Source organism: Streptomyces sp. NPDC021212 (assembly GCF_044332925.1).
GTDB lineage: Bacteria > Actinomycetota > Actinomycetes > Streptomycetales > Streptomycetaceae > Streptomyces.
The window spans coordinates 1-57671 of the sequence record NZ_JBIRPZ010000028.1; the positions used below are offsets into that span (position 1 = coordinate 1).

At 72.3% G+C, this 57671-nt stretch carries 12 protein-coding genes (1 of these 12 running past the window's edge); all 12 read left to right on the top strand.

What is annotated here, in order from left to right:
* The coding region (locus ACH4SI_RS41225; RefSeq protein ID WP_398305923.1) for an SDR family NAD(P)-dependent oxidoreductase at window positions 1–8445 on the top strand (8445 nt) is incomplete at its 5' end.
* Window positions 8446–8748: 303 nt separating this feature from the next.
* On the top strand, window positions 8749–10728 hold the full coding sequence (locus ACH4SI_RS41230; protein WP_398305926.1) for an ABC transporter ATP-binding protein/permease: 1980 nt from the start codon (window positions 8749–8751) through the stop codon (window positions 10726–10728).
* Window positions 10729–10968: 240 nt separating this feature from the next.
* Complete coding sequence (locus ACH4SI_RS41235; RefSeq protein WP_398305929.1) at window positions 10969–13743, top strand: BTAD domain-containing putative transcriptional regulator; 2775 nt, start codon at window positions 10969–10971, stop codon at window positions 13741–13743.
* Window positions 13744–13963: 220 nt separating this feature from the next.
* The gene (locus ACH4SI_RS41240; RefSeq protein WP_398305932.1) at window positions 13964–15238 is read left to right on the top strand and encodes a glycosyltransferase; all 1275 of its coding nucleotides are present in this window, start codon (window positions 13964–13966) and stop codon (window positions 15236–15238) included.
* 48 nt (window positions 15239–15286) lie between these two features.
* Window positions 15287–15952: a class I SAM-dependent methyltransferase gene (locus ACH4SI_RS41245; protein WP_398305935.1), complete on the top strand. Its 666-nt coding sequence runs from the start codon at window positions 15287–15289 to the stop codon at window positions 15950–15952.
* 39 nt (window positions 15953–15991) lie between these two features.
* Window positions 15992–17191: a DegT/DnrJ/EryC1/StrS family aminotransferase gene (locus tag ACH4SI_RS41250; RefSeq protein WP_398305938.1), complete on the top strand. Its 1200-nt coding sequence runs from the start codon at window positions 15992–15994 to the stop codon at window positions 17189–17191.
* Between the two features lie 65 nt (window positions 17192–17256).
* Complete coding sequence (locus tag ACH4SI_RS41255; RefSeq protein ID WP_398305941.1) at window positions 17257–18720, top strand: NAD(P)/FAD-dependent oxidoreductase; 1464 nt, start codon at window positions 17257–17259, stop codon at window positions 18718–18720.
* A 118-nt stretch (window positions 18721–18838) separates the two neighbouring features.
* Window positions 18839–20374: a GMC family oxidoreductase gene (locus tag ACH4SI_RS41260; RefSeq protein ID WP_398305944.1), complete on the top strand. Its 1536-nt coding sequence runs from the start codon at window positions 18839–18841 to the stop codon at window positions 20372–20374.
* A gap of 41 nt (window positions 20375–20415) precedes the next feature.
* Entirely contained in the window at window positions 20416–21768 is a 1353-nt protein-coding gene (locus tag ACH4SI_RS41265; protein ID WP_398305947.1) for a UDP-glucose dehydrogenase family protein, read from the top strand.
* A 53-nt stretch (window positions 21769–21821) separates the two neighbouring features.
* Entirely contained in the window at window positions 21822–23027 is a 1206-nt protein-coding gene (locus ACH4SI_RS41270) for a glycosyltransferase (protein WP_398305950.1), read from the top strand.
* Window positions 23028–23286: 259 nt separating this feature from the next.
* The gene (locus ACH4SI_RS41275; RefSeq protein WP_398305953.1) at window positions 23287–48855 is read left to right on the top strand and encodes a type I polyketide synthase; all 25569 of its coding nucleotides are present in this window, start codon (window positions 23287–23289) and stop codon (window positions 48853–48855) included.
* A 103-nt stretch (window positions 48856–48958) separates the two neighbouring features.
* Window positions 48959–57671 carry part of the coding region annotated (locus ACH4SI_RS41280; RefSeq protein ID WP_398305956.1) for an SDR family NAD(P)-dependent oxidoreductase on the top strand (this coding region is incomplete at its 3' end). Its footprint extends 7327 nt past the window's final position, so 8713 of the 16040 annotated nt are shown.

A 57671-nucleotide genomic window follows, 5' to 3' on the forward strand; every position in this document is an offset into this window, starting at 1 on the left:
TTCGAGGATCGTAGGACGAGCCGTTTGCGGGTCTCGCACGCGTTTCATTCGCCGTTGATGGATCCGATGCTGGACGAGTTCCGTACGGTGGTCGGCGACCTCACCTTCCACGAGCCGGTGATTCCGGTGGTGTCGAATCTGACCGGTTCCCTCGCCACGGCGGAGGAGTTGTGTTCGCCGGAGTACTGGGTGCGGCATGTGCGGGAGACCGTGCGGTTTGCCGATGGCGTTCGGGCGTTGTCGGAGGCTGGGGTGGGGACGTTCCTGGAGCTGGGTCCGGACGGTGTGCTGTCGGCCCTGGTCCGGGAGTCGGTACCGGATGAGGCTGTGGTCGTTCCGGTGCTGCGTAAGGACCGTCCGGAGGAGAGCGTGGCGGTTACCGCGCTCGCTCGCCTGCACGTGACCGGCATCGCCGTCGACTGGCGGGCGTTCTACACCGGCACCGGCGCGCGGCAGGTCGAACTGCCCACCTATGCTTTCCAGCGGCAGCGGTACTGGCCTGCGGCTCAGGCTGTTCCGGGCGATGTGCGGGCCGCCGGTCTGGCTTCGGCTGAGCATCCGTTGCTGGGTGCGGCGGTGTCGTTGGCCGACTCGGACGGTGTGGTGTTCTCCGGTCGCCTGTCGTTGGCCTCGCATCCGTGGCTGGCCGACCACACGATCACGGGCCGGGTGCTCGTGCCCGGCACCGCTTTTGTGGACCTGGCGATCCGGGCCGGTGACGAATTCGGGTGCGATCTACTCGAAGAACTGACCATGGCTGCACCACTGGTGCTGCCCGAACGGGGGGCGGCGCAGATTCAGGTGTTCGTCGGTTCTGCCGATGACTCCGGACGGCGATCGGTCAAGGTGTTCTCCCGGGCGGATGGCTCCGATGAGCCGCCGCTGTGGACCCAGCACGCCACGGGGGTCCTGGGCGTGGTGGACGATCTGGCTGACACCGGGTTCGACGCGACCAACTGGCCGCCCCCAGAGGCTGAGCCGGTCGACCTCGATGGGTGCTACGAACGGCTTGCTGAGTCCGGGTTCGAGTACGGCCCGGTGTTCCAGGGGTTGCGGGCGGTGTGGCGGCTGGGCGCGGAGCTCTTCGTCGAGGTGGCTTTGGACGAGGGCGCCGATGTCAGTGGATTCGGGGTGCATCCCGCGCTGCTGGACGCTGTGCTGCACGCCGGCGCCTTCGCCGATGGCACAGCGGATCGCGGTCTGCCGTTCGCTTGGGAGGGTGTGTCGTTGTTCGCCTCTGGGGCGACGACGGTGCGGGCGCGGCTGTCGTATGGCGAGCGGGGGGCGGTGTCCATCGCGGTCGCGGATGTGGTGGGTCGTCCTGTGGCGTCCGTCGCGTCGTTGGTCGCCCGTCCTCTTGCTGCTGATGAGCTGGCGGACGGTGATGGCCGGACGGTTGGCCGGGATTCGTTGTTCCGGGTGGAGTGGACCCCGGTGGCTGAGGGGACGGACGCTGGGCCGTCGGTGGTCGCGCTGGCCGGCCCGGACGGCGGTTTGGCCGGGATGCTGCGCGGTACCGGGTCGTTGGACGTTGCGGTGTATCCGGATCTGGCCGCGTTGGCCGTGGCAGATGGGCCGATGCCGGATGTGGTGTTGGCCGAGGTCGCTACGGAGCTGCCCGGTGACGGAGTGGTGGATGATGTCCACGACATGGTGACGCGGGCTTTGGGCTTGGCTCAGGGGTGGTTGGAGGAGGAGCGGTTCGCAGGGTCTCGTCTGGTCGTGGTGGCACGTGGTGCTGTCAACGATCTGGCGGCGGCCTCGGTGTGGGGTTTGCTGCGGTCGGCGCAGTCGGAGCATCCGGACCGGATCACACTGCTGGACCTTGGTGACGGTGCCGTGTCCGGGGCGGTGTTGTCGCGCGCGTTGGCGCAGCCCGAGCCGGAGCTGATGGTTGGTGATGAGCAGGTCCTGGCCCCCCGGCTGACGCGGATACCCGTTCCAGAGTTGCCTGCGGCGTCATGGGAGCCGCGCGGCACGGTGTTGATCACGGGTGGTACGGGTGGTCTTGGTGCGGTGGTGGCGCGGCACCTGGTGGCCGAGCACGGCGTACGGGACCTGCTCCTGCTGTCCCGGCGGGGGACGGCTTCGCCGGGTGCTGAGGACCTGGTCGCCGAACTCGCCGGATTGGGTGCCCGCGCCGAGGTGGTGGCCTGTGATGTGGCCGACCGGGATGCGCTGGCGGGGGTGCTGGCCGGGCGGGAGATTTCGGCTGTGGTGCATACGGCCGGTGTGCTCGATGACGGTCTGATGGGTGCGCTGACTCCGGGGCGTGTTGATGCGGTATTGCGTCCGAAGGTGGATGCGGCGTGGCATCTGCATGAGCTGACACGGGACATGGATTTGTCCGCGTTCGTGGTGTTCTCCTCCGCGGCGGGCACGTTGGGCAGTGCGGGTCAGGGGAGTTACGCGGCGGGTAATGCGTTCCTGGACGCGCTGGTGCGGTACCGGCGCGACCGGGGGCTGCCCGGTGTGTCGCTGGCCTGGGGGCCCTGGGACCATCCTGGCGGCATGCTCGGTGAGCTGAGCGCCGCCGATCGGGAGCGGATGCACCGCTCGGGATTCCCGCCCGTGTCCACCGAGCAGGGTGTGGCGCTGTTCGATGCTGCGGTGGGTGTGGGGGAGCCGGTGGTGTTGCCGGTGCGGCTGGATCTGCCGGCGCTGCGGGCTCGTGGTGAGGTGCCGCCGCTGTTGCGCGGACTGATCCGTACCCGCCGCACAGCCGGACGGATTGCGTCCACCGGGCTTGTGCAGCGGGAGGTGTTGCTGGATCTGGTGCGAAACCAAGTCGCGGCGGTGCTGGGGCACGAGAACGCCACGGTGGTGGACCCCAACCACGCGTTCCGTGATCTCGGGTTCGACTCGTTGATGGGTGTGGAGCTGCGTAACGGGTTGGCTGCGGCGACGGGGTTGCGGCTTCCGGCGACGCTGGTGTTCGACTACCCGACCGCGCAGGCACTGGCGGACCATCTGTTTGATGAGTTGTTGGGGTCGGATACGGGTGTGTCGACGCCAGTTGCTGCGCTGCCGTCGGTCGCGGATGATCCGGTGGTGATTGTGGGGATGGCCTGCCGCTACCCGGGCGGAGTGTCGTCTCCGGAACAGTTGTGGCAGCTGGTGACGGCAGGGGTAGACGCGATTGGCGATTTCCCCACCGACCGGGGCTGGGACCTGGGCAGTTTGTACCACCCGGATCCCGCCCATCCGGGCACGTCCTCGACCCATGCGGGTGGCTTTCTCCGGGACCCGGGTGCGTTCGACCCGGCGTTCTTCGGGATGAGTCCGCGTGAGGCGTTGGCGACTGATGCGCAGCAGCGGTTGTTGCTGGAGACGGTGTGGGAGGCCGTTGAGCGTGCCGGTGTGGATCCGGTGTCGCTGCGCGGCAGCCGGACCGGGGTATTTGCCGGGGTCATGTACAACGACTACCGCAACCTGCTGACGGCCCGGGAGTTCGAGGCGTTCCGGGGCAATGGCAGTGCGCCGAGTGTGGCGTCGGGTCGGGTGTCGTACACGCTCGGTCTTGAGGGTCCGACGGTGACGGTTGATACGGCGTGTTCGTCGTCGTTGGTGGCGATGCATTTGGCGGCGCAGGCGTTGCGTGCGGGTGAGTGTTCGTTGGCGTTGGCCGGTGGTGTGACGGTGATGTCGACGCCGACGACGTTTGTGGAGTTCTCGCGGCAGGGCGGGCTGTCTCCTGATGGGCGGTGCAAGGCGTTCTCGGACTCGGCTGATGGTGTGGGCTGGGGTGAGGGTGTCGGCATGCTGGTGCTGGAGCGGTTGTCCGACGCCCGCAGGAATGGGCACTCCGTGCTGGCGGTGCTGCGGGGTAGTGCGGTGAATCAGGATGGTGCGTCGAATGGGTTGACTGCGCCGAATGGTCCGTCTCAGCAGCGGGTGATCCGGCAGGCGCTGGCCAGTGGCGGGCTTTCACCGGTGGATGTGGATGCGGTGGAGGCGCACGGGACCGGTACCACGCTCGGTGACCCGATCGAAGCGCAGGCGCTCCTGGCCACCTATGGCCGGGACCGGGAACGTCCGTTGTTGTTGGGGTCGGTGAAGTCGAATATTGGTCATACGCAGGCTGCGGCGGGTGTCGCGGGTGTGATCAAGACGGTGATGGCGATGCGGTATGGGGTGCTGCCGCGCACCCTGCATGCTGAGGTGCCGTCGTCGCATGTGGACTGGACGGCCGGGGATGTCGAGCTGGTGGCGGACAACACTTCTTGGCCGGAGGTGGGTCGTGCGCGTCGGGCGGGTGTGTCGTCGTTCGGGATCAGCGGCACCAATGCGCATGTGATTCTTGAGGCTGCGCCTTTGGCTGAGGTGCCGGTAGAGGAGCCGGTGGTGGTGCCGGGTGTGGTGCCGTGGGTGGTGTCGGCGAAGACCGAGGCCGCGCTGGACGCACAGGTCGACCAGCTGAGGTCCTTTGCCGATGCCGAGGGGGCCCGTTCTCCGCTGGATGTGGGTTTCTCGCTGGCTGTCGGGCGGTCGGTGTTCGAGCATCGGGCGGTGTTGCTGGCCTCTGAGGCGGGTGTGGTCGAGGCTGCCCGGGGCGTGGTGGGTCAGGGTTCGTTGGCTGTGTTGTTCTCGGGACAGGGTGCGCAGCGGCTGGGTATGGGCCGGGAGTTGTATGGCCGGTTCCCGGTGTTCGCAAAGGCGCTGGATGCCGTACTCGCGCACCTTGGCGACTCGGTGCGCGAGGTGATGTGGGGCGAGGATGCGGAGGCGCTGAACCGTACCGGGTCGGCCCAGCCCGCCCTGTTCGCTGTCGAGGTGGCGCTGTTCCGGCTGGTGGAGTCCTTTGGGGTGCGGCCGGACTTCGTGGGTGGCCATTCGATCGGTGAGGTCGCGGCCGCGCATGTGGCGGGTGTCCTGTCGCTTGAGGACGCCTGTCGGCTGGTGATGGCGCGGGCTGGGTTGATGCAGGCGTTGCCGGCCGGTGGGGCGATGGTGGCGGTCGAGGCGACCGAGGACGAGGTCGTGCCGTTGCTGTCGGATCGGGTGTCGATGGCGGCGGTGAACGGGCCGTCCTCGGTGGTGGTCTCCGGGGATGAGGATGCGGTATCGGAGGTTGCGGCGCGGTTGGCGGAGCAGGGGCGGAAGTCGAGCCGGTTGCGGGTCTCGCACGCGTTCCACTCGCCGCTCATGTCTTCGATGCTGGATGATTTCCATGCCGTCGCCCAGGGGTTGGAGTTCGGTGAGCCGGTGATTCCGGTGGTGTCGAATCTGACCGGTGCCCTCGCCACGGCGGAGGAGTTGTGTTCGCCGGAGTACTGGGTGCGGCATGTGCGGGAGACCGTACGGTTCGCCGATGGCGTTCGGGCGTTGTCGGAGGCCGGGGTGAGGACGTTCCTGGAGCTGGGCCCGGACGGTGTGCTCTCGGCCCTGGTCCGGGAGTCGGCACCGGACGTAGCCGAGGTCGTTCCGGTGCTGCGCAAGGACCGTCCGGAGGAGAGCGCGGCGGTTACCGCGCTCGCCCGCCTGCACGTGACCGGCATCGCCGTCGACTGGCGGGCGTTCTACACCGGCACCGGCGCGCGGCAGGTCGAACTGCCTACCTACGCCTTCCAACGGCAGCGGTACTGGCCCACCACCGCAGTCGACGCAGGGGACGTACGGGCCGCGGGGCTGGCCTCGGCACGGCATCCGTTGCTGGGCGCGGCGGTGTCGTTGGCCGACTCGGACGGTGTGGTGTTCTCCGGTCGGGTGTCGTTGGCCTCGCATCCGTGGCTGGCCGACCACACGATCATGGGCCGGATCCTGCTGCCGGGTACGGCGTTCGTGGAGCTGGCGATCCGGGCCGGTGACGAGGTCGGGAGTGGCCGGGTCGAGGAGCTGACGCTTGCCGCACCGCTGGTGTTGCCCGAACGAGGCGCGGTGCAGATCCAGGTGCGAGTCGGCGCGGCGGATGAGGACGGGCGGCGCACAGTCACCGTCCACTCGCGGCCCGATGACGACTCGGGCGCGCCTTGGACGCAGCACGCCGTCGGTGGGCTGATCGACGACCCTGTCGAATCCGTCGTCGGCTTCGATACGGCCGCCTGGCCGCCTGCGAGCGCCGAACCGATCGACCTCGACGACCATTACGCGCAACTGGCCGAATCCGGGTTCGACTACGGACCGGTGTTCCGGGGTCTGCGGTCCGCGTGGCGGCTCGGCGACGAGGTGTTCGCCGAAGTCGCCCTGTCCGAAGGCCCCGATACCGCCGCTGTGGCCGATACCGACATCGGCATGGACACCGACATCGACGGGTTCGGCGCTCATCCCGCGCTCTTGGACGCGGTCCTGCACGTCGCCGGATTCACCGGCGCCGCGCAGGACGGCGAAGGGGGAGCTCTGCCGTTCTCCTGGGAGGGCGTGTCGCTGTTCGCCTCCGGCGCCACGTCGGTGCGGGCACGACTGTCGCGTGCCGGGCAGGACACGGTCACGATCGAGGCCGTCGATACGGCGGGGCGGCCGGTCTTCACGGTGGACGGTCTGGTGGTCCGCACCGTCACTCCCGAACAACTCGGCACCGGCCCGGCGGTGGTCGGGGACTCCCTCTTCCGTACGGAGTGGACCGCGGCCACCGAGCAGGTCGGGACCGAACCGCCCGAGGTGGCCGCGGTCGGCCTGGCGGACGACGTGATCGAGCTGTTGCGCTCTGCGGGGACCAAGGTCCGGGCGTACGCGTACCCGGATCTGGCGGCGCTGGCCGTGACCGAGGACCCGGTGCCGGACGTGGTACTGGTCCAGCTGAACACCGAGCCCGATGCCGGGCGGGTGGAAGCTGTTCACGCCACGGTGTCGCACGCGCTGCGCCTGGCGCAGGACTGGCTGTCGGGGGAGCGGTTCGCCGAATCCCGACTCGTCGTGCTGACGCGCAACGCCACCACCGGCGATGATGTGGCCGCGGCCTCGGCGTGGGGCCTGATGCGCTCCGCACAGACGGAGAATCCGGACCGGATAACGCTGCTGGACCTGGACCTGGATTTGGACCTGAACGGTACGGGAGTTCCCGGCCCGGTCCTGGCGCGGGCGCTGACGACGCCGGAGCCGGAACTGGCGATCCGTGAGGGGCACCTCCTCACGGCTCGACTGGTACGAGTACAAGCGCCGGAGCCGAAGCAGACACCGGACCTGGATCCCCTACCGGAGACCGAAGTGTCCTGGACCGGTTCGGGCACGGTGCTGGTCACGGGTGGTACGGGTGGTCTGGGTGCGGTGGTGGCCCGGCACTTGGCGGCCGAGCACGGCGTACGGGACCTGCTCCTGCTGTCCCGGCGGGGGATGGCTTCGCCGGGTGCCGGGGACCTGGTCGCCGAACTCGCCGGATTGGGTGCCCGCGCCGAGGTGGTGGCCTGTGATGTGGCCGATCGTGATGCTCTGGCCGAGGTGCTGGCGGGGCACGAGGTGTCCGCGGTGGTGCACAGCGCCGGGGTGCTGGACGACGGCGTCATCGGTGCGCTGACTCCGGGGCGTGTCGATGCGGTGTTGCGTCCGAAGGTCGATGCGGCGTGGCATCTGCACGAGCTGACGCAGGACATGGACTTGTCCGCGTTCGTGGTGTTCTCCTCCGCGGCGGGCACGTTGGGCAGTGCGGGTCAGGGGAGTTATGCCGCGGCGAATGCGTTCCTGGACGCGTTGGTGCGGTACCGGCGGGACCGGGGGCTGCCGGGTGTGTCGCTGGCCTGGGGTCCGTGGGAGCAGGCCGATGGGATGCTCGGTGAGCTGAGCGCCGCCGATCGGGAGCGGATGCACCGCTCGGGATTCCCGCCCCTGTCCACCGAGCAAGGGGTGGCGCTGTTCGACGCCGCCCTGGCCACGGCGGATCCGGTGGTGTTGCCGGTCCGGTTGGACCTGCCCGCCCTGCGTGCCCGCGCCGAGGTGCCGCCGCGACTGCGCGGCCTGGTCCGGAGCCGCCGCGCGGCGGGCCGGGCCGCCACGGACCCCGGCCTCGTACAGCGGCTGGCCGGAATGGACGAGGCCGAGCAACGCGATGCCCTGCTGGGTCTGGTGTGCGGACACGTCGCGGCGGTACTCGGGCACGACGCCGCGGCCGCGGTCGATCCGTCCCGTGCCTTCCGCGATCTCGGTTTCGACTCACTGACCTCGGTGGAACTGCGCAACGCACTGAGCACGGCGACCGGGCTGCGGCTTCCGGCCACGCTGGCCCTCGACTACCCGACGGCGAGCGAGCTCGCGGCTCATCTGCACACTCAGCTGGTGTCGGCGGAAGTCGAGGGCTCCGGCTCGATCCTCGCCACGCTGGACAAACTGGAGCAGGTGATCGCGAAGGTGAGCGTGGATGCCACGGCGCACAAGCAGATTGCGGGACGGATCGAAGTCCTCAGGTCACGGTGGGCCACACTGCGCGCCCAGGAGAACTCCGCCGGGCTCGACTTCGACGCCGCGTCGGATGACGAGATGTTCGCTTTCCTCGACGAGGAGCTCGGTGGATCGTAAACAGAATAGGGAAAACCCGAGACGTTCCCGTGGTAAACGGTTCGGCGACGTCGGCGGGAATTCCCACTGGGCGGACAGTGGAGAGGTTCCAATGACGCGAGGATCGCGCCTGGCCTAGCGTGGGTGCGAAGCCGTGGAAATTCCTCGCTCGCGGTAGCGCGATGCGTTCGTGCCGGGTCCGCTGAGCACGAGAAAACCCGATACGTAGGCGGCGGATCAGTGGCGCGTGCCCGGTTCGTGAGCCGATGAGGCGATAAGGCGTGGGGCATGGTCAAAACGAGTAGTGGCGATACAGCGGTCGAGGTGCGTGATCTTGTACGCGCCTATTCGGGGCGCAACGGAGAGCTGATCAAGGCCAATGACGGACTGAGCTTCAGTGTGCCCCGCGGGCAAGTCTTCGGCCTCTTCGGCGCGAACGGCGCCGGTAAGACGACGCTGGTGTTGCAGCTGCTCGGACTCGTGCGGCCCACCTCCGGTTCGATCGTGGTCAACGGCGTCGATGTGACCCGTTACCCGGAGACGGTGAAATCCACCGTCGGCTTCCTGCCGCAAGCGGGGCTCTCCATGCGCCTGATCGAGACCCGTCGCGCTCTGCACTACACCGGCAGGCTGCGCGGCCAGAGCGAGGCCGAGGCCCGCCGCCAGACCGACGCGCTGATCGACGAGCTGGGCCTCGGCCCGTACGCCGACCGTCAGGTGGAGCGGCTCAGCGGTGGGCTGATGCGCCTGGTGAACTTCGGCATGACGCTGATGGGCCACCCCGAGCTGATCGTGCTGGACGAGCCGACCAATGAGCTGGATCCGCACAACCGGCGTCTGATCTGGGAGATGATCGAGCGCCGCAGCACCCTCGAGGGTGCCACGGTCGTCCTGGTGACACACAACGTGCTGGAGGCCGAAAAGGCCGTGCACCGGGTCGCGGTGATGCACGGCGGCCGGATCACCGCGATGGGCACGCCCGGTGAACTCAAGGAGCAGATCGGCGCGCACGCGCGGCTGGAGCTGTTCGTCCGCGACGGCGGCAGCCTCAACCGGGAGGAGATTTCGCGGCTCAGCGCGGTCGGCGAGGTCAGCCAGGGTAACCGCAGCGGCAGCTACCTGATCACCGCGGCGCCGGAGCGGCTCCAGCCGCTGATCGAGGTGCTGGTCACCGATATCGGCGTGAAGCGTGTCGACGACTTCCGCTTCGCCCGCCCGAACCTGGAAGACGTCTACCTCACCCTGAACCCGAGACGGGACTCCGATGCCGCGGCCGCCAGGGAACTGGTGACGACTCCGGCGGCCGGCGGCGGCTCAGCAGAGAGCGGTGACGCGGGGAAGGCGGCGGCCGCCGCCGCGCCGAACGGCCACCGGCCGGCGGCCATGGAACCCTCCGCCGGCGAACCCCCTGCCGCGGAGCCCCCTGCCACGGAGCCCCCTGCCGCGGAGCCTCCTGCCGCCGAACCCGCGGCGCCGGCCTCCGGTACGTCCCGCCAGGCCCGGACCCGGGCCCGGGCCCAGTCCCGGGGCCGGGGGCGGATGCCCTTGCGGGAGCGGCTCGGCCGGTTCGGCACCTCGTTCAAGTACCTGTGGTTCGAGCACATGCTGACCGTCCGCACCTCCTGGCACGTGCACATGGTGTTCGGCATCTTCATGCCGCTGACGATGGTGTTCGGCTTCTCCCGGATCGGCTCCGGGCTGACCGACGAGCTGAGCCTGACGTACATCGCCAGCGGCTCCGGCGTGTTCGCGATCGCGGCACTGGGCACCACGGCGATCGCCCAGCGGATAGGTGCGATCAAGGCCGAGGGATCGATGCTCTATTACGCCTCACTGCCGATCAGCAAGGTGGCGTTCGTGATGGCGTTCGTCGCCGCCCGCCTGCTGCTCATCGCGCCGGGCCTGGTGACCTCGCTGATCGCGGTGCGGCTGCTCTACGGCCTGGACTTGACGCTGTCGCCGATGCTCCTCATCGTCTACCCGCTGACCGCGCTCCCGCTCGCGGCGCTCGGCCTGGTCATCGGCAGCCTGATCGACCGCATCGAGCTGATCTCGATCGTCACCTACGTGCTGAACTTCGTCCTGCTGCTCGGCGCTCCTCTGCTCATCCCGGCCAAGGCCCTGCCGCTGCCGCTGAAGGCCCTGAGCTGGGTCATGCCCACCACCTACGGGTCGGACGCCATCCGGCGCAGCGTCAGCGACAACATCGATGCCACCTTCGGCCTCGACATCCTGGTGCTGACCGTGATGACGGTGCTCGCCCTCACCATCGCCGACCGGTCGCTGCGCTGGCGCGCCTCCTGACACGCCCTCGCCCTCGCCCTTCGCCCCGGAGCCGAAGCCGGTGATTTCCCCAGTAGCGCTCCCGTAGCATCCTGGCCGGGCCGACGGGGGCCCAGGCGCCCACCCCTCGGCGTGCGTGCTCTCGGGCATTCCCGGCCGGCGGAACGTGGGGATCTACACCACGGCGGATGGAACGGGAGCGATTTCGGTATGAAGTTCCGGGTGCTGGGTCCGCTGACTGTCCTCGACCGAGGTGGCCCCGTGGCGCTGAGCGGGATCAAACAGCGCGCCGCACTCGGATTCCTCCTGCTGCACGCGAACCAGGTGGTGGCGACCAGCACCCTGCTGCGTGCGCTGTGGACGGGCAACCCGCCGCCCACGGCGCGGAAGATGCTGCAGAACGCGATCTCCAGCCTGCGTGGTCTGCTGTCCGCCGAGGACATCGAGGGCGAGGGCGGCGAGGCCGGCATCGCGAGCCGCGGGGGCGGTGCGACCGGCGAGGGTGCTGCCCCCGCACCGATGCTGCTGACCCACGCGCCGGGCTACCTGCTCAGCGTGCACACCGACGCGCTGGATCTGACCGTCTACCAGGGGTCAGCGGACAGGGGACGTGCCGAACTCGCGGCCGGGTCCTGGATCGCCGCGGCGAAGACACTCCGGGCCGCACTGGAAATGTGGCAGGGCCCGGTCCTGGCGGACTTGGCCGAGGCCGGCACGGACTGGCCGGAGCTGACCGCGATCCAGCAGGCGCGCCTCACCGTGCAGGAGGACCTGTTCGAGGCCGAGCTGGCGTGCGGCGGACATCACGAGGTGGTGCAGGAACTGGAGACGCTGGTCGTCGCGGAGCCGGTACGGGAACGGCTGTGCGCCGAGTTGCTGCTGGCCCTCTACCGCTGTGGCCGCCAGGTGGACGCGCTGGAGCTCTACCGCCGTACGAGGACCGCGTTCGCCGACAAGCTGGGCCTGGAGCCCGGCCGCGTACTGCGTGACATGGAGCGGGCGATCCTCGAACACGACCCGGTGCTGTCGCAGCCCGACGCGCTGGGGATCATCGCTCAGGAGAGTGAGGCCAAGCGCGGCGGCCCGCCCGCCCAGCTCTCCCGCAGGACGCCGCCGCAGCCCGCTCCGCCGCCCCGGCCCGCACCGGCCGGTGCCGGTTCCGCCGGCCGACGGACGGCCCCGCCACGACCGGCGCGAGCCGAGACCGGCACCCCGCCCGCCGTCATCGGGATGGCGCGGCACGCGGCGGCGCGCAGGTCCACCCCGCCGGCCTCGTCGGGCGGCGGCCTCACCGAGCAGCGCAAGCAGCTGAGCATGCTGCTGGTGCGCACCCATCCCGGCGGGAGCCCGCAGGGCGACCCCGAAGACGGCGCGCAGCCGGCCGGCTGCCTCACGGCCACCATCCGTGAGGAGATCGAACGCCACGGCGGCAAGGTCTCCGGCGTGATCGGTCCTGTCACCTTCGCCCTGTTCGGCGTTCCCCGCACCGGGGAGGACGACGCGGCCCGCGCCGTGCAGGCCGGGCTGGCCATCCGGGACCGGCTCGGCTGCCGGGGACCGGGCCGCCCAGGCCCCACCGGTCAGGCGCGGGCCCCGGCGCGCGCGGAGACCGCGGTCCGGGTGGCCGTGGCGACCGGCGAGGTGCTCGTCACCTGCGCGGCGGACGGCACCGGTGCGATCCCCGTGGTCAGCGGCGCCGTCCCGGAGAGCTGTATGGAGCTGCTGGAAACCGTGCCCCCGGGCGGCATCCGGGTGTGCGCGGCCACGCGCAAGAGCAGCGAGCGCACCGTCGAGTACGAGCCGGTCGAGGAGCCGGGCGGGGGATCCGAACCCGTCGTCGTCCGCCCCGATCACGCCCGTGCGGACGGGCCGCCTGCCCTGATGGGCCGTGAGCGCGAGGTCGAGCAGCTGCGCGGGCTGCTCGACGATGTACGCCGACGGCGGCGTCCCCACTTCCTGACCGTGCTCGGTGAGCCGGGCCTGGGCAAGAGCAGGCTGGCCGCCGAACTCGTCGCCATGGCCGGGCGCGGCTCCGGCGAGTTCACCGTGCTGACCGGGCGCGGATCGTTCTCCGACCACGGCGCCCCGCTGGGCCCCCTCCGGCGGATCGTGGCCGCGGCTGCCGGGATCGAGCCGGGGGACTCCGCCGCCTCGGCGGACGACAAGCTGGCCCGCAGGGTCCACCGTCTGTTCGGCACCGGTGAGACGGGCACAGGGATGCTGGAGCGGCTGCGGGGGCTGCTCCGGTCCGAGGGCCCGGATGCGGCCGCCCTGACGGCGGACGGTGAGGTGTGGCGGCGGTTCCTGGCCGAACTCGCCGCGGAACGGCCCCTGGTGGTCGTCTTCGAGGACGCGCATCTCGCCGACGCGTCTGTGCTGGACTTCATCCAGTGCCTGGGCGACACCGCGGGCACCGTGCCGATGCTCGTGGCGGTGACCGCCCGGCCTGAACTGCTCGACGCCCGGCCGGGCTGGGGCGGTGGCCTGCGCGACGCCCTCACCCTCACCCTGGACCCGCTGTCCGCGGAGGGCACCGCCGGGCTGCTGGCCGCCCTGCTCGCGCGCGATGGGTACGCACTGCCGGGCGAGTTGCGGCAGGAGCTGATCACGCGGATCGGCGGGAACCCGCTGTTCGCCGTCGAGTACGCCCATGAGCTGCGGGAGCGGCCCCTGCCCGGATCGACGGTACCGCCGCTGCCGGAATACGTGCACCGGGTGATCGCGTCCCGGGTGGATACGGTGCCGCCGGATGCCAAGGCCGTGCTGGTCAACGCCTCGGCGCTCGGCGGGGTGTTCTGCGCCGAGAGTGTCGCGGCCGTCGGCGACGGGGACCGGACGGAAGCCGCGAAGTGGCTGGACCATCTGGAGCGGCGCGACCTCCTGCGGCGCTCTCGGCACGGTTCCCCGGCCGGGGAAACCCAGTACGCCTTCCGGTATCCGGCCATCCGCGATGTGGTGGACTCGCTGGTTTCCCCCTCGATGCGCGAGGAAAAGCGGCGGCGTGCCGAATTCCTGGGCGAGCGACGGTTCGGGTGACGGTTACTCGACGATGGAAACGAGGAACTGGGTAAGCGCCGCGGAATCGCATACCGTCGGATGCACCGGCGGCGGAAAGGCGCGCTGAATACTCAGGAAAACACTGAGTGAGAGGCCGGACCATAGCAATGGTCGGAGCGCTCGGGCGGTGTGATCCTCCCGTTCTCGCCCGCGATTGTCCGCGGCAGCCGACTCCGCTCCCGCGTGGAAAGGAATAGTTGTGCGCATTCTGTGCAGCATCGCGCTGTCGCCCTCGAACGCGCGTGCCCTGCTTCCCCTGGCACGGGCGGCTGCCGAGGCGGGCCACGAGGTCCTGGTGGTGTCGCCGCCGGAGATGGCCGATGTGTTCGACGGTGAGCCGATGCGGGTCAAGCCGCTGTTCACCGACATGGCCGAGATCGTGCTTCGCCTGTTGCAGGAGAAGCGGATCGAGGCGATGCCCAGTGATCCGTTCGCGCCCGAGACGCTCGTCGCCACCTCCTGCGGGCCGCACGTCACGGACGCCTACCAGCAACTGCTGGAGGTGGCACACGAGTTTCGCCCGGACATCGTGCTGCGCAGCGGTGTCGAGTTCGCCGGCTACCTGGTCGCCGAGACGCTCGGCATCCCGCACGTCACCGCCCCATCGGGCGGCGGGCAGTACCTGGACCCCAAGCTGGTGCTGGCGGAGCTGAACGAGCGCCGCACGGAGCTGGGCCTGCCCGCCGGGTCCGAGCCGGAGGCCATCCACGCCAACGGCCGCTTCGACTGCATGCCGCCCGACTACTCCTTCAGCGCCTACGACATCCCGGACACCTTCGCCTACCAGCAGCCGTCGAGCATCGTCCGCGACGAGACCGGGCCCGAGTGGCTTCAGGACATCCCCACCGACCGCCCGCTGGTCGTGGTGTCCAGCACCAACGTGTTCGCCTCGGTGATGTCCAGCAGTGTGTTCCCGCGCATCCTGGGCCTGTTCTTCGACGGACTGGTCGCCGGGCACATGTTCGAGGGCATGGGCGGCGTCCAGGTCGATCCCGCCGTCATGGTCGACGCCCTGATGCAGGGCGACGCCAACCCCCTCAACGCGATCGTCAAGGGACTGTCCGAAGTGGACTGCACCGCGATCGTCGCCACCCGTGGCATGCCGCTCAACCAGGACGTCGTCGGCGACAACATACGGGTCTTCGAGCGCATCCCGCAGCCGCTGCTGCTGGAGAGCGCCCAGCTGCTGTTCACCCACGGCGGTTACAACAGCGTCCGCGAAGCGGTCAGGGCCGGCGTTCCGATGGCCGTGCTCCCCGAGGTCAGCGACCAGCTGCACAACGCCAACCGGGTCGAGGAACTCGGGCTCGGGCTACGCGTCCCCGGGGCGAACGCGGACGCCGTCGCCGAGACCTGCACCCGGCTGCTGGAGGACCCGAGGTTCGCCCAGCAGGCGCGTAAGGCCCAGCGGCGCATGCTCTCGCTCCCTCCGGTGGACGCCGCCGTCGACCATCTCGCACGACTCGTCGGCTGACACACGGAACACGGCCGATTCACCTTACGAAAGATTGGAGACGGGCAGATGGAAACGCAGTTTCTACAGGCGTTCTACGACCTGGCCTCGTGGATACGACTGTCCCCGCTGCTGAACAACGGGCCGTACCTGCCGTTCTCCGTGGTCTCACTGCGGCCCAGCGCCATGATCAAGGTGCTGGACGACATCGCCCTGCGGGACCGCAAGGTCCTCCTGGAGTGCGGCAGCGGCACCTCGACGGTGATGTTCGCACGGATGATGGCGCAGCGTGGCTACGGGCACATGCTGTCGCTGGAGCACGACGGGGAGTGGGCCGACCGGGTCGCCACGCAGCTGGCCGCCGAGGGCCTTTCCGAGGTGGCGACGGTCATCCACGCGCCGCTGGAGGAGCACCCCGCCGCGGTGAAGGACGTGGACTGGTACGCGCCCAAGACGGTCACCGAAGAGGTCGGGGCCTACACCGAGAAACACGGCCCGGTCGACCTGCTGCTGGTGGACGGGCCACCCGGCTGGCAGCGGGGGCGCACGATGGCCCGCTACCCCGCGGTCCCGGCGCTGTGGGACTTCCTCGCGCCCGGGGCGAGCGTGCTGCTCGACGACGTGAACCGCGCCGGGGGCAAGGAGATCACCGAGCGGTGGAAGGAGGAGTGCGGGCTCGACATGCAGCTCGACCCCTTCGGCACCCGCGGCGCCTTCGGCACCGTCCCCGTCTGACCACCTGGACATTCGCACCGCACCGAGGAGGAAACGCTCATGCTGGCCATGAACGGCGGGCCGAAAGTGCGCACCGCGCCCTTTCCCGACTGGCCGCAGTTCGACGACTCGGAGCGCGCAGCCGTGGTGCGGGCGCTGGACCAGGGGTCCTGGTGGCGCCACGGCGGCAAGGAAGTGGACCTCTTCGAAAGAGAGTTCGCCGAGTTCCACGACGCGCCCTCCGCGCTCGCGGTGACCAACGGTTCACATGCTCTCGAACTCGCGCTGGAGGTCATCGGGCTGCGGCCCGGTGACGAGGTGATCGTGCCCGCGTACACGTTCATCGCCACCTCCACCGCGGTCCAGCGCCGTGGCGGAATCCCTGTGCCGGTGGACGTGGACCCCGTCACCTTCTGCCTGGATCCCGCCGGACTCGAAGCGGCGGCGACCGAACGCACCCGGGCGGTCATCCCGGTCCACATCGGCGGCCACATCGCCGACATGGACGCCATCACCGCCTGGGCGGACCCCCGTGGGATCACGGTGATCCAGGACGCGGCGCAGGCGCACGGCGCCAGGTGGCGCGGCCGGGGACTCGGCGAGCTCGGCTCCATGGCCACCTTCTCCTTCCAGGAGACCAAGGTCGTGACCGCCGGCGAGGGCGGCGCCCTGCTGCTGCCGACCGAGGAGAGCTACGAGGAGGCGCGCACGCGCCACAACTGCGGCCGGGCCCGCGACCTGAGCCTGCGCACCGCCTCGTCCAACTTCCGTATGCCCGAGCTCACCGGGGCACTGCTCCGGGTGCAGCTCGGCCGCCTCGCCGCGCAGACGGAGCAACGCGAGCGCCGGCACGAGAAGCTCGCCGCGGCACTGGCCGGCATCCCCGGGGTCATCCCCCAGGGGCGCGACGAACGGTGCACCGTCAATCCGCACTACATGACCATGTTCGTCCTGGACCCCGGGGAACTCGGCGGCCTGGACCGGGACACCGTGGCCCACGCCCTGCTCGCCGAGGGCATCCCCGCCTTCGGCGGCAACCCGGCGATCCACCGCACCGAGGCGTTCTGGACCGCCAGGACCGGCGACGAATCGGTCGAGGACATCGCCCGGCGCTGCCCGAACGCGGAGCGGCTCGGAGATCGCGGACTCATGATCCCGCACCAGGTCCTGCTGGGTGGGGACCAGGAGATCGATGACGTCGTGGAGGGCGTGGCCAAAGTCCTCGCCGAACTTCCGCGCAGTGGCGCAGGACAGCCCTGACACACCGGATGCCCCGAACAACCATGCCCTGAGCGGCGGTTTCACAGGATGGGAAGACTCAAGCGATGACTAGCGAATACCCGGCAGGCCGCACTTTCGAAGTCCTTGTCGTCGGCAACGGTGTGCTGGGCCTGTCCCTGGGCCTGACCCTCGCCCGGCGCGGCACCAGGGTCGCCGTGCTCGGCCGGGGAGACCGGCCGTGGGCCGCCTCCACCGCTGCGGGTGCCATGCTCGGCGCGTTCGGCGAGGTGACCACGACGCTCCTCAAGAGCGAACAGGGCCGCTCCAAGCTCGACCTCGGCGTACAGGCGAGCAAGCTCTGGGCCGACTGGCTCGCCGGGCTCGCCGAGGACACCGGGAAGACCGAGGACCTCCGCGTCGCCGACGGCACGGTCATGCTGCTCAATTCCGTCGGCGTCCCCGGCGTCGACTCCGCCAACTACACGGCCATCCGGGAGACCCTCGAGCAGTACAAGGAGCCGTACGAGGACATCGACCCGGCCGACATCGAGTGGCTCGACCCCAACCCGACCACCCGCCCGTTGATGGGCATGTTCGTGCCCGGTGAGCACGCGGTGAACGCAGACGGTCTGCTGGAGCGGCTCGAGGACGCGTACGTCAAGGCCGGCGGCGTGCTGGTGGCCGGGTTCGGCGAGGAGCTGGTGACTTCCGGCGGCAAGATCACCGGCGTCCGGCTCACCACGGGCGACACCGTCTCCGCCGGCCAGGTGGTGCTCGCCGCCGGCGCCGCCTCCCAGACCCTGCTCGACACCGTGCCCGGCGTCGCCGCCCGCATACCGCGGCTGTGCGCCGGAGTCGGCGTCTCCGTCGTGGCCCGCATCGACCCGGACAAGCCCGCCCCGACCAGCGTGCTGCGCACGCCGAACCGCGCCTTCGCCTGCGGCCTGCACCTGGTGCCGCGCGGACGCAGCGAGGTCTATCTCGGCGCCACGAACGCGATCGAGCCGGAGCCGGCGGACGCGCCGAGCATCCGCGACACCACCTTCCTGCTGCACTGCGCACTGCGCCAGCTGCGCAGGGACCTCGACGCCAGTGGCATGGCGAAGGTCCAGGTCGGCAACCGCCCCGTGGCCTTCGACGGCTTCCCGCTCATCGGCGAGACCAGCCTGGACGGCCTGTGGATGATGACCGGCACCTACCGCGACGGCCTCCACCTGTCGCCGCTGCTCGCCCAGGAGATGACCCGCCGTCTGCTCGGCGAGGAGCCGGAGCACGACCTGAGCACGTTCAGCCCGGTCCGCGCGCCGGTCCAGGCGCAGACCCGTGCGGACATCGTGGACACCGCCGTAGTGCACCTGCTCGCCACCGGTTACGAGGACGAGTGGACCATCCCGAACGCGTGGCCGAAGGTCATCGAGGCCCAACTGCGCGCCGACTACGCCAAGTTCGCAGACGAGGTGGACGACGAATACACGCCGCCCGCCGAGATCCTCGCCAAGGCCCGGATGAACCCCGAGTTCCTCAAGACGATCCGCGAGTACTACACGACCGTCCGGTCCGCGGTCTGATCCGTTCCGGCCGGACGCGCAGCGCCAGGGCCAGGACGAGGCCCGGCGCACCGCACACAGCACACAGCACACAGCACACGCACTCAGCACCCAGGACGAGGACAAGGAGCGCGCAAGCATGAGCCGACCCGAACTCCCCACCGAAGTCGACCTGCTCGTCGTCGGTAGCGGCCCGGTAGGATCGGCCATCGCTCGCAGAGTCCACGAAGCGGTCCCGTCCGCGCGGATCCTCATGGCCGACCTGGGCCCGTGCCTGACGGAGGAAGCCGGTCTGCACCTGAGCAACCTCCCCGCCCAGGAGCGGGGGGAGCTGCAGGCCAAGTCCCAGGGGCGCGATCCCCGGACCGCGCCGGGCGAGGACCAGGCGCTGGTGAAGAAGTACGCCGACCGCGGCACGCACCTGGTCGCACCACGGCGTGAGGAGCAGCCGGAACAGGAGGGCATGCCCGCCGCGGTGATGTCCAGCAACATCGGCGGCATGGGTGTCCACTGGGCATGCACCGCCCCGCGTCCGCTCGACAGCGAGCGCGTCCCGTTCCTCCCCGACGAGGAGCTCGACGCGGCGCTGGGGGTGGCCGAGGACCTCCTCTCGGTCACCCAGGATGCCTTCGAGGACACCGCGGGCGGTCAGTTCGTCCTCAAGACGCTGAGCGAACTGTTCGACGGCGACTACCCCGACGGCAGGCACGTCCAGCCCATGCCGCTCGCCTGCACCCCGCGTTCCGGGGCGCTGCCGCGATGGGCGGGCCCGGACGTGATCCTCGGGCCGCTCGCCCACGGTGGCGACGGCCGGTTCGGGATCGCGGCGGACACCATCTGCCGCCGCGTGCTGTTCGAGGATGGCCGGGCCGTCGGTGCGGTGCTGCAACACCTACCCAGCGGCGCGGAGTTCAAGGTGGGGGCCCGAGCCGTGGCGGTGGCGGCGGACGCGCTGCGCACCCCGCAGCTGCTGTGGGCCTCCGGCATCCGGCCGCACGCGCTCGGCCGCTACCTCAACGACCAGCCCAAAACGGTGAGTTCCGTGCAAGTCAAGGACGGTCCCGCCGCGGGGATCGAGGCGCGCGGCTCGGTGGAGTTCACCGGCGACATCCGCGACCTGGAGACCGGCCGGTTCTGGGTGCCGTTCGCCGACCCCGGCAGGACGAGCCACGGGCAGGTCATGACGTTGGACACCTCGCCGATCGACGGCGTCGATCCGGAGCTGTTCGTCGGCATGGTCTGGTACGGGGCCAAGGAGATCCAGGCGAGCGACCGGGTGGAGTTCTCCACCACCGAGGCCGACGCATACGGGATGCCGAAGATGACCATCCACTACTCGCTGACCGAGCGCGACCGTGAGGGGATCGCACGCGCCCGGGCCGACCAGGAGAAGATCGCGGCCAGGCTGGGCGACTTCCTGCCCGGCAACGAACCGGAACTGTTCCCGGCCGGCAGCTCCAAGCACTACCAGGGGACGGTCCGCATGGGCGCGGCGGCCGACGGCACCTCGGTCTGCGACTCGTTCTCCCGCGTGTGGGGGTTCGAGAACCTCTACGTCGGCGGCAACGGAGTCATCCCCACCTCCACCGCCGTCAACCCGACGCTGACCAGCGTGGCCCTGGCCGTCCGCGCCGCGGAATCGATCAGCGCCCTGCTCGCCCGCGAAAACTGTTGACCCCCAAGACCCGACCCTTCGAGAAAACGAGGTGGTTGCCCGTGCCCCGGCACAACATCGCCGTCATCGGCACCGGTTACGTAGGGCTGACCGCCGGTGCCTGTCTGGCCTCGCTGGGGCACCGGGTGGTGTGCGCGGACATGGATCCGGCCAAGGTCGAACGGCTGTCCCGCGGCGAGGTGACGATCCTGGAGGAGTCCCTCCCCGAACTCGTGCGCGCCGGCCTCGACTCCGGCCTGCTGACCTTCGTCCTGGGCGCCGGGGAAGCGGTACGCGACGCGGAGACCGTATTCGTCTGCGTCGGCACACCGATGAGCCAGGACGGCGATCTGGACATGACCGCGGTGGACGCGGTCACCGATGAGATCCGGGACCGGCTGCGTCCCGGGTGCGTACTGGTCACCAAGTCCACCGTGCCGGTGGGCACGGCGGCGCGGCTGACCCGGCGGCTCGGCCGCCCGGACGTACAGGTGGCGAGCAACCCGGAGTTCCTGCGTGAGGGCACCTCCGTGCACGACTTCCTGCACCCCGATCGCGTCGTCGTCGGGGCCGAGTCCCGCGAGGCCGCCGAGCACGTGGCCGCCCTCTACGCGAAGCTGGACGCCCCGATGGTGATCACCGACGCCGCGAGCGCCGAGCTGATCAAGTACGCGGCGAACTGCTTCCTCGCGGTGAAACTGTCCTACGTCAACGTCATCGCGGAACTGTGTGAGCGGGTGGGTGCCGACATCGGGCAGGTCACCACCGCCCTGGGCAAGGACCACCGGATCGGCGGCGCGTTCCTGCGGCCCGGCCCCGGCTGGGGCGGCTCGTGCCTGCCCAAGGACACCCGCGCCATGCTCAGGACCGCAGAATCGGCGGACATCGACTTCCGGCTGCTGCGTGCCGCCATCGACGTCAATGTCCACCAGCGCGAGCGCATCATCGACAAGATCGCGCGAGTCTGCGGCACCGACTCCGCGGCCCCGCTCGACGGCGTCCGGCTCGGCGTACTCGGGCTCACCTTCAAGGCGGGTACCGACGATCTGCGGGACTCCCCGGCGACCGCCATCGCCCAGGAGCTGTCCCGGCTCGGCGCCGAACTCGTCGCCTACGACCCGGCGCTGAGTACGGGCAGCCACTCGGCGACGCCGGTGCCCGGCGTCACCGTCGTCGACGACCCGTACCAGGCGGCCAAGGGGGCGGCGGGCCTGGTGCTGTTCACCGAATGGCCGGAATTCCGTGACCTGGACTGGGGCCGCATGGCCGCCGTCCTGGACCGGGCGGTGATCGTGGACACCCGAAACCACCTCGACCCCGAATCGCTGCGCACGGCCAGGTTCGCCTGGCACGGAGTAGGCGTACGCCCGGTCGTGCACCCCGCCCCCGGGCTTCCGTTGCCCGAGCCTCACTGACGGGTCACACCCCCGACACCTTCGTCCCCGGTTCAAGGAAAGGTTCGCCCCCGATGAGGGTTCTGTGCAGTATCACCGGATCGACCTCGCACGCGCGTGCCTCGCTTCCGCTGGTGCGCGCGCTCGCGGAGGCCGGGCACGATGTCCTCGTGGTCACCGCGAACCAGCTGGTGCCCGTGTTCGACGGCGAGGCCGCGCGGGTGACAGGGGTGTTCACCGACATCACCCGGCAGGGCATGCGGCTGCTCCTGGAGGGCAAGCTGCCGATCCCGGCGGAGTTCAGCCGCTTCGCCCACGACCTGTGGGCCACCCTGGGCTGCGGTCCCCAGCTCCACGAGGCGTACGGCCTGCTGCTGCCGATCGCCCGCGACTTCCGGCCCGACGTCATCCTCCGCGACGGCTATGAGTTCGCCGCCCTGCTCGTCGCGGAGGCGCTGGGCGTCCCGCACGTCCCGGCCCCGTCGGGCTCCGGGCAGTTCCTCGACCCCGAGCTGATTCTGCCGATGCTGAACGACCGTCGCCGGGAGGCCGGCCTGCCCCCGGCGGACGATCCGGTGTCGGTGTACCGGCACGGGCGGTTCGACTGCATGCCGGTGACGTACTCCTTCGCCCGCCCCGTCGCCCCCGAGGCGGTGGCCTACCGGCAGCCGCGCACCGTCACCCGCGGCGAGACCCTGCCCGACTGGCTGCACGAGCTGCCCGCCGACCGGCCGCTGGTCCTCGCGTCACTGGGCACCGGACTGCCCGGCACCGTACTGGGCTTCCTGGACAAGGCCCGGCAGATCGGCGCTCCCGTCCCCGAGTACGATCCGGCCGAACCGTTGAACACCGTCGTCCGGGCGCTGTCCACCGTGGACTGCTCGGCCGTGGTGTCCACCCTCGGCATGCCGGTGGACGAGGGCCTGGCCGCGGACAACGTGCGGGTGGTCGACCGCTTCCCGCAGCAGCTTCTGCTGGAACGGGCGGCGCTGTTCCTCACCCACGGCGGCTACAACAGCATCCGGGAGTCCGTACGCGCCGGAGTGCCGATGGCCGTACGGCCCATGTTCGGCGACCAGAAGTACAACGCCGAGCGGGTGGCGGAGCTCGGCCTTGGCACACACGTGTCCGAACGCGGCCCGGAGGCGATGGCGCAGGCGTGCCACCGACTGCTCGACGACCCGCCGGTGACCGCCGTGGCGCACCGCGCCCAGAAGGAGATGCTCGCACTGCCCGGCGTCGAGGCCGCCGTGGCCCATCTTGAGCGCCTGGCCTCGTGACTCACTCCCTCCTCGTCGCCGCCCAGGCGGCCAACTCTTCTCTCGCTACTGAACTCCGAACAAGGTTTTCCTTAGTGCCGCTCAATTCCTTGTAGGGAATCCACGAGTCGTCCGTCCGGATAATCGGTCAGCACCGGGTGATTCTCGCCATCGGCGACCACCCCCTGGCATCCGCGCGTCCGCATGGGCGGCGACCGTACGGGCCAGGAGCCACCTCCACCGTTCACCCCGGCTCCGCCCCGACACAGCGGGAGAAGACGTGTCCGATCACGCTCGTACCACCTCGTCCGTCCCACTGTTCTCAGGAGCGGGCCTGCCCCGGCCCTGGGTGCTCTCCGGGCGCGACGCGGACGCGGTACGGGACCAGGCCCGTGTGCTCCGCACCTGGCTGGACGAGCGTGTGGGGTGGTATCCCGAAGCTGTCGGGCAGGGCCTGCTGCGGACCACCCCCGGCCCCCTGCCGTACCGGGCTGTGATCGTCGGCGAGGAGCCGGACGCATTCCTCGCCGGTCTCGACGCCCTCGTCGCGGGCACCGCGGCGCCCCAGGTCACCGAGGGCAGCCATCGGGGGGAGCCGGGCGGCCCGGTGTTCGTCTTCCCCGGGCACGGCTCCCCACGGCCCGGCCTGGCACGCGAACTGGCGGAGTGCTCACCGGTCTTCGCCGCCCGGCTGCGGGAGTGCGCCGACGCGTTCGCCCCGTACCTGGGCCGGCCGCTGCCGGACACGCTGAACATCCTGGAAACGCCGACCGGGCGGTGCGACGACGCACCCGCGCCCCCCGACGCCGCGGAGTCCGCCGCCCTGTTCTCGTTCATGGTGTCGCTGGCCGCGATGTGGCGGGCCGCCGGGGTGGAACCCGGCGCGGTGGCCGGAATCGGCCTCGGCGAGATCGCCGCGGCCCACGTCGCGGGCCTGCTGTCGCTCGACGACAGCGCCCGCGTGATCGCAGGAGCGGACCGGCCGCGGACACCGGGCGACGGCCGCGCCGGCCTGGCGGACCTCACACCGCGCGGCGCCCGTGTTCCGTTCTACTCCTCCGCCACCGGCGGCCGGTGGCAAGGCCACGGACCGGACGCCGCTCATGTGATCCGGAATCCGGGCGAGCCCGGCCGGTTCCCGGACGCCACCGCCGCCGCACTCGAAGACGGCCACAGCTACTTCCTCGAAGTCGGCCCGCACCCGCTGCTGACCTCCGAACTCGAAGCCGCCATCGAACGGTCCGGCAGGCCCGCCGTCGCCCGGGCGACCCTGCGGTGCGGCGAGAGTGGCCCGGTCCGCTTCCTGCACGCCGTGGCGGAGTACTACGCCACGGGCGGTGCGCCCGACTGGGCCGCCGTCCTCGGGGAGACCGGCACCGATCCGAGGGAACTGCTGATGAATCTGCCGAAGCAACCGCCGGCCGAACTTCCGGGGCAGTCGACGGACGAGTGCGGCACGGGACGTGCGAACCGAACAGGGGGGCCGACGGCCCGGGATCCAGAAGCCGCCGTGTCCGCCGACGCCGGCACACCGCCGGACGACGCGATCGCCGTCGTGGGCCTCTCCTGCCGCTTGCCGAAGGCGGCGGACCCGGAAGCGTTCTGGCAGGCCCTGCGGTCCGGCGTGAGCGCCATCGAGGAGGCACCGCCCGGCCGATGGGAAACACACGCCTCGGACCCCGGGACGTCCGGCATCCGCTGGGGCGGGTTTCTCGACCACGTCGACCGGTTCGACCCGGGCTTCTTCGGAATCTCACCCCGCGAAGCCACCACGATGGACCCGCAGCAACGGCTGACCATGGAACTCAGCTGGGAGGCCCTCGAGGACGCGGGAATCGTTCCCGGAACGCTCAGGGGCAGCGACTGCGCCGTCTTCGTGGGCGCCATCGCGGACGACTACGCCACACTGACCCGCCGGCAGGGGACCGACGCCCTCACCCGGCACAGCCTGACCGGCCTCCACCGCAGCATCATCGCCAACCGCGTCTCCTACTTCATGGGCCTGCACGGGCCGAGCCTGACCGTCGACACCGGCCAGTCGTCGTCGCTCGTCGCCGTACACCTGGCCTGCGAGAGCCTGCGCACAGGCACCTCCACCCTGGCCATCGCGGGCGGTGTCAACCTGAACCTGCTCGCCGACGGCACCGCCGCCGTCGAGAAGTTCGGCGGCCTGTCGCCCGACGGCCGGTGTTTCACCTTCGACGCCCGGGCCAACGGCTACGTCCGGGGCGAGGGCGGCGGCCTGGTCGTCCTCAAGCCCCTGAAGAAGGCGCTGGCCGACGGCGACTCCATCCACTGCGTGATCCGCGGCAGCGAGGTCAACAACGACGGCGGTGGTGACGGTCTCACCACGCCGAACCCCCACGCCCAGCAGGAGGTCCTCCGCCTGGCCTACGAGCGGGCCGAAGTGGACCCGGCACAGGTCCAGTACGTGGAACTGCACGGCACCGGGACCAAGGCCGGCGACCCCGTCGAGGCAGCCGCTCTCGGTGCGGTCCTGGGAGCAGCCCGTCCCGCCGACCGCCCGCTCGCCGTGGGCTCTGCCAAGACCAACGTCGGCCACCTCGAAGGCGCTGCCGGAATAGTCGGGCTCATCAAGACGGCGCTCGCCATCCGCCACCGCGAGCTGCCACCGAGCCTGAACCACGAAACCCCCAACCCGGCCATCCCCCTCGACACGCTGCGCCTGCGCGTGCAGCGCGAACTGGGCACATGGGAGAACCCCGAACGGCCGCTCGTGGCCGGCGTGAGCGCCTTCGGCATGGGCGGCACCAACTGCCACCTGATCCTGGCCGAAGGCCCCGCCGCCCAGGACCGCCCGGCCGCTCCGTCGAACCCCGAGCCGGGAGAATCCGCCGGGACCACCGCCGCCGACGAGCCGCGTCCCGCCCTCCCCTGGGTGATCTCCGGCAGGACCCAGACCGCCCTGAGCGCCCAGGCCAGGCGGCTGCGGGCACACGTCCGGGACCACCCCGAGCTGGAACCGTCCGACCTCGGCTTCTCGCTGGCCACCACCCGCGCCGACTTCCCCTGCCGCGCGGCCGTCCTCGCCACCGACCGTGGCGGCTTCCTGCGGGGCCTGGACGCCCTTGCCGACGGTGGCACCGCCCACGGTGTCCTACGCGGCACAGGACCGGCCGGTGACCGGGCGGTCTTCGTCTTCCCGGGCCAGGGCTCGCAGTGGGCCGGTATGGCAGTCGAACTGCTCGACTCCTCCCCGGTCTTCGCCGCCCGCATGCGGGAGTGCGCCGACGCGCTCGCCCCCCACGTGCCATGGTCCCCGGAGGACGTCGTGCGCGGGGTGCCGGACGCCCCCGGTCTTGACCGCGTCGACGTGGTCCAGCCCGTGCTGTGGGCGGTGATGGTCTCCCTGGCCGCCCTCTGGCGCTCGTACGGGGTCGAGCCCGCGGCCGTGGTCGGCCACTCCCAGGGCGAGATCGCCGCCGCCTGCGTGGCGGGCGCCCTCTCCCTGGAGGACGCCGCCTGCGTGGTGGCCCTGCGCAGTCAGGTGCTCGCGGACCTCGCGAGCCGGGGCGGCATGGTGTCCGTCGCGCTTCCCCTTGACGAGATCACCGGCAGGCTGGAGCCGTGGGGCCCACGGTTGTCCGTCGCCGTGGTCAACGGCCCCGGCTCCGTGGTCGTCTCCGGCGACCCGGAAGCACTGGACGACCTCGTGCGGACGCTGGCCGCCGACCGCGTCCGGGCCCGCAGGCTCCCTGTCGACTACGCATCGCACTCCACCCAGATGGAGGAGATCCGTACCAGACTCCTGGACACGCTGCCCGACATCACACCGACCCCGACGGACATCCCGTTCCACTCGTCGATGGAGGGCGGACCGCTCGACCCCTCGGCACTGGACGCCGGGTACTGGTACAGCAGCCTGCGGCACACCGTCCGCTTCGACCAGGCCGTCGAGGGACTCCTCGGCCAGGGACACCGGATCTTCATCGAGATGAGCCCGCACCCCGTCCTGGGGACGGGGGTGGGCGAAACCGCGGAAGCGGCCGGTCACGAGGCCGTCTACGTGGGCTCGCTCCGCCGTGGCGAGGGCGGCCTCGACCGGTTCGTCACCTCGCTCGCCACAGCACACGTCCACGGCTCCACCGTCGACTGGGCCGCCGTGTTCGCCACCGCGCTCACCGACCGGCGCCCCCGCCGGGTCCCGCTGCCGACCTACGCCTTCCAGCGCCGGCGCTACTGGCTGTCCGAGACCGCCACGGCCGACGGCCCGGCCCTCCGGCTACCGACCGCCGCCGGCCACGCGGACGGCGTACCCGTCGAGTCCCCCGACGCCGCCGACCCCCTCGAACACGCCGAATCCGACGGACGGTCCTGGGCACACCGGACGGCCGGCCTGTCCCGGGCGAAGCGGCAACGGACAGCGCTGGAACTGGTCCGGGCCCATGTCGCCGCCGTCGCCGGCTACCCCTCACCGGAAGCGGTCCAGCCCGGCCTCACCTTCAAGGAGCTGGGCCTCGAATCGCTCACCCTGGTCGAGCTGCGCAACCAGCTCACCACCGCGACCGGACTACGGCTCGAGACCGCCGTGGCCATCGACCATCCCACCCCCACCGCACTCGCCGGCCACCTCGCGTCGCTGATCGCCGAATCGCCGCAGGCCCCCACCGCACCGACCGCCGCCACACCCGCCGCCGACGAACCCATCGCCATCGTCGGCATGAGCTGCCGGCTTCCCGGAGACGTGGACTCGCCGGAGAAGCTGTGGCGGTTCGTCACCGCCGGAGGCGACGCGGTCTCCCCGTTCCCGGCCGATCGCGGCTGGGACACCGACAGCCTGTACGACGCCGCTCCGGGCCGTCCGGGCAAGACCACCACCCGGCACGGCGGCTTCCTCCACCAAGCCGCCGAGTTCGACGCGGACTTCTTCGGGATCTCCCCGCGTGAAGCCCTGGCCATGGACCCGCAGCAGCGGCTGCTGCTGGAGACCGCCTGGGAAGCCTTCGAAAGCGCGGGGATCGACCCCGCGTCCCAGCGGGGCAGGGCGAACGGTGTCTTCGCCGGGGTCATGCACAACGACTACGGCCCGCGCCTGCACGAGGCGACGGAAGGCACCGAAGGGCACGCCCTGACCGGCACGTCCAACAGCGTCGCCTCCGGCCGCCTCGCCTACACCTTCGGCTTCGAAGGACCGGCGGTCACCGTGGACACCGCCTGCTCGTCGTCCCTGGTCGCCCTGCACCTCGCCTGCCAGGCCCTGCGCCAGGGCGAGTGCGACATGGCGCTGGCGGGCGGTGCGACGGTCATGTCGACCCCCGGCATGTTCGTCGAGTTCAGCCAGCAGCGTGGCCTCTCCGCCGACGGCCGCTGCAAGCCCTTCGCCGCGGCCGCCGATGGCACCGGCTGGGCCGAAGGCGCGGGCATGCTGCTCGTCGAACGCCTCTCCGACGCCCGCCGCCGTGGCCACCACGTGCTGGCCGTCGTACGGGGCAGCGCGGTGAACCAGGACGGCGCGTCCAACGGCCTGACCGCCCCCAACGGCCCCTCGCAACAGCGTGTGATCCGCCAGGCCCTCGCCAACGCCGGGCTGAACCCCGCGGAGGTCGACGCCGTCGAAGCCCATGGGACCGGTACCACCCTGGGCGACCCGATCGAAGCCGACGCCATCATCTCGGCGTACGGAAGCGGACGGGACGAGGACCAGCCGCTGTGGCTGGGCTCCCTCAAGTCCAACGTCGGGCACACCCAGGCGGCGGCGGGTGTGGCCGGCGTCATCAAGATGGTGCTGGCGATGCGGAACGGCGTGCTGCCGCGCACGCTGCACATCAACGAGGCCACCCCGTACGTGGACTGGTCGGCCGGCACCGTACGGCTGCTGACCGAGCCCGTGGCGTGGCCGGAGGCCGACCGCCCCCGGCGGGCGGGGGTGTCGTCGTTCGGCATCAGCGGCACCAACGCCCACACCATCATCGAACAAGCCCCCGAGGCCGAGCAGCCCGCCGGTGTCGCGGAGGAGCGGCCGTGGACGGCACCTGTGGTGCCCTGGGTGCTGTCCGGCCGCAGCGAGCAGGCCGTACGGGCGCAGACCGCACGGCTCGCGGCGTTCCTCGACGGGGAGCCCGGCGCTTCCGCCGCCGACCTCGGCCTGTCGCTCGCGACCACGCGCGCGGCGTTCGAGCACCGCGCGGTGGTGCTGGGCACCGACTACGACGCCCTGCGAGCGGGTGTCTCGACACGGGCCCACGATGGCGCCCTCATGGTCTCCGGCGTGGTCACGGAGGGCCGTACGGGCTGGATGTTCACCGGACAGGGCAGCCAGCGCATCGGCATGGGGCGCGAACTGTACGGCGTCTACCCGGCCTTCGCCGAGGCCCTGGACGAGGTGTGCGAACACCTCCAGGCCGCGCTGGACGGCGCCACGGAGTTCCCGGTCCCCGTACGGGAGGTGCTGTTCGCGGCGGCGGGCTCCGCCGAGGCGGAACTGCTGGACCACACCGGCTACGCCCAGACGGCACTGTTCGCCGTCCAGGTCGCGCTCGTGGAACTGTTGCGGTCGTGGGGCACCGCCCCGGACGTGGTGCTGGGGCACTCGGTCGGTGAGTTCGTCGCCGCGTACACCGCGGGTGTCTTCGGAGTGGCCGACGCCGCCCGGCTGGTGGCAGGCCGTGCCCGGCTCATGCAGGCGCTCCCCTCGAACGCCGGGGGCTCGGGAAGTGATTCCGCCGAGGGCGGTGGCGGGCGACGCGCCGGCGGGGCGATGGCGGCCATCGAGGGATCCGAGGACGAGGTCGCCGAGATCCTCACCGGGCTGGGCGCGCACATCGCGATCGCGGCCGTCAACGGCCCGAGGTCGGTCGTGGTCTCCGGTGACGAGGACGCGGTCGAACGGGCCATGGCCACCGCCCGTGAACAGGACCGCCGGGCGTCCCGGCTGCGGGTGAGCCACGCGTTCCACTCGCCGCTGATGGAGCCGATGCTGGCGGAGTTCGCCGAGATCGCGGCGAGCGTCACCTACCGGCAGCCGAACCTCCCGGCCCTCAGCACGGTCACCGGTGAGCCGGTCGGCGAAGAGGACTGGGCGACCCCCGACTACTGGGTGCGCCAGGTACGCCGTCCCGTCCGCTTCCACGACGCCCTCGAGAACGCCACCCGCACCCAGGGCGTCACCCGCCTGCTGGAGGTCGGTCCTGACCCGGTCCTGACCACGCTCGCCCAGTCCGCCCTGGACATAGCGGCCGTGCCGGCGCTGCGCGAGGGGTGCGACGAGGCCGTGACCGTGCTGACGGCGGTGGCCGAGCTGTTCGTCCGCGGAGTCGAGGTCGACTGGGGCGCGTACTTCGCCGGGACCGGTGCGCGGCGGGTGGACCTGCCGACGTACGCCTTCCAGCGGCAGCGGTTCTGGCTGCCGGACCTGGCCGTCGCGAGGCGGGAGGTGCCCGGCACGGCCGACGCCGGCGAGGCCGCCTTCTGGGATCTGGTCGAGCGGGGCGACGCCGATGCGCTGGCCGGGCGGCTCGGCGTCGGGCCGGCCGCGCCGCTGGACGCGGTGCTGCCGATGCTGTCGGACTGGCGCAAGCGGCAGCGGGAGCAGTCCGAGCTGGCGGGCCGGCAGTACCGGATCACGTGGAAGCCCGTGCCACGCCGGGCCACCGCCCGGCTGTCGGGCACCTGGCTGGTGGCGGTCCCGGGGGAGACCGGCGCCGCATACGACGATGTGGTCGAGGCGTTGCGGGCGTCCGGCGCGGAAGTGATCGTCGTGCCGGTGGCCGACGCGGACACCCGGGAGTCGCTGGCCGACCGGTTCCGCGCCGAGGACGCCGAGCCGACGGGTGTGGTGTCCCTGCTGACGAGCACGGTCACGACCCTGCTTCTGGTGCAGGCGCTGGCCGATTCCGGGACCGGGGCGCGTGTGTGGTGTGTGACCCGCTCCGCGGTGTCGCTCGGTTCCGGTGAGCGGTTGGCGAATCCGGAGGGGGCCCAGCTGTGGGGTCTGGGCCGTACGGTGGCGCTGGAGCAGCCGGACCGGTGGGGCGGGCTGATCGACCTGCCCGAGGACGCCGACGAGCGCAGCCTCGCGCGACTGGCGCCCGTGCTCGCCGCGACGGATGGCGAGGACCAGGTCGCGGTGCGGCCGTCGGGCGTGTTCGGGGCCCGGCTGGTGCGCGACACGGCCGCGAGCGACGACACGGATTCCTGGCGGCCGCGCGGCACGGTGCTGGTGACCGGCGGTACGGGCGCACTGGGCGGGCATGTGGCCCGGTGGCTGGCCTCTTCCGGCGCCGAACGCCTGCTGCTGGTGTCCCGTCGGGGCGCCGAGGCGCCCGGTGCGGACGAACTGCGGTGCGAGCTGGCCGACTTGGGCGCCGAAGTCGCCTTCGCGGCCTGCGACGTCGGTGACCGTGCGGCCGTACGGGAGGTGCTGGACGCCATTCCGGAGGAGGCGCCGCTGACCGGAATCGTCCATACGGCCGGGGTCCTCGACGACGGCCCGGCCACCGAGCTGACGCCGGAACGGATTGCCCGCGTCCTCGCGGCGAAGGCGGACGCCGCGCGCCATCTGCACGAGCTGACGGCCGGCCGTGAGCTCGACGCCTTCGTCCTCTTCTCCTCGATGACGGGCGTGCTGGGCAACGCGGGCCAGGCGGCCTACGGCGCCGCCAACGCGTACGTGGACGCCCTGGCGCACCACCGGCGTGGCCTGGGGATGCCGGCCACTTCGGTGGCCTGGGGTCCGTGGAGCGGCGACGGAATGGCCGCCGACGGTCGGGTGGCGGAGCACTTCCACCGCCTGGGCGTACGCCTGCTGGACCCGGACCGGGCCATCGCCGCCCTGCGGAGTGCGCTCGACGACGGCCGCGCGGCCCGTGTCGTGGTCGACGTCGACTGGGAACGCTTCGCGGCCTCGATGGCCTTCACCCGCCCCGGCCCGCTGATCGCCGAGCTTCCCGAGGTCGCGGACCAGGCGCGTACTCGGGTCGCCGACCCGTCCGCTCCGGCGGGCGGTGAGCTGGCGCTGCGGCTGCGGGAGCGCCCGGCCGCCGAGCAGGACCGGATGCTGCTGGACATGGTGCTGTCGCAGGTCGCGGCCGTGCTCGGGCACGCCACCCCGGCGACCATCGACCCGGCGCGGGCGTTCAAGGAGCTCGGCTTCGACTCGCTGACCGCCGTCTCGTTCCGCAACCGGCTCGCCACCGCCACCGCCCTGCGTCTGCCCACCACGCTGATCTTCGACCACCCCACGCCCGCCGCGCTCACGGCCTTCCTGCGCGGGCAGGTGCTCGGCGTGACGGCCGACGAGGCCGCGCACACCGACGCGGCACTCGCGCCGCTGGGTTCCGGTGACGACCCGATCGCGATCGTGGGCATGGGCTGCCGCTTCCCGGGCGGCGCCGCCTCGCCCGAAGAGCTGTGGGACCTGCTGTCCACGGCCCGTGACGGGCTCTCGCCCTTCCCCGTGGACCGAGGCTGGGACGCCGACGGGCTGTTCGACCCCGACCCGGCCCACCCGGGGACGTCGTACGTCCGTGTCGGCGGATTCCTGCACGACGCGGCGGAGTTCGACGCGGAGCTGTTCGGGATCTCGCCGCGTGAGGCCCTGGCCATGGATCCGCAGCAGCGGCTGCTGCTGGAGACCGCGTGGGAGGCGCTGGAGCGGGCGGGCGTCGACCCGCTGTCGCTGCGCGGCTCGGCCACCGGGGTGTTCGCCGGGACCAACGGCCAGGACTACCAGCACACCGCGCGGGGCCCGGCCGCGGACGTCGAGGGATATGTGACCACCGGGTCCGCGGCCAGCGTCCTGTCCGGCCGGGTCTCCTACGCACTGGGCCTGGAAGGTCCCGCGGTCACGGTGGACACCGCCTGCTCGTCGGCGCTGGTGGCCCTGCACCTGGCCGCCCAGGCGCTGCGGGCGGGCGAGTGCCGGATGGCCCTGGCCGCCGGCGCCACCGTCATGGCGACACCGGACCTCTTCGTGGACTTCTCCCGGCAGCGCGCGCTGGCGGCGGACGGCCGCTGCAAGGCGTTCGCGGAGGGCGCGGACGGCACCGGCTGGTCCGAGGGTGCCGGGGTGCTGGTGCTGGAGCGTCTCTCCGACGCCCAGCGCCTCGGTCACCCGGTGCTGGCGGTGGTGCGCGGCAGCGCGGTCAACCAGGACGGTGCGTCGAACGGTCTGACGGCGCCGAACGGCCCGTCACAGCAGCGGGTGATCCGCCAGGCCCTCGCCGCGGCCAGGCTGTCGCCCGCCGACGTGGACGCGGTGGAGGCACACGGCACCGGCACGAGCCTTGGCGACCCGATCGAGGCGCAGGCCCTGCTGGCCACGTACGGTCAGGGCCGTGACGGCGGTGAGCCGTTGTGGCTGGGCTCGGTGAAGTCGAACCTCGGCCACACCCAGGCCGCCGCCGGAGCCGCCGGACTGATCAAGATGGTCCTGGCGCTACGGGAGCAGCGACTGCCGAAGACGCTGTACGCGGACGAACCCTCCTCCCGCGTGGACTGGGAATCGGGCGCGGTACGGCTGCTGACCGAGGCCCGGGAATGGCCGTCGGGCGACCGTCCGCGCCGGGCCGGAATCTCCTCGTTCGGGATCAGCGGCACCAACGCCCACCTCATCCTCGAAGAAGCCCCCCAGGCCGCACCGGCCGCCGTCGAGGAGCCGTCGGCCGAGCTGCCGATCATGCCCTGGGCGCTGTCGGGTCGCACCGCGCAGGCGGTGCGGGCCCAGGCCGGCCGCCTCGCGGCTTTCCTCGACACCGGGGACGGCTCCCCGCTCGACATCGGCTTCTCGCTGGGCACCACCCGCGCCACGCTGGAACACCGCGCCGTGGTCCTGGGCGGCGACCTCGACGCCCTGCGCTCGGGCGTCACCGCGCTCGCCGACGGCGATGACACGGTCATATCCGGCGTCGTTGGCGAAGGCCGTACGGGCTGGATGTTCACCGGACAGGGCAGCCAGCGCGTGGGCATGGGCCGCGAGCTGTACGGCCAGTTCCCGGTGTTCGCCGAGGCCCTCGACGAGGTCTGCGCCCAGCTGGACGCGGCATTGCGCGGCGAGCCGGGCTTCGAGGCGCCGGTGCGGGACGTGCTCTTCGCGCCGGAGGGTTCGTACGAGGCCGGGCTGCTGGACGACACGGGCTACGCGCAGACCGGGCTGTTCGCGGTCCAGACGGCGCTGGTCGAGCTGCTGCGCTCGTGGGGCATGAGCCCGGACGTGGTGTTCGGCCACTCGGTCGGTGAGTTCGCCGCCGCTTACGCCGCGGGTGTCTTCGAACTGGCCGACGCGGCCCGGCTGGTCGCGGGCCGCGCACGGCTGATGCGGGCGCTGCCCACGGGTGGTGCGATGGCCGCCATCGAAGCCACCGAGGCCGAGGCCGTCGAGGTCCTGGGCACACTCCTGGACGGCGAGCGGCTGGCGATCGCGGCGGTCAACGGCCCGGACGCCGTGGTGATCTCCGGGGACGAGGCCGTGGTCGAGCAGGCCATGGCGAGCGCGCGGGAGCAGGGCCGCCGGGTGTCGCGGCTGCGGGTGAGCCATGCGTTCCACTCGCCGCTGATGGAGCCGATGCTGGCGGAGTTCGCCGAGATCGCGGCCACCATCGATTATCGGCAGCCGACGTTTCCCGCGATCAGCACGGTCACCGGAGACCTGGTCGGCGGGGAGGACTGGGCCACCCCGGAGTACTGGGTGAACCAGGTGCGCCGCCCGGTGCGCTTCCACGACGCCGTCGTGACGGCGACCGCGGAACATGGCGCGACCCGCCTGCTGGAGCTCGGCCCCGCCCCGGTGCTCAGCGCGCTCGCGCAGTCCGCCGCGGGCAGCACGGTGGCCATATCGGCGCTGCGCGAGGGACGGGCCGAAGCCGAGACCGTGTTCGCGGCTGTGGCCGAGATGTTCGTACGGGGCGCGGACGTCGACTGGCCCGGCGTGTTCGCCGGGACCGGCGCGCGGCGGGTGGACCTGCCGACGTACGCCTTCCAACGCCGTCGGTTCTGGCTGCCGGACCAGGCGACCGAGCAGCCGGAACACACCGTTGGCGGCGGCGCCGAAGGGATCGAGACCGAGTTCTGGAACCTGGTCGAGCGGGGCGATGCCGATGCGCTGGCCGAGCGGCTCGGCGTCGAGTCGGCCGCGCCGCTCGACGCGGTGCTGCCGATGCTGTCGGACTGGCGCGAGCGGCAGCGGGAGCAGTCCGAGCTGGCGGACTGGCGCTACCGGATCACGTGGAAGCCGGTGACCCTCCCGAACACCGGCCGGCTGTCGGGCACGTGGCTGGTGGCCGTGCCGGAGGCGGACGAGGCGCGGGCCGAGCCGTGTGTGCGGGCGCTGCGTGCGGGCGGCGCGGAGGTGCGCGTCCTGCCGGTCGCCGCCACGGACACCGCCGACACGCTGGCCGATCGCCTTCGTACCACCGCCGACGACGCTGCGGCGGGGATCGTGTCCCTCCTCGCCGAGGGCTCCGACGAACCGTCCACCGTGACCGCGACGACGCTGACGCTGATTCACGCGCTCGGCGACACCGACCTCCCGGTGTGGTGCGTGACCCGCTCGGCGGTCTCGGTCGGGTCGGGCGAGCACCTGGCGAATCCGGCGCAGGCTCAGCTGTGGGGCTTCGGCCGTACGGTGGCGCTGGAGCAGCCGCGGCGCTGGGGCGGCCTGGTGGACGTGCCGGAGAACGCCGACGAGAAAGCGTGGACCCGCCTGGTGTCCGTGCTCGCGGCCGCCCACGGCGACGGCGAGGACCAGCTCGCGGTGCGGCCCTCGGGCGTGTTCGCGGCCCGTGTGGTCCGCGACCGGGCGGGGGCCCCGGACGGCGAAGGCTGGCGGCCGCGCGGCACCGTGCTCATCACCGGCGGAACCGGCGCCCTGGGCGGGCAGGTCGGTCGCTGGCTGGCTTCGCGCGGTGCGGAGCACCTGGTGCTGGTCTCCCGCCGGGGCGCTCGGGCCCCGGGCGCGAAGGAGCTGTGCGAGGAGCTGACCGCACTCGGTGCGCGGGTTACCGTCACCGACTGCGACATCACCGACCGCCAGGCCCTCGCCGCCGTGCTCGACGGCGTTCCCGAAGACGCGCCGCTGACCGGCGTGGTGCACACCGCGGGTGTGCTGGACGACGGCCTGGCCACGGATCTGACGCCGGAGCGGCTGGCCGGTGTCCTGGCCGCGAAGGCGGGTGCGGCGCGGCATCTGCACGAGCTGACCGCGGAGCTGGAGCTGGACGCCTTCGTGCTGTTCTCCTCCATCGCGGGAGCGCTCGGCAACGCGGGTCAGTCGGCCTACGCCGCGGGCAACACCTACCTCGACGCGCTCGCGCAGCACCGGCGCGGCCTGGGCCTGCCCGCCACCTCGGTGGCCTGGGGCCCCTGGGGCGAGTCCGGGATGGTGACGGACGGGGGCGTGGAGGAGTACCTGCGGCGGCGCGGCCTCAAGGCGCTTCCGCCGCGGCGCGCGATGGCGGCCTTGCAGCAGGCCATGGCCGAAGGCCGCGTGTGCGCGATGCTGGCCGATGTGGACTGGCAGCGCTTCGCGCCCTCGTTCACCTCCTCCCGGCCCAGCGCCCTGATCGGCGATCTCCCCGAGGCCGCCGCAGCGCGCGCGGCCGACAGCTCGGCTCACGCCGCTCCGGCCGACGGCGAACTGGCGCGCCGACTGAGCGGGCTTTCCGCGCAGGAACAGGGCCGCCTCCTGCTGGACTTGGTGCGGTCCCAGGCCGCGGCGGTGCTGGGGCACGCCTCACCCACCGCGATCGCCCCGGAGCGCCCGTTCAAGGACCTCGGTTTCGACTCGCTGACGGCGGTGGACCTGCGCAACCGCCTGGGCGGTGCGACCGCCCTGTCGCTCCCGACCACGCTGATCTTCGACTACCCCACGCCCGCCGCCCTCACGGCCTTCCTGCGCGGGCGGTTGCTGGGCGGGTCGGCGGACCAGGACGGCACTCCGGAGGCGACGGCCCCGGCCGCCGACGAGCCGATCGCGATCGTGGGCATGGGCTGCCGCTTCCCGGGCGGGGTCGCCTCGCCGGAAGCGCTGTGGGACCTGGTGACCTCGGGCGGCGAGCGGATGTCCCCGTTCCCCGACGATCGCGGCTGGGACGTACCGGGGCTGCTCGACGCCACCAGCGCGGCGATGGGCACCGAATACGCCGGGGTCGGCGGATTCGTGCCGGACGTGGCCGACTTCGACGCGGAGCTGTTCGGGATCTCGCCGCGTGAGGCGCTGGCCATGGATCCGCAGCAGCGGCTGCTGCTGGAGACCGCGTGGGAGGCGCTGGAGCGGGCGGGCATCGGTCCGCTGTCGCTGCGCGGGTCGTCGACCGGTGTCTTCGCGGGGATCTCGGCAAACGGGTACGGCGGCTTCGCCCACGAGGACGGCGGCGAATCCGCCGGCTACCTGCAGACCGGCAGCACTCCGAGCGTGGCCTCGGGCCGCCTGTCGTACGTGCTCGGCCTGGAGGGCCCGGCGGTGTCGGTCGACACCGCGTGCTCGTCGTCGCTGGTCTCGCTGCACCTGGCCTGCCAGGCGTTGCGGGCGGGGGAGTGCGATACGGCGCTGGCCGGTGGCGTCACGGTGATGGCCACCCCTGCCACGTTCGTCGAGTTCTCCCGGCAGCGCGGGCTCGCGCCCGACGGCCGGTGCAAGGCGTTCGCCGAGGCGGCGGATGGCACCGGCTGGTCGGAGGGTGCCGGGGTGCTGGTGCTGGAGCGGCTGTCGGAGGCTCGGCGGCGTGGGCACGATGTGCTGGCGGTGGTGCGCGGGAGTGCGGTCAATCAGGATGGTGCGTCGAATGGTCTGACGGCGCCGAACGGTCCGTCGCAGCAGCGGGTGATCCGTCAGGCGCTGTCCTCGGCGCGGCTCTCGGCGTCGGACGTGGATGTGGTGGAGGCGCACGGAACGGGGACGCGGCTGGGCGACCCGATCGAGGCGCAGGCTCTGCTGGCGACGTACGGTCAGGGCCGGGACGGCGGTGAGCCGTTGTGGCTGGGCTCGGTAAAGTCGAACATCGGCCACACGCAGGCCGCCGCCGGCGCCGCCGGAATCATCAAGGTGGTCATGGCGCTGGCCGCCGAGCGGCTGCCCCGGACGCTGCACGTGGACCAGCCGTCGTCCCACGTCGACTGGGCGTCCGGCTCGGTCGAGCTGCTGACCGAGGCGAGGGAATGGCCCCGGGCCGAACGCACGCGCCGCGCCGCGGTGTCGTCGTTCGGGATCAGTGGGACCAACGCCCACGTCATCATCGAAGAAGCCCCCGAGTCCCCGGCGCCGACCCCGGACGCCGCCGAGGAGCCGCCGCCGGTGGACCTGCCGGTGGTGCCGTGGGTGCTGTCCGGCCGGACGCCGGAGGCCCTGCGGGGCCAGGCCACCCGGCTGGCGGCCTTCCTGGACGAGCGGGCCGACGGACAGGGCCCGCCCCCGGCCGACGTGGGTTTCTCCCTCACGACGACCCGCACAGCGCTCGACCATCGCGCCGTCGTGCTCGGCTCCGACCGGGACGGGCTGTACGAAAGCGTCGTCGCGTTGGCCGACGGTGCCTCGCTGGTGTCCGGTGTGGTGTCGGAGGGGCGTGCTGCGTGGATGTTCACGGGCCAGGGGAGCCAGCGGCTGGGTATGGGCCGTGAGTTGTATGGCGTGTTCCCGGTGTTCGCGCGGGCCTTGGATGAGGTGTGCGGTTTTCTGGACGCGGAGCTGGCGGGCAGGCCGGGGTTTGAGCACCCGTTGCGGGAGGTGTTGTTCGCGGCGGAGGGTTCTGCGGAGGCGGCTCTGCTGGAGGGCACCGGGTATGCGCAGTCGGCGTTGTTCGCGGTGCAGGTCGCGTTGGTGGAGTTGCTGAGGTCGTGGGGTGTGGTGCCGGATGTGGTGCTGGGCCACTCGATCGGCGAGTTCGTCGCGGCGTATGCGGCGGGTGTGTTCGAGCTGGGGGATGCCGCCCGGTTGGTGGCGGGTCGTGCGCGGTTGATGCAGGCGCTGCCCTCGGGTGGTGCGATGGCGGCGATCGAGGGCACCGAGGCCGAGGTCGCCGACATCCTCAGCGGGCTTGCCGAGGGGGAGCGGGCCACGGTCGCGGCGGTCAACGGGCCGAGCGCGGTGGTGGTGTCCGGTGACGAGGACGCGGTCGAGCGGGTGATGGCGGTGGCGCGGGAGCGGGGCCGCCGGGTGTCCCGGCTGCGCGTCAGCCACGCGTTCCACTCGCCGTTGATGGAGCCGATGCTGGCGGAGTTCGCCGAGGTCGCGGCGGGTGTCGCCTACCGGCAGCCGGTGCTTCCGGCTGTCAGCACGGTGACGGGTGCCCTTGTCGGTGGGCAGGACTGGGTCACTTCGGAGTATTGGGTGGATCAGGTCCGGCGTCCGGTGCGCTTCCATGACGCGTTGCTGACCGCGACCGGTGAGCAGGGTGCGACCTGGTTGCTGGAGGTCGGGCCTGACCCTGTTCTGAGCACGCTGGCCCAGGCGGGGGCCGAGCCGGCGGTGGCGGTGTCCACCTTGCGTGCGGGGCGGGCCGAGGCCGAGGCCGTGCTGACGGCCGTCGCGGAGCTGTATGTGCGGGGCGCGGGCGTCGACTGGCCCGGCGTGTTCGCGGGGACCGGTGCCCGGCGGGTCGAGCTGCCGACCTACGCGTTCCAGCGCGAACGGTACTGGCTGGACAACCCGCGCCCGGCGATCGACACCAATGGGCCGGGCCTCGGCGCGGCCGGGCACCCCATGCTGGGCGCCACCGTACGGCTGGCGGACTCGGACACCGCGGTCCTGCAATCGCGGCTGTCCGTGGCGACTCACCCCTGGCTCGCGGACCATGTGGTCGGCAGCTCCATCGTGGTGCCGGGCACCGCCTACGTCGAACTCGCCGTACAGGCCGGCGACCAGGCCGGCTGCGACCGGGTCGAGGAGCTGACCCTGCGGTCCCCGATGGTGGTGCCGCGCGACGGCGCGGTCCAGGTGCAGATCGCCATCGAGCCCGCGGAAGGCGAAGGCCCGCGGACCGTGCGGATCCACTCCCGCACCGAGGGCGGTCCGGCCGACCGGCCGTGGACCCTCAACGCCACCGGCACCCTGACCGCCGATCAGCCCGCCGCCGACTGGGATCTGCGGGCCTGGCCGCCCGCTGGTGCGGAGCCGATGCCGGTCGACGGGCTCTACGAGCGGCTGGCGGGGACAGGTATGGCCTACGGCCCGGTGTTCCGGGGGCTGCGGGAGGTCTGGCGGCTGGGCGACGACCTGTTCGTGACGGCCGCCCTGCCCGAGGAAGCCAAGGCGGACGCGACCGGCTTCGGGCTGCACCCCGCACTGCTGGACTCCGTCCTGCACGCCCTCGGAGTCGACTACCCGGCGCAGGCACCGGACGAAGCTGACGGCCCTGGCAAGGCGTTGCTGCCGTTCCTGTGGTCCGGCGTATCGCTGTCGGCCGTCGGCGCGCCCGAGGTGCGGGCACAGCTGTCCGTCCGCGCACCGGGAGAGGTCGGACTGCGCGTCGCCGACACGTCCGGTGAGCCCGTCGCCGAGGTCGACGCCCTCGTACTGCGGCCCGTTTCGGCCACCGACACGGCCGCCGCGGCTTCGGCCGTCGACAGCCTGTTCCGGCTCGACTGGATCCCCGCCCCCGACCCCGCAGCCGACCCCGGGGAGCCGGAGGCCTGGACCGTGCTGGGCGACGCGCGGCCATGGCAGGACGCCGGGATCCCGGCGACCGGCCGCGCGGGCCTCGCCGAACTCGTCACCGCCCTGGACGGCGGCGCCGACGTTCCCGGCACCGTTCTGCTCCCGGTCACGCGGGCCGACGGTGCCGGTGCCGAGGCCCGGGTGACCGAGGCCGTGAGCGGCGTGCTCCGCGTCGTACGGGAGTGGCTGGCCGAGCCGCGTCTGGCCACGTCCCGCCTCGCCGTGCTCACCTCGGGCGCCGTCGTCGAGTCCGACGATCTCGCCGGCGCCGGGGTGTGGGGGCTGGTGCGCTCGGCGATCACCGAGAACCCGGGCCGGTTCGTCCTGGCGGATACCGACGGCGAGCAGGCTTCGTACGAGGCGCTGGCCACAAGCCTGACCGATCTCGCCGAGGCGGGCGAGAGCCAGCTCGCGGTGCGGGGCGGCCAGGTGCTGCTGCCGCGCGTCGCCCGGATGACCGGGCCCGCGGAGGCCTCGCCCGCATGGCGGGCGGGGGGCACGGTCCTGGTGACCGGTGGCACCGGCGGCCTCGGCGCGCTGGTGGCGCGCCATCTCGCCACCACGCACGGAGTACGGAACCTCCTGCTGCTGTCCCGCCGCGGGCCCGACGCCCCCGGCGCGCGGGAACTCCGGCAGGAGCTGGCGGACCTCGGCGTCCGGGTCACGATCGCCGCGTGCGACGTGGCCGATCGCGAGGCGCTGGCCCGGGCACTGGCCGCGATTCCCGAGGACGCGCCGCTCAGCGGTGTGGTGCACACCGCCGGTCTGCTGGACGACGGAGTCATCACCGACCTGACCCCGCAGCGGCTGGGCCGCGTCCTGGCGGCGAAGGCCGAATCGGCCCTGCACCTGCACGAACTGACCCGTGACCGCGAGTTGGACGCGTTCGTCCTCTTCTCCTCGATCTCGGGGATCGTCGGTTCGTCCGGCCAGTCGGCGTACGCGGCGGGCAACGCCGTGCTCGACGCTCTCGCCACGTCCCGGCGGGCCCAGGGCCTGCCGGGCGTGTCGCTGGCGTGGGGCGTGTGGGAACATGCCGATGGTATGGGCGGCCGCCTCCGCCACGCCGACATGACCCGCATGCGCAGGCAGGGGTTCCCCGCCCTCGCCACCGACGACGCGCTCGCACGGCTGGACCTCGCGGCAGGGTCCGGCGAGGCCCTCGTACTGCCCGTCACACTCGACATCACCGCTCTCGCCGCGCGTCGGGACAGCCTGCCCAGCGTGCTGTTCGGGCTCGTCCCGGCCACCAGGCGGCGGCGCGTCGCCGGACAGGCCGCCGACGGCGACCAGAGCGCGCTGGCACGCAGGCTGCGCGGCCTGCCCGTCGCTGAACAGGACCGGGAGCTGCTTGCCCTGGTGCAGTCGCAGGTCGCGGCGGTGTTGGGGCACTCATCGGCCGCCTCGGTCGACCCGGCCAGGGCGTTCACGGACCTCGGTTTCGACTCGCTGACCGCGGTGGACCTGCGTAACCACCTCAACACCGCGAGTGGGCTACGGCTGCCCGCGACCCTGGTGTTCGACCACCCCAGCCCCGCCGCGCTCGCCGCGTACCTCCGCGAGCGGCTGCTGGGCGGGGAAGCGGAGCGGGAACAGGAGAAGACCGCGGCGGCCGCCGTACGGAGCCGGGGCGCGGCCGACGAGCCCATCGCGATCGTCGGCATCGGCTGCCGCTACCCGGGCGGAGTGACCTCGCCCGAGTCGCTGTGGGAGCTCGTGACCTCCGGCGGGGACGGCATCACCCCCTTCCCGGGCAACCGCGACTGGGACATCGAGCGGCTCTACGACCTCGACCCGGACCATGCCGGTACCTCATACGTCCGCGAAGGCGGGTTCCTGCACGACGCCGCCGACTTCGACGCCGAGCTGTTCGGGATCTCGCCGCGTGAGGCGCTGGCCATGGACCCGCAGCAGCGGCTGCTGCTGGAGACCTCCTGGGAGGCGCTGGAGCGCGCCGGAATCGACCCGCACTCGCTGCGCTCCACGGCCACCGGCGTGTTCGCGGGACTGATGTACCACGACTACGCGTCGCGGGTGCACGCCGTACCGGACGAGGTCGAGGGCTTCCTCGGCAACGGCAACGCGGGCAGCGTCTTCTCTGGCCGCATCTCCTACGTCTTCGGCTTCGAAGGCCCGGCGGTCACCGTGGACACCGCGTGCTCGTCGTCCCTGGTCTCGCTGCACCTGGCTTGCCAGGCGTTGCGGGCGGGGGAGTGCGACACGGCTCTGGCCGGTGGCGTCACGGTGATGGCCACCCCTGCCACGTTCGTCGAGTTCTCCCGGCAGCGCGGCCTGGCTGCCGACGGCCGGTGCAAGTCCTTCGCCGAGGCGGCGGATGGCACCGGCTGGTCGGAGGGTGCCGGGGTGCTGGTGCTGGAGCGGCTGTCGGAGGCCCGGCGGCGTGGGCACGACGTGTTGGCGGTGGTCCGCGGGAGCGCGGTCAATCAGGATGGTGCGTCGAATGGTCTGACGGCGCCGAACGGTCCGTCGCAGCAGCGGGTGATCCGTCAGGCGCTGTCCTCGGCGCGGCTCTCGGCGTCCGACGTGGATGTGGTGGAGGCGCACGGAACGGGGACGCGGCTCGGCGACCCGATCGAAGCCCAGGCCCTGCTCGCGGCCTACGGCCAAGCCCGCACCGACGACGAGCCGCTGTGGCTGGGCTCGATCAAGTCGAACATCGGGCACACCCAGGCCGCGGCGGGCGCGGCAGGTGTGATCAAGATGGTAATGGCGCTGCGCGCCGGGCAGTTGCCGCAGACGCTGCACGTGGACGAACCCTCGTCGCATGTGGACTGGGAAGCCGGAGCGGTCAGGCTGCTGACCGAGGCTCGTGGCTGGCCGCGGGGGGAGCGTCCGCGCCGGGCGGGGGTGTCGTCGTTCGGAATCAGTGGGACCAACGCGCACGTGATCATCGAAGAGGCTCCGGCCGCCCCGGCCGTAGCCGTGGAACGGCCGTCGGCCGACCTGCCGGTGGTGCCATGGGTGCTGTCGGGGCGGAGCGCGCGAGCGGTGGAGGCACAGGCCGGGCGTCTGGCGGAGTTCCTCGACGAGCGGGCCTCCTCCGCCGTCGACGTGGGCCTTTCGCTGGTGACGACGCGCGCCGCCCTGGAACACCGCGCGGTGGTGCTGGGCGCCGACGACGCCCTTCGCGCGGGTCTGGCCGACCTGGACGGCCCTTCGGTGGTGTCCGGTGTGGTGTCGGAGGGGCGTGCTGCGTGGATGTTCACGGGGCAGGGCAGTCAGCGGCTGGGTATGGGCCGTGAGTTGTATGGCGTGTTCCGGGTGTTCGCGCGGGCCTTGGATGAGGTGTGCGGTTTTCTGGACGCGGAGTTGGCGGGCAGGCCGGGGTTTGAGCACCCGGTGCGGGAGGTGTTGTTCGCGGCGGAGGGTTCTGCGGAGGCGGTTCTGCTGGAGGGGACCGGGTATGCGCAGTCGGCGTTGTTCGCGGTGCAGGTGGCGTTGGTGGAGTTGCTGCGGTCGTGGGGTGTGGTGCCGGATGTGGTGCTGGGCCACTCGATCGGCGAGTTCGTCGCGGCGTATGCGGCGGGTGTGTTCGAGCTGGGGGATGCCGCGCGGTTGGTGGCGGGTCGTGCGCGGTTGATGCAGGCGCTGCCCTCGGGTGGTGCGATGGCGGCGATCGAGGGCACCGAGTCCGAGGTCGCCGACATCCTCAGCGGGCTTGCCGAGGGGGAGCGGGCCACGGTCGCGGCGGTCAACGGGCCGAGCGCGGTGGTGGTGTCCGGTGACGAGGATGCGGTCGAGCGGGTGATGGCGGTGGCGCGGGAGCGGGGCCGCCGGGTGTCCCGGCTGCGCGTCAGCCACGCGTTCCACTCGCCGTTGATGGAGCCGATGCTGGCGGAGTTCGCCGAGGTCGCGGCGGGTGTCGCCTACCGGCAGCCGGTGCTTCCGGCTGTCAGCACGGTGACGGGTGCCCTTGTCGGTGGGCAGGACTGGGTCACTTCGGAGTATTGGGTGGATCAGGTCCGGCGTCCGGTGCGCTTCCATGACGCGTTGCTGACCGCGACCGGTGAGCAGGGTGCGACCTGGTTGCTGGAGGTCGGGCCTGACCCTGTTCTGAGCACGCTGGCCCAGGCGGGGGCCGAGCCGGCGGTGGCGGTGTCCACTCTGCGTGGTGGCCGGGCCGAGGCCGAGGCCGTGCTGACGGCCGTCGCGGAGCTGTATGTGCGGGGCGCGGGCGTCGACTGGCCCGGCGTGTTCGCGGGGACCGGTGCCCGGCGGGTCGAGCTGCCGACCTACGCGTTCCAGCGCGAACGGTACTGGCTGGAGGCATCGGCTCCGGCCACCGACGCCGACGGCCTCGGCCTCGGCGTGACCGAACATCCGCTGCTGGGCGCGGCCGTGACCGTGGCGGGCTCGGAAACCCTCCTGCTGACGTCCCGCCTCTCGGTGCGGTCCCACCCCTGGCTCGCCGATCACGCGGTCGCGGAATCGATCGTGGTCCCCGGCACCGCGCTCGTCGAACTCGCACTCCAGGCGGGCGACCAGCTCGGCTACGGCCGACTGGACGAACTGACCCTGCGGGCCCCGCTCGTGCTGCCGAAGGACGGCGCGGTGCAGATGCAGCTCAGCGTGGAACCGCCCGAGTCCTCCGACGGGAACCCGGAGGGAAACGCCGACGAGCAGCGGCGCACGCTGAAGCTGTACGCACGCCCCCAGGACTCCGCGACCGGACAACCGTGGACCTTGCACGCCACCGGCACCCTCGCCGCCGAGCGGCCCGCCGCCGACTGGGACCTGGCCGCGTGGCCGCCCCCGGGCGCCGAGCCGGTGCCCACCGACGGGCTGTACGAGCGACTGGCCTCGGCCGGGCTGGCCTACGGACCGGCCTTCCAGGGACTGCGAGAGGTCTGGAGGCACGGCGAGGACCTCTTCGTCGAGGCGGCCCTGCCCGAGCCGCTGGCCGGCGACGCTTCGGCGTACGGACTGCACCCGGCGCTGCTCGACACCGTCCTGCACGCCCTGGGACTGCGGGAGCAGGCGGTGGACGGCGCGTCGCTGCCGTTCCTGTGGTCGGGCGTGTCGCTGTCCGCCGTCGGCGCCGCCGCCGCACGCGTACACCTGACCGTGCGCGGGACGGGCGAGGTGGGGCTGCGGATTGCCGACACGGCGGGCGACCCGGTTGCCGAGGTCGAGTCGCTGGTGCTGCGCCCGATGTCGCCGGCCGACCTGGCCGGGGCGGGCTCGCCGGTCTCCGACAGCCTGTTCCGGCTGGACTGGGTCCCCGCGCCCGCCCCCCTGAGCGGGTCGTCCACCCCCGTCGGCCGCTGGGCGATCCTGACCGGGTCCGACGACACGCGGAACGGCCTGCCCGACGTGGGCGTCGGCGCCTCCCGGTATGCCGACCTCGCCGCGCTGAGCGCGGACTTGGACGCCGGCGCCGAGGTGCCCGACACCGTACTGCTCCCACTTCACCCCACCGCCGTCGGCACCGGGGCGAGCACCGACGCCAGGGTGACCGCGACCGTCACCGAGGTGCTCGGCATCGTGCGGGACTGGCTGGCGGAGGACCGGCTGGCCGGGTCCCGGCTGGCGGTGCTGACCGAGGACGCCGTCGAGGTCTCCGCCGAAGACGGTGAGGAGCCCGCCAGGACCTCACTCGCGGGCAAAGGCGTGGTCGACGTGGCCGGGGCCGGAGTGTGGGGCCTCGTCCGTACGGCGATCAGCGAGAACCCCGACCGGTTCCTCCTCGCCGACACCGATGGCCGCCGGGAGTCCTACCAGGCGCTGGCCGCGCAGCTGCCCGGCCTCGCCGAGGCGGGCGATGCGCAACTGGCCGTACGCCGCGGCAAGGTGTGGCTGCCGAGGGCCGTCCGGATGGCCTCGGGCGGAGTGCTCGTGCCCCCCACGACCCCTGACTCCGGCCTGGGCGCCGGACTCGGGTGGCGACTGGACATCGTCGCCCAGGGGCGCCTGGACGGTGTCGCGCTGGTGCGCGAGGACATGCGGCCCCTGCTGCCCGGCCAGGTGCGGGTGGGCGTACGTGCCGCGGGCATCAACTTCCGCGACGTGCTCAACGTGCTGGGCATGTACCCGGGCGACGCGGGCCGCATGGGCCTCGAAGGCGCCGGCGTCATCCTGGAGGTCGGACCCGGCGTGACGAACTGGGCCGTCGGCGACCGCGTCATGGGCATGCTCGACGGCGCCTTCGGCCCCGCCGCGGTCGCCGACGCGCGCATGCTGGCGCGGATTCCGCGCGGCTGGTCCTACGCGCAGGCGGCGTCGGTGCCGATCGTGTACCTCACCGCGTACTACGCCCTGATGGACCTCGCCGGGCTGCGGGCGGGCGAGTCGATCCTCATCCACGCCGCCGCCGGTGGCGTGGGCATGGCCGCCGTGCAGCTCGCGCACCACCTGCAGGCCGAGGTCTTCGCGACCGCCAGCCAGGGCAAGTGGCCCACGGTCCGTGAACTCGGTGTCGGCGCCGACCACATCGCCTCGTCCCGCACCACCGAGTTCGAGCAGACCTTCTCCCGGGCCACCAACGGTGCCGGCGTGAACGTCGTGCTGGACTGCCTGGCCGGGGAGTTCGTCGACGCGTCCCTGCGCCTGACGCGTCCCGGCGGACGATTCGTGGAGATGGGCAAGACGGACATCCGCGACGCGGACGAGGTCAAGGCCGGCTACCCGGGCGTGTCGTACCAGGCGTTCGACGTGATCGAAGCGGGCCCCGACCGGATCGGCGAGATGCTGGCCTCGCTGCTGGAGCTGTTCGAACAGGGTGCGCTGCGCCCGATCCCGGTCACCACCTGGGACATCTCACGGGCCCCGGAGGCCCTGCGGTTCCTCGGCCAGGCGAAGCACGTCGGCAAGGTCGTGCTGACCATCCCGGCGCCGTGGCACGAGAGCGGCACCGTCCTGGTGACCGGCGGCACCGGCGGCCTCGGCGCGGTGCTGGCACGCCACCTCGTCACCCAGCACGGGGTCCGGGACCTGCTGCTGCTCTCGCGCCGTGGCGCGGACGCCCCCGGCGCGCGGGAACTCGAAGGGGAACTGACCGCTCTCGGTGCGCGGGTCACCATCACCGCCTGCGACGTCGGCGACCGGGAGGCATTGGCCCGGGCGATCGAGACCATCCCCGAGCGGGCCCCGCTCACCGGAGTGATCCACACGGCCGGAGTGCTCGACGATGGTGTGATCACCGGCCTGACCCCGGAGCGGCTGGCCCGGGTCCTGGCCGCCAAGGCGGACTCCGCGCTGCACCTGCACGAATTGACCGCCAAGTCCGACCTGAGCGCCTTCGTGCTGTACTCCTCGATCTCCGGGGTGATCGGATCCCCGGGACAGGCGGCCTACGCGGCGGGCAACGCGGTTCTGGACGCGCTGGCGGCATCCCGCCGCGCCCAGGGCCTGCCGGGCGTGTCCCTGGCCTGGGGCATGTGGGAGAACACCGACGGCATGGGCGGCCGGCTGGCCGAGGCGGACCTGGACCGCATGCGCCGCCAGGGATTCCCGCCGCTGTCCACCGACGACGCGCTGGCGCTGTTGGACACCGCCCTGCGGGTCAACGAGCCGGTGGCCCTGCCCGTCACCCTGCGGACCACGGCACTGGCCGCGCGACGGGACAGTCTGCCCAGCGTGCTGCACGGCCTGGTGCCGGCCGCACGGCAGCGCCGCACCGCGGGCCAGGCGGCCGCGGGCGGGGGCGAGGGCCTGGTCCGGCGGCTGCGGGGGCTGCCCGCGCCCGAGCAGGACCGGCTGCTGCTGGAGGTCGTACAGGCCCAGGTGGCCTCGGTGCTGGGACACTCCTCGGTGGCCGCGGTCGACCCCGCCAGGGCGTTCCGGGACCTCGGCTTCGACTCGCTGACCGCGGTGGACCTGCGTAACCGGCTCAACTCGGCCACTGCCCTGCAACTGCCCGCGACGCTGATTTTCGACCACCCGACGCCCGAAGCGCTCGTCCTGGCGTTGCGGGAGAGGCTGCTCGCCGACGCCGCTCCGGCTCAACGCACCGCGCACGGTGCCGAGCCGGGAGACGACGGGGTGGATCCGCAGGTGAAGGAGCTTCTTGCGGCGATCCCGATCACCCGGTTGCGGGAGTCCGGCGTGCTGGACATGCTGCGCCGGCTCGCCGAAGCCGCCGGAACCGCCGAATCCGCCGACACCGACGGGGCAGGCGGGACCGCGGCGGAACCGGCCGCCGAGCGGAGCGACGCCGAATCCCTCGACTCGATGGGCGCCGACAGCCTCGTACAGCTGGCCCTGAAGCGTGTGAGGCCGATGTAGCCCGGGCGCCAGTGGCGGACAGGTCCGTCACGTCGGCGCACTCAGGCATCCGTCCATTGGCTTCAGTCCCAGGCTTCAGTTCGCCGTGACCGTGGAGAACGACATGACTACATCCTCCGAAGAACTCGTCCAAGCCCTGCGGGAGTCCCTCAAGGAGAACGACCGGCTCTGGCAGCGCTACCAGGACCTGGTCACCGCGTCACGCGAGCCGATCGCGATCGTGGGCATGGGCTGCCGCTTTCCCGGCGGTGTAGCTTCACCGGAGGCGCTGTGGGAGCTGGTGGCCTCGGCCGGGGACGGCATGTCACCGTTCCCCGCCGACCGTGGCTGGGACCTCCAGGCGCTCGGCGACATCGCCGAGGTGGGCGGATTCGTGCACGAGGCCCCGCGGTTCGACGCCGAGCTGTTCGGGATCTCCCCGCGCGAGGCCCTCGCCATGGACCCGCAGCAGCGGCTGCTCCTGGAGACGTCGTGGGAAGCGCTGGAGCGCGCCGGGATCAACCCCTTGTCGCTGCGCGGCTCGCGGACCGGCGTGTTCTCCGGCGTGTCCGGCAACGGCTACGGCGGGCAGTTGCACGAGGCCGCCACCGGGACCGAGGGCTATCTGCTGACCGGCAGCATCCCGAGCGTCGCCTCGGGCCGGGTCGCCTACTCGCTCGGCTTCGAGGGCCCCGCCGTCACCGTCGACACCGCCTGCTCGTCGGCGCTGGTGGCGCTGCACTTGGCGTGCCAGGCGCTACGGGCGGGGGAGTGCACGATGGCGCTCGCGGGCGGCGCCACGGTCATGTCCAACCCCGGCATGTTCCTGGAGTTCGCCCGTCAGGGCGGGCTGGCCGGGGACGGCCGGTGCAAGTCCTTCGCGGAGGCGGCGGACGGCACGGGATGGTCCGAGGGCGCCGGCGTACTGGTGCTGGAACGGCTGACCGACGCGCGGCGCCTCGGACACGACGTGCTGGCGGTCGTCCGCGGTAGCGCGGTCAACCAGGACGGCGCGTCGAACGGGCTGAGCGCGCCGAACGGCCCCTCCCAGCAGCGCGTGATCCGGCAGGCCCTGGAGGCCGCGAACGTCTCGGCGGCCGAGGTGGACACCGTCGAGGCGCACGGCACAGGAACCCGGCTCGGCGACCCCATCGAGGCGCAGGCCCTCATGGCCACCTACGGGCAGCAGCGTGACGGCGATCCGCTGTGGCTCGGCTCGGTGAAGTCCAACATCGGTCACACGCAGTGCGCGGCGGGTGTGGCCGGCGTGATCAAGATGGTGCTGGCCCTGCGTGAACAGCGGCTGCCTCAGACGCTGCACGCCGACGAGCCGTCGTCCCATGTGGACTGGACCGCCGGTGCGGTCCGGCTGCTGGCCGAGCCTCGCACCTGGCCGCGGGCCGACCGTACGCGCCGCGCGGGTGTTTCGGCGTTCGGTATCAGCGGGACGAATGCGCACGTCATCGTCGAAGAAGCCCCGGCCGCCGAACCGGCCGTGGCGAAGGAGCGGCCGTCGGCCGACCTGCCGGTGGTGCCGTGGGTGCTGTCGGGGCGGGGCGAGCGGGCGGTGCGGGCGCAGGCCGAGCGCCTGGCCGGTTTCCTCGGCACGGCGGAAGGGGTGGCTGACTGCTCGGCGGCCGACGTCGGCTACTCGCTGGCGACGTCGCGTGCGGTGCTCGATCACCGTGCTGTGGTGTTGGGCGGGGATCTGGAGGATTTGCGGTCGGGGGTCGCCGAGCTGGCCGACGGTGGCACTTCCGTGGTGTCCGGTGTGGTGTCGGACGGGCGTACGGGCTGGATGTTCACGGGGCAGGGGAGCCAGCGGCTGGGTATGGGCCGTGAGCTGTACGGCACGTTCCCCGTGTTCAAGAGGACTTTGGATGAGGTCTGCGGCCACCTGGATGCCGAATTGGCGGGCAGGCCGGGGTTTGAGCACCCGTTGCGGGAGGTGTTGTTCGCGGCGGAGGGTTCTGCGGAGGCGGCTCTGCTGGATGGGACCGGGTATGCGCAGACGTCGCTGTTCGCGGTGCAGGTCGCGTTGGTGGAGTTGCTGCGGTCGTGGGGTGTGGTGCCGGATGTGGTGCTGGGCCATTCGGTGGGTGAGTTCGTCGCGGCGTATGTGGCGGGTGTGTTCGAGCTGGGGGATGCCGCGCGGTTGGTGGCGGGTCGTGCGCGGTTGATGCAGGCGCTGCCTTCGGGTGGTGCGATGGCGGCGATCGAGGGCACCGAGGCCGAGATCGCCGACATCCTCGGCGGGTTTGCCGAGGGGGAGCGGGCCACGGTCGCGGCGGTGAACGGGCCGGTGTCGGTGGTCGTCTCCGGTGACGAGGATGCGGTCGAGCGGGTGATGGCGGTGGCGCGGGAGCGGGGCCGCCGGGTGTCGCGGCTGCGCGTCAGCCACGCCTTTCACTCGCCGTTGATGGAGCCGATGCTGGCGGAGTTCGCCGAGATCGCGGCGGGTGTCGCCTACCGGCAGCCGGTGCTCGCCGCCGTCAGTACGGTCACCGGTGGGCCGGTCGGTGAAGAGGACTGGGCCACTGCTGACTACTGGGTGGATCAGGTCCGTCGGCCGGTCCGTTTCCACGATGCTCTTGAGGCCGCCACCGGTACACAGGGTGTCAGCCGACTGCTGGAGGTCGGCCCCGACCCGGTGCTGACCGCGCTGGCGCAGGCTGTGACGGAGGCCGCCGCCGCGTCGGCGCTGCGGAAGGGCCGCGCGGAGGTCGAGTCCGTACTCTCTGCGGCGGCGGAGATGTTCGTACGCGGCGCGAAGATCGACTGGGCCGCGGTGTTCGCCGGGACCGGCGCCCGGCGGGTGGAGCTGCCGACGTACGCGTTCCAGCACCAGCGGTTCTGGCTGCGGCCCTCCCGCTCCGTGACCGACGCGAGCGGCCTCGGCCTGGGGACGGTCGGGCACCCGCTGCTGGGGGCCGCGCTGCGGCTGGCCGGGTCGGACACGGTGCTGCTGACGTCGCGGCTGTCCGCGCAGTCGCATCCGTGGCTGACCGATCACGTGGTGGCCGGATCCGTCGTGGTGCCGGGCACGGTGTTCGTGGAACTCGCCGTGCAGGCGGGGGACCAGGTCGGCTGCGACCAGGTGGAGGACCTGACCCTGCGGGCCCCGCTGATCCTGCCGCACGACGGCACGGTCCAGATCCAGATCAGCATCGAACCGGCCGAAGACGACCGGCGGCGCACGGTCCGGGTCTACTCACGCCCACAGGACGCCGCCGCCGAACAACCGTGGACCCTGCACGCCACCGGGACCCTCACCACCGCGCGGCCCGCCGCCGACTGGGACCTGCGCGCCTGGCCCCCCGAGGGCGCGGAGCCGGTGCCGGCCGATGGACTCGACGGCCTCTACGACCATCTGTCCGACGCGGGACTGGCCTACGGGCCTGGTTTCCGTGGCGTGAAGGAGGTATGGCGGCGGGGGGAGGACCTCTTCGTGGAGGCAGTCCTGCCCGAGCAGATCGCGGGGGACGTCACCGGGTTCGGTCTGCACCCGGCCCTTCTGGACACCGTCCTCCACGCCCTCGGGCTACGTGAGCCGTCGGCCGAGGGGGCAGCGTCCCTGCCGTTCCTGTGGTCCGGCGTCTCGTTGTTCGCCGTGGGCGCCACTGCCGTCCGGGCGCGCCTCTCACCGCGCGGCGAGCCGGGCTCGAGCGAGATCGCCCTGCGGGTGGCGGACGCGGCGGGCGATCCGGTCGCCGAGGTGGGCTCCCTGGTGCTGCGACCCGTATCGGCCGCCGGCCTCGTCGCGGGCGCCGACGGGGGCTCGCCGATCTCGGACAGCCTGTTCCGGCTGGACTGGACCCCCGCCCCCACCGAGCGTCGTGACACCGGCGAACCGGGGGACTGGGCCGTGCTCGGCGATCCGCACGCGTGGCAGGACGCCGGAGTGCCGGTGACCGGCTACGCCGACCTCACCGCGCTGACCGCCGCCCTCGACGAGGGCGGCAGCGTCCCGGACACCGTGCTTCTGCCGCTCCCGCACGACCCGCGCGGCACCGACACCGCGGTCGCCGCAGCGGTCTCCGGTGTGCTGGAGCTCGTGCGTGAGTGGCTGGCCGAACGGCGGCTGGCGGAAACCCGGCTGGTGGTGGTGACCTCCGGGGCGGTAGGGGCAGAGGCGCACGACCTGGCCGGTGCGGGCGTCTGGGGCCTGCTGCGCTCGGCGATGAGCGAACACCCGGGCCGGTTCGTCCTGGCCGATGTCGACGGCGAACCGACCTCGTACGCCACCCTGGCGACGGCCCTGGCCGACGGCGGGGAAAGCCAGTTCGCCGTGCGGCGGGGCGAGGTGTGGCTGCCTCGGATGGCGCGCACGACCGGCGCCTCCGAAGACGGCGCTCCAGGTGTGTGGCAGAGCCACGGAACGGTGCTGGTCACCGGCGGAACCGGTGGCCTGGGCGCGGTCGTGGCCCGGCACCTGGTGAGCACGCACGGCGTACGGAACCTGCTGCTGCTCTCGCGCCGCGGCCCGGACGCCCCCGGTGCTCACGAACTCCAGCGGGAGCTGACCGGCCTGGGCGCCGACGTCACCATCACCGCCTGCGACGTGGCCGACCGCCGGGCACTGGCCGAGGCGATGGGCGGCATACCCGACGACGCGCCCCTGACCGGAGTCGTGCACACCGCCGGTGTCCTCGACGACGGCATGATCACCGACCTGACCCCGGAGCGGGTCGCGCGGGTGCTCGCGGCGAAGGCCGAATCGGCTCTCCACCTGCACGAGCTGACAGCGGACAACCGCGACCTGACCGCCTTCGTCCTGTTCTCTTCCATCGCGGGAGTGTTCGGGAACTCGGGCCAGGCCGCATACGCCGCCGCCAACACCGTGCTGGACACCCTCGCCCTGTCCCGGCGATCGCGGGGGCTGCCCGGCGTGTCCCTGGCGTGGGGCATGTGGGAACACGCCGACGGCATGGGCGGCCGCCTCGACGAGGCGAACATCGCCCGCCTGCGCGGCCAGGGCTTCCCGCCGCTGTCCACCCAGGACGCGCTGGCACTGTTCGACCTGGCGCTGCGGACCGGCGAACCCCTGGCGCTGCCGGTCGCCCTGCGGACCGCGGCGCTCGCCGCGCGGCGCGACAGCCTGCCCACCCCGCTGCACGGTCTCCTTCCCGCGGCCCACCGGCGCCGGACCGCGGACCAGGGCACCGACGAGAATGGGCTGGCCCGCCGCCTGTCGGGTCTGTCCGGGGCCGAGCGGGACCGGGTGCTGCTCCACGTGGTGCAATCCGAGGTGGCGGCGGTACTGGGGCACGCGTCGGCAGGTGCGGTCGACCCGGGGCGGGCGTTCAAGGATCTCGGGTTCGATTCGCTGACCGCGGTGGACCTGCGGAACCGGCTCAACAACGCGACCGCGCTCACCCTGCCCGCCACCCTGGTCTTCGACCACCCCAGCCCCACCGCGCTCGCCGCGTACCTGCGCGAACGGCTGCTGGGGGAGACGCCGGCCGGCCAGGACATCGAACCGAGGCCGTCCGGGGTGATGGCCGACGACGAGCCGATCGCGATCGTGGGGATGGGCTGCCGCTACCCGGGCGGGGTGACCTCCCCCGAAGGGCTGTGGGAGCTGGTCGACTCCGCCGGGGACGGGATCACGGGCTTCCCGACCGACCGCGGCTGGGATGTCGACTCGCTCTTCGACCCCGACGCCGACCGCGCGGGCACGTCGTACGTACGCGAGGGCGGCTTCCTGCACGACGCGGCCGAGTTCGACGCGGAGCTGTTCGGGATCAGTCCGCGTGAGGCGCTGGCCATGGATCCGCAGCAGCGGTTGCTTCTGGAGACGTCCTGGGAGGCGCTGGAGCGGGCCGGCATCAACCCCCTGTCGCTGCGGGGATCGTCCACAGGCGTGTTCGCGGGGCTGATGTACCACGATTACGCCTCGCGCCTCCAGACCGTGCCCGAGGACGTGGAAGGCTTCGTCGCCAACGGGAACGCGGGCAGCGTCTTCTCCGGACGTGTCGCGTACGTCTTCGGGTTCGAGGGGCCCGCGGTGACGGTGGACACCGCGTGTTCGTCGTCGCTCGTGTCCCTGCACTGGGCCTGCCAGGCCCTGCGGGCGGGGGAGTGCGACACGGCCCTGGCCGGTGGCGTCACGGTCATGGCGACGCCCTCGACGTTCGTCGAGTTCTCACGCCAGCGGGGTCTGGCCTCGGACGGCCGGTGCAAGTCCTTCGCGGACGACGCGGACGGCACAGGGTGGGCCGAGGGTGCAGGGGTGCTGGTGCTGGAGCGCCTCTCGGACGCGCGGCGGCGTGGGCACGACGTGCTGGCGGTGGTGCGCGGCAGCGCCGTCAACCAGGACGGTGCGTCGAATGGCCTGACGGCGCCGAACGGTCCGTCGCAGCAGCGGGTGATCCGTCAGGCGCTGTCGTCGGCGCGGCTTTCCGCCGCCGAGGTCGATGTGGTCGAAGCACATGGCACGGGGACCCGGCTGGGCGACCCGATCGAGGCGCAGGGGCTGCTGGCGACGTACGGTCAGGCGCGCACCGAGGACGAGCCGTTGTGGCTGGGCTCGGTGAAGTCGAACATCGGGCACACCCAGGCCGCCGCGGGGGTCGCCGGCGTCATCAAGATGGTGATGGCGCTGCGTGCCGAGCGGCTGCCGCGGACGCTGCACGTGAACGAGCCCTCGACCCAGGTGGACTGGGCCGCCGGGGCGGTCCGGCTGCTGAGGGAGGCCCGCAGGTGGCCGATGGGGGAGCGTCCCCGGCGCGCGGGCATCTCCTCCTTCGGGATCAGCGGCACCAACGCGCACATCATCGTCGAGGAAGCGCCGGCGGCTGAACCGGCCACGGCTGAGGAGCGGCCCACGGCCGAGCTGCCGGTGGTCCCCTGGGTGCTCTCGGCCCGCAGCGCCCAGGCGCTCCGGGCGCAGGCCGGACGCCTGGCCGAACTCCCCGACGAACGCCACCACTCCGGTGCGGACCTGGGGCTGTCGCTCGTGACGACACGTGCGCTGCTGGACCACCGCGCGGTGGTGTTGGGCGGTGACCCGGGTACGTTGCGTGCGGGCGTGGCCGCGCTGGCCGAGGGCGACGCCTCGGTGGTGTCCGGTGTGGTGCGTGAGGGCCGTACGGGCTGGATGTTCACCGGGCAGGGCAGCCAGCGGCTCGGCATGGGCCGAGAGCTGTATGAGCAATTCCCGCGGTTCGCGATGGCGTTGGACGAGGTCTGCGGACACCTGGAGGCCGCACTGGCGGGCGAGCCAGGCTTCGGTACCCCCGTGAGGGACGTGCTGTTCGCCGCCGAGGGCTCGGACGAGGCAGCACTCCTCGACCGGACCGGGTACGCGCAGACGGCGCTGTTCGCGGTGCAGGTGGCGTTGGTGGAGTTGCTGCGGTCGTGGGGCATGGTGCCGGATGTGGTGCTGGGCCACTCGGTGGGGGAGTTCGCCGCCGCGTACGCCGCCGGTGTCTTCGATCTGGCCGATGCCACCAGGCTGGTGGCGGGCCGGGCCCGGTTGATGCAGCGGCTGCCGGAAGGTGGCGCGATGGCTGCCATCGAGGGCAGCGAGGAGGAGGTCCTCGGCATCCTGCGAGGGCTTCCCGGGGATGGGCGGATCACGATCGCGGCGGTGAACGGGCCGAACGCGGTGGTGGTTTCCGGCGACCAGGAGGCCGTCGAGCGGGCGATGACCGTTGCCCGGGAACAGCACCGCCGGGTGTCCCGGCTGCGGGTGAGTCACGCGTTCCACTCGCCGCTGATGGAACCGGCCTTGGTGGAGTTCGCCGATATCGCGGCCGGCGTGACCTACCGGCAGCCGAACCTGCCGGCCCTCAGCACCGTCTCCGGCGAGCCGGAGACCGCGGAGGACTGGGCGACCCCGGAGTACTGGGTGCGTCAGATCCGCGAACCGGTGCGTTTTCACGACGCCCTTGTGGCCGCGACGGGCGTGCAGGGCGTGTCCCGGCTGCTGGAGATCGGTCCCGACCCGGTGCTGACCGCGCTCGCGCAGTCGGAGGCGGAGGACGTCACCGCGGCGTCGGTGCTCCGTAAGGGACGGCCCGAGGCTGAGTCGGTGCTGGGCGCGGTGGCCGAGGTGTTCGTGCGCGGCACGGAAGTCGACTGGACCGCCGTGTTCGCCGGGAGTGGCGCCCGCACGACCGCGCTGCCGACCTACGCGTTCCAGCGGCAGCGGTATTGGCTCGCGGCTTCCCGGCCGGTGGCCGACGCCCGTGGCCTGGGTCTGGGCGCGGCCGAGCACCCCCTGCTGGGCGCGACCGTGACGCTGGCCGGTTCGGACACCGTGCTGCTGACCTCACGCCTTTCCGTCCAGTCGCATCCGTGGCTGGCCGATCACGCCGTGGCGGGCTCGGTGCTGGTACCGGGCACGGTGTTCGTGGAGCTGGCCGTACAGGCGGCAGACCGGGTCCACTGCGACCGCGTGGAGGAGCTGACCCTGCAAGCGCCACTGGTGCTGCCGGAACAGCGCGCCGTTCACCTGCAGCTCAGCGTCGAAACGGCGGACGGCGCCGCGGACGAGCGGCGCGCCCTCAAGGTGTACGCCCGCCCGGAGGGCGCCGCGGCCGAGGAGCCGTGGACTCTGCACGCCACCGGGACCCTGACGTCGGGAACGGGCGTGGCCGCCGACTGGGACCTGGCCGTGTGGCCGCCCTCCGGTGCGGAGCACGTCCCGGCGGACGGCCTGTACGAGCGGCTGGCGGACGAGGGCCTCGTCTACGGCCCGGCCTTCCGTGGCTTGCGGAAGGTTTGGCGGCAGGGCGACGACTTCTACGTGGAGGCGGCGTTGCCCGAGCCGCTGTCCGGTGAGGCGGCCGGTTTCGGCCTGCACCCGGCGCTGCTGGACTCGGTGCTGCACG

Excerpts from the sequence above, each read along its gene's own strand:
- ACH4SI_RS41245 (WP_398305935.1), top strand. The coding sequence starts at position 15,287 with ATGGAAACGCAGTTTCTACAGGCGTTCTACGACCTGGCCTCGTGGATA.
- ACH4SI_RS41250 (WP_398305938.1), top strand. The coding sequence starts at position 15,992 with ATGCTGGCCATGAACGGCGGGCCGAAAGTGCGCACCGCGCCCTTTCCC.
- ACH4SI_RS41255 (WP_398305941.1), top strand. The coding sequence starts at position 17,257 with ATGACTAGCGAATACCCGGCAGGCCGCACTTTCGAAGTCCTTGTCGTC.
- ACH4SI_RS41260 (WP_398305944.1), top strand. The coding sequence starts at position 18,839 with ATGAGCCGACCCGAACTCCCCACCGAAGTCGACCTGCTCGTCGTCGGT.
- ACH4SI_RS41270 (WP_398305950.1), top strand. The coding sequence starts at position 21,822 with ATGAGGGTTCTGTGCAGTATCACCGGATCGACCTCGCACGCGCGTGCC.